The sequence below is a fragment of the Methylophaga frappieri genome, from assembly GCF_000260965.1.
Taxonomy (GTDB): Bacteria; Pseudomonadota; Gammaproteobacteria; order Nitrosococcales; family Methylophagaceae; genus Methylophaga; species Methylophaga frappieri.
In genome coordinates this window covers 115343-173013 of the sequence record NC_017856.1, presented here as the reverse complement: position 1 = coordinate 173013, position 57671 = coordinate 115343, and the positions used below count along the sequence as shown (strand labels likewise).

53 protein-coding genes and 1 riboswitch (2 of these 54 running past the window's edge) are annotated in these 57671 nt (G+C 48.4%); of the genes, 47 read left to right on the top strand and 6 right to left on the bottom strand.

All coding sequences use genetic code 11. From position 1 onward, the window contains the following. The 3 genes in view from Q7C_RS00815 to Q7C_RS00805 are tightly spaced (at most 37 nt apart) and all read left to right on the top strand, a layout consistent with a single transcriptional unit that may run on beyond the window. On the top strand, window positions 1–99 hold the end of the coding sequence (locus Q7C_RS00815; RefSeq protein WP_014702800.1) for a hypothetical protein. Its footprint begins 654 nt before the window's first position; 99 of the gene's 753 nt are visible here — the last part of the coding sequence; its start codon lies beyond the left edge, outside the window; its stop codon occupies window positions 97–99. 37 nt (window positions 100–136) lie between these two features. Further along, entirely contained in the window at window positions 137–1009 is an 873-nt protein-coding gene (locus Q7C_RS00810) for an HvfB family MNIO-type RiPP peptide maturase (RefSeq protein ID WP_014702799.1), read from the top strand. Further along, window positions 1002–1733: an HvfC family RiPP maturation protein gene (locus Q7C_RS00805; RefSeq protein WP_014702798.1), complete on the top strand. Its 732-nt coding sequence runs from the start codon at window positions 1002–1004 to the stop codon at window positions 1731–1733. The genes Q7C_RS00810 and Q7C_RS00805 overlap by 8 nt, the downstream gene beginning before the upstream one ends. Here the strand turns inward: Q7C_RS00805 and Q7C_RS00800 are convergent. Beyond that, window positions 1710–2741, bottom strand: coding sequence for a metal-dependent hydrolase (locus tag Q7C_RS00800; protein WP_014702797.1), 1032 nt, complete (start codon window positions 2739–2741; stop codon window positions 1710–1712). The genes Q7C_RS00805 and Q7C_RS00800 overlap by 24 nt on opposite strands. Before the next feature lie 106 nt (window positions 2742–2847). On the opposite strand from Q7C_RS00800, the gene Q7C_RS00795 reads away from it, so the two are divergent. The 20 genes from Q7C_RS00795 to Q7C_RS13430 all read left to right on the top strand — a co-directional run bounded on the left by Q7C_RS00795 (window position 2848) and on the right by Q7C_RS13430 (window position 23393). After that, a complete protein-coding gene (locus tag Q7C_RS00795) occupies window positions 2848–4437 on the top strand; it encodes a tetratricopeptide repeat protein (RefSeq protein ID WP_014702796.1) in 1590 nt (529 codons plus the stop codon). A 54-nt stretch (window positions 4438–4491) separates the two neighbouring features. Then, entirely contained in the window at window positions 4492–6201 is a 1710-nt protein-coding gene (locus Q7C_RS00790) for a PglL family O-oligosaccharyltransferase (protein ID WP_014702795.1), read from the top strand. A gap of 141 nt (window positions 6202–6342) precedes the next feature. Next, a complete protein-coding gene (locus Q7C_RS13810; RefSeq protein ID WP_014702794.1) occupies window positions 6343–6765 on the top strand; it encodes a pilin in 423 nt (140 codons plus the stop codon). A gap of 217 nt (window positions 6766–6982) precedes the next feature. After that, entirely contained in the window at window positions 6983–7480 is a 498-nt protein-coding gene (locus tag Q7C_RS00780) for an ATP-dependent zinc protease family protein (protein ID WP_014702793.1), read from the top strand. Continuing rightward, window positions 7477–8382, top strand: a complete 906-nt coding sequence (gene rimK, locus Q7C_RS00775) for a 30S ribosomal protein S6--L-glutamate ligase (protein WP_014702792.1) — start codon at window positions 7477–7479, stop codon at window positions 8380–8382. Before Q7C_RS00780 ends, rimK begins: the two co-directional genes overlap by 4 nt. Continuing rightward, complete coding sequence (locus Q7C_RS00770) at window positions 8382–9437, top strand: succinylglutamate desuccinylase/aspartoacylase family protein (RefSeq protein ID WP_014702791.1); 1056 nt, start codon at window positions 8382–8384, stop codon at window positions 9435–9437. Before rimK ends, Q7C_RS00770 begins: the two co-directional genes overlap by 1 nt. 110 nt (window positions 9438–9547) lie before the next feature. Next, window positions 9548–11491 (top strand): biosynthetic arginine decarboxylase, encoded by a 1944-nt coding sequence (gene speA / locus Q7C_RS00765; RefSeq protein ID WP_014702790.1) that lies wholly within the window; start codon window positions 9548–9550, stop codon window positions 11489–11491. Window positions 11492–11551: 60 nt separating this feature from the next. Beyond that, the gene (locus Q7C_RS00760; RefSeq protein WP_014702789.1) at window positions 11552–12751 is read left to right on the top strand and encodes a saccharopine dehydrogenase family protein; all 1200 of its coding nucleotides are present in this window, start codon (window positions 11552–11554) and stop codon (window positions 12749–12751) included. Between the two features lie 38 nt (window positions 12752–12789). Continuing rightward, window positions 12790–13956 carry a carboxynorspermidine decarboxylase gene (nspC, locus tag Q7C_RS00755; RefSeq protein ID WP_014702788.1) on the top strand — a complete coding sequence of 389 codons (1167 nt, stop codon included), beginning with the start codon at window positions 12790–12792 and terminating at the stop codon, window positions 13954–13956. After that, window positions 13953–14837 (top strand): agmatinase, encoded by an 885-nt coding sequence (gene speB / locus Q7C_RS00750; RefSeq protein ID WP_014702787.1) that lies wholly within the window; start codon window positions 13953–13955, stop codon window positions 14835–14837. The genes nspC and speB overlap by 4 nt, the downstream gene beginning before the upstream one ends. A gap of 80 nt (window positions 14838–14917) precedes the next feature. Next, window positions 14918–15325 carry a ketosteroid isomerase-related protein gene (locus Q7C_RS00745; RefSeq protein ID WP_014702786.1) on the top strand — a complete coding sequence of 136 codons (408 nt, stop codon included), beginning with the start codon at window positions 14918–14920 and terminating at the stop codon, window positions 15323–15325. 73 nt (window positions 15326–15398) lie between these two features. Next, on the top strand, window positions 15399–15986 hold the full coding sequence (locus Q7C_RS00740; protein ID WP_014702785.1) for a GNAT family N-acetyltransferase: 588 nt from the start codon (window positions 15399–15401) through the stop codon (window positions 15984–15986). A 49-nt stretch (window positions 15987–16035) separates the two neighbouring features. Next, window positions 16036–16917 carry a carbon-nitrogen hydrolase family protein gene (locus Q7C_RS00735; protein ID WP_014702784.1) on the top strand — a complete coding sequence of 294 codons (882 nt, stop codon included), beginning with the start codon at window positions 16036–16038 and terminating at the stop codon, window positions 16915–16917. A 121-nt stretch (window positions 16918–17038) separates the two neighbouring features. Continuing rightward, a complete protein-coding gene (apbC, locus tag Q7C_RS00730) occupies window positions 17039–18115 on the top strand; it encodes an iron-sulfur cluster carrier protein ApbC (RefSeq protein WP_014702783.1) in 1077 nt (358 codons plus the stop codon). Between the two features lie 45 nt (window positions 18116–18160). Further along, entirely contained in the window at window positions 18161–18724 is a 564-nt protein-coding gene (dcd, locus tag Q7C_RS00725; protein WP_014702782.1) for a dCTP deaminase, read from the top strand. Window positions 18725–18733: 9 nt separating this feature from the next. Then, window positions 18734–19774, top strand: a complete 1041-nt coding sequence (locus tag Q7C_RS00720; RefSeq protein WP_014702781.1) for a WD40 repeat domain-containing protein — start codon at window positions 18734–18736, stop codon at window positions 19772–19774. Between the two features lie 2 nt (window positions 19775–19776). Further along, window positions 19777–20100 (top strand): YqfO family protein, encoded by a 324-nt coding sequence (locus Q7C_RS00715; protein ID WP_014702780.1) that lies wholly within the window; start codon window positions 19777–19779, stop codon window positions 20098–20100. Then, on the top strand, window positions 20100–22748 hold the full coding sequence (gene pepN / locus Q7C_RS00710) for an aminopeptidase N (protein ID WP_014702779.1): 2649 nt from the start codon (window positions 20100–20102) through the stop codon (window positions 22746–22748). Before Q7C_RS00715 ends, pepN begins: the two co-directional genes overlap by 1 nt. Window positions 22749–22750: 2 nt before the next feature. Then, on the top strand, window positions 22751–23188 hold the full coding sequence (locus tag Q7C_RS00705; protein WP_014702778.1) for an HIT domain-containing protein: 438 nt from the start codon (window positions 22751–22753) through the stop codon (window positions 23186–23188). Then, a complete protein-coding gene (locus Q7C_RS13430; RefSeq protein ID WP_014702777.1) occupies window positions 23166–23393 on the top strand; it encodes a DUF2835 domain-containing protein in 228 nt (75 codons plus the stop codon). The genes Q7C_RS00705 and Q7C_RS13430 overlap by 23 nt, the downstream gene beginning before the upstream one ends. Before the next feature lie 7 nt (window positions 23394–23400). Here Q7C_RS13430 and Q7C_RS00695 read toward each other — a convergent pair whose 3' ends face one another. Further along, a complete protein-coding gene (locus Q7C_RS00695) occupies window positions 23401–23850 on the bottom strand; it encodes an RDD family protein (protein WP_041366320.1) in 450 nt (149 codons plus the stop codon). A gap of 80 nt (window positions 23851–23930) precedes the next feature. Between Q7C_RS00695 and purL the strand changes: the two genes are divergently transcribed. The 4 genes from purL (at window position 23931) to Q7C_RS00675 (ending at window position 31470) form a co-directional block, all read left to right on the top strand. Next, window positions 23931–27815: a phosphoribosylformylglycinamidine synthase gene (gene purL / locus Q7C_RS00690; protein ID WP_014702775.1), complete on the top strand. Its 3885-nt coding sequence runs from the start codon at window positions 23931–23933 to the stop codon at window positions 27813–27815. A gap of 6 nt (window positions 27816–27821) precedes the next feature. Continuing rightward, the gene (locus tag Q7C_RS00685; RefSeq protein ID WP_014702774.1) at window positions 27822–29984 is read left to right on the top strand and encodes a GGDEF domain-containing protein; all 2163 of its coding nucleotides are present in this window, start codon (window positions 27822–27824) and stop codon (window positions 29982–29984) included. Between the two features lie 84 nt (window positions 29985–30068). After that, window positions 30069–30830, top strand: a complete 762-nt coding sequence (locus Q7C_RS00680; RefSeq protein ID WP_014702773.1) for a TerC family protein — start codon at window positions 30069–30071, stop codon at window positions 30828–30830. Continuing rightward, on the top strand, window positions 30823–31470 hold the full coding sequence (locus Q7C_RS00675; protein WP_041366318.1) for an esterase/lipase family protein: 648 nt from the start codon (window positions 30823–30825) through the stop codon (window positions 31468–31470). The genes Q7C_RS00680 and Q7C_RS00675 overlap by 8 nt, the downstream gene beginning before the upstream one ends. A 28-nt stretch (window positions 31471–31498) precedes the next feature. Here Q7C_RS00675 and Q7C_RS00670 read toward each other — a convergent pair whose 3' ends face one another. Further along, complete coding sequence (locus Q7C_RS00670; protein ID WP_014702771.1) at window positions 31499–32053, bottom strand: Smr/MutS family protein; 555 nt, start codon at window positions 32051–32053, stop codon at window positions 31499–31501. A gap of 175 nt (window positions 32054–32228) precedes the next feature. After that, window positions 32229–32333: riboswitch (TPP riboswitch) on the top strand. A gap of 111 nt (window positions 32334–32444) precedes the next feature. Here Q7C_RS00670 and thiC point away from each other — a divergent pair. Genes thiC through thiE form a run of 5 tightly spaced genes read left to right on the top strand, consistent with a single transcriptional unit; the run spans window position 32445 to window position 37818 of the window. Beyond that, window positions 32445–34253: a phosphomethylpyrimidine synthase ThiC gene (thiC, locus tag Q7C_RS00660; RefSeq protein ID WP_014702770.1), complete on the top strand. Its 1809-nt coding sequence runs from the start codon at window positions 32445–32447 to the stop codon at window positions 34251–34253. 25 nt (window positions 34254–34278) lie between these two features. Beyond that, entirely contained in the window at window positions 34279–35352 is a 1074-nt protein-coding gene (locus tag Q7C_RS00655) for an FAD-dependent oxidoreductase (protein WP_014702769.1), read from the top strand. Continuing rightward, complete coding sequence (gene thiS / locus Q7C_RS00650) at window positions 35336–35536, top strand: sulfur carrier protein ThiS (RefSeq protein WP_014702768.1); 201 nt, start codon at window positions 35336–35338, stop codon at window positions 35534–35536. Before Q7C_RS00655 ends, thiS begins: the two co-directional genes overlap by 17 nt. Before the next feature lies 1 nt (window position 35537). After that, entirely contained in the window at window positions 35538–36335 is a 798-nt protein-coding gene (locus Q7C_RS00645) for a thiazole synthase (protein WP_014702767.1), read from the top strand. Continuing rightward, window positions 36328–37818 carry a thiamine phosphate synthase gene (gene thiE, locus Q7C_RS00640; RefSeq protein WP_014702766.1) on the top strand — a complete coding sequence of 497 codons (1491 nt, stop codon included), beginning with the start codon at window positions 36328–36330 and terminating at the stop codon, window positions 37816–37818. The genes Q7C_RS00645 and thiE overlap by 8 nt, the downstream gene beginning before the upstream one ends. Here thiE and Q7C_RS00635 read toward each other — a convergent pair. Continuing rightward, window positions 37815–38333 (bottom strand): adenine phosphoribosyltransferase, encoded by a 519-nt coding sequence (locus tag Q7C_RS00635; protein WP_014702765.1) that lies wholly within the window; start codon window positions 38331–38333, stop codon window positions 37815–37817. The two genes, thiE and Q7C_RS00635, sit on opposite strands and share 4 nt — an antisense overlap. Before the next feature lie 108 nt (window positions 38334–38441). Between Q7C_RS00635 and Q7C_RS00630 the strand changes: the two genes are divergently transcribed. The 8 genes from Q7C_RS00630 (at window position 38442) to Q7C_RS00595 (ending at window position 48581) form a co-directional block, all read left to right on the top strand. After that, a complete protein-coding gene (locus Q7C_RS00630; RefSeq protein WP_238532329.1) occupies window positions 38442–39089 on the top strand; it encodes an ABC-type transport auxiliary lipoprotein family protein in 648 nt (215 codons plus the stop codon). 107 nt (window positions 39090–39196) lie between these two features. Next, window positions 39197–41776 (top strand): DNA gyrase subunit A, encoded by a 2580-nt coding sequence (gene gyrA, locus Q7C_RS00625; protein ID WP_014702763.1) that lies wholly within the window; start codon window positions 39197–39199, stop codon window positions 41774–41776. 4 nt (window positions 41777–41780) lie between these two features. After that, window positions 41781–42860 carry a 3-phosphoserine/phosphohydroxythreonine transaminase gene (serC, locus tag Q7C_RS00620; RefSeq protein ID WP_041366312.1) on the top strand — a complete coding sequence of 360 codons (1080 nt, stop codon included), beginning with the start codon at window positions 41781–41783 and terminating at the stop codon, window positions 42858–42860. Between the two features lie 5 nt (window positions 42861–42865). Continuing rightward, window positions 42866–43954 carry a prephenate dehydratase gene (gene pheA, locus Q7C_RS00615; RefSeq protein ID WP_014702761.1) on the top strand — a complete coding sequence of 363 codons (1089 nt, stop codon included), beginning with the start codon at window positions 42866–42868 and terminating at the stop codon, window positions 43952–43954. Then, entirely contained in the window at window positions 43951–44910 is a 960-nt protein-coding gene (gene ispH, locus Q7C_RS00610; RefSeq protein WP_014702760.1) for a 4-hydroxy-3-methylbut-2-enyl diphosphate reductase, read from the top strand. Before pheA ends, ispH begins: the two co-directional genes overlap by 4 nt. A gap of 11 nt (window positions 44911–44921) precedes the next feature. Then, window positions 44922–46331 (top strand): ABC transporter permease, encoded by a 1410-nt coding sequence (locus Q7C_RS00605; RefSeq protein ID WP_014702759.1) that lies wholly within the window; start codon window positions 44922–44924, stop codon window positions 46329–46331. Beyond that, complete coding sequence (locus Q7C_RS00600) at window positions 46328–48343, top strand: ABC transporter ATP-binding protein (protein ID WP_014702758.1); 2016 nt, start codon at window positions 46328–46330, stop codon at window positions 48341–48343. The genes Q7C_RS00605 and Q7C_RS00600 overlap by 4 nt, the downstream gene beginning before the upstream one ends. Beyond that, window positions 48336–48581 (top strand): DUF1244 domain-containing protein, encoded by a 246-nt coding sequence (locus tag Q7C_RS00595; RefSeq protein ID WP_014702757.1) that lies wholly within the window; start codon window positions 48336–48338, stop codon window positions 48579–48581. Before Q7C_RS00600 ends, Q7C_RS00595 begins: the two co-directional genes overlap by 8 nt. On the opposite strand, the gene Q7C_RS00590 is transcribed toward Q7C_RS00595, so the two are convergent. Both Q7C_RS00590 and Q7C_RS00585 read right to left on the bottom strand, forming a co-directional pair. After that, a complete protein-coding gene (locus Q7C_RS00590) occupies window positions 48582–48824 on the bottom strand; it encodes a zf-HC2 domain-containing protein (protein WP_014702756.1) in 243 nt (80 codons plus the stop codon). Then, on the bottom strand, window positions 48825–49436 hold the full coding sequence (locus Q7C_RS00585; protein WP_014702755.1) for an RNA polymerase sigma factor: 612 nt from the start codon (window positions 49434–49436) through the stop codon (window positions 48825–48827). It abuts the gene before it with no gap. Window positions 49437–49641: 205 nt separating this feature from the next. On the opposite strand from Q7C_RS00585, the gene Q7C_RS00580 reads away from it, so the two are divergent. The 7 genes from Q7C_RS00580 to lpdA form a co-directional block, all read left to right on the top strand. Continuing rightward, window positions 49642–49941 carry an HvfA family oxazolone/thioamide-modified RiPP metallophore gene (locus Q7C_RS00580; RefSeq protein ID WP_014702754.1) on the top strand — a complete coding sequence of 100 codons (300 nt, stop codon included), beginning with the start codon at window positions 49642–49644 and terminating at the stop codon, window positions 49939–49941. A gap of 68 nt (window positions 49942–50009) precedes the next feature. Continuing rightward, a complete protein-coding gene (locus tag Q7C_RS00575) occupies window positions 50010–50642 on the top strand; it encodes an HvfX family Cu-binding RiPP maturation protein (RefSeq protein ID WP_014702753.1) in 633 nt (210 codons plus the stop codon). Beyond that, on the top strand, window positions 50632–51588 hold the full coding sequence (gene msrP / locus Q7C_RS00570; protein ID WP_014702752.1) for a protein-methionine-sulfoxide reductase catalytic subunit MsrP: 957 nt from the start codon (window positions 50632–50634) through the stop codon (window positions 51586–51588). The genes Q7C_RS00575 and msrP overlap by 11 nt, the downstream gene beginning before the upstream one ends. A gap of 10 nt (window positions 51589–51598) precedes the next feature. After that, window positions 51599–52195, top strand: coding sequence for a protein-methionine-sulfoxide reductase heme-binding subunit MsrQ (locus tag Q7C_RS00565; protein ID WP_014702751.1), 597 nt, complete (start codon window positions 51599–51601; stop codon window positions 52193–52195). Between the two features lie 151 nt (window positions 52196–52346). After that, window positions 52347–55001 (top strand): pyruvate dehydrogenase (acetyl-transferring), homodimeric type, encoded by a 2655-nt coding sequence (gene aceE / locus Q7C_RS00560; RefSeq protein ID WP_041366309.1) that lies wholly within the window; start codon window positions 52347–52349, stop codon window positions 54999–55001. A gap of 2 nt (window positions 55002–55003) precedes the next feature. Beyond that, window positions 55004–56323 (top strand): dihydrolipoyllysine-residue acetyltransferase, encoded by a 1320-nt coding sequence (gene aceF, locus Q7C_RS00555; RefSeq protein WP_014702749.1) that lies wholly within the window; start codon window positions 55004–55006, stop codon window positions 56321–56323. Then, a protein-coding gene (lpdA, locus tag Q7C_RS00550) for a dihydrolipoyl dehydrogenase (RefSeq protein WP_014702748.1) crosses the window boundary here: on the top strand, window positions 56320–57671 show its 5' portion. The gene runs 412 nt beyond the window's last position; 1352 of the gene's 1764 nt are visible here — the first part of the coding sequence; the start codon lies at window positions 56320–56322; its stop codon lies off the right edge, out of view. The genes aceF and lpdA overlap by 4 nt, the downstream gene beginning before the upstream one ends.

Genomic DNA, 57671 nt, shown 5'->3' with positions numbered 1-57671 from the left:
GACCCCGGCCACTACAAAGCCATTGTCACCCTGTATGACAAGCAACACGGCAATGTTGGCGTCGATAGAAGCATGTTTGAAGTACCGGCCAAAAAATAATCTGTAACAAATTGCCCGCAGACACGTCAGATTAATCATGGCACAGCAAAATACGTACAAAACAGATAACTCGGTCGTTGGCGCCGGCCTCGGCTTGCGGCGCAGTTTCATGGATGCGTTGTTGGAAGAGGCTCATGCGCCGGTGGATTTTTTGGAAATTGCGCCGGAAAACTGGCTGGAAATGGGCGGCCGATATGCCAAAGCCTTGCGCCGTTTGACGGAGCGCTATCCCATGCTCTGTCACGGTTTATCGTTGTCGGTTGGTGGCCCTGCGCCGCTCGATGAGACTTTTGTGCGCCGGTTGCGGACTTTTTTAGATACCCATCAGATTCGGCTTTATAGTGAACATCTTAGTTATTGCGGCGACGATGGTCATCTCTATGATTTGATGCCGATTCCCTTTACGGAAGCAGCGGTGCGCCACGTCGCAGATCGTATTTCCCGGGTTCAGGATATTTTGCAACGGCGGCTGATTATCGAAAATGTGTCTTATTATGCTGCGCCGGGGCAGGAAATGGATGAAATCAGCTTCGTCAACGCGGTGGTTGAACAGGCAGATTGTGATCTGCTTCTTGATGTTAATAACGTTTATGTGAATAGCGTGAATCATCGTTATGATGCCAAATCCTATATTGATGCGATTCATCCCGACCGGGTGGCTTATCTGCATGTGGCAGGGCATCACCATGAAGCCGAGGATTTGATTGTCGATACCCATGGCGCCGATGTCGAAGATCCGGTCTGGGAGTTGCTGGCCTACACCTATCAACGAATTGGCATGCGCCCGACCTTGCTGGAGCGTGATTTTGATATTCCGTCATTGCAAAGTCTATTTGATGAAGTGGCGGTTATCCGTCATTACCAGTCACAGGCAACGCAACAAGTCAGCGATGTGTTAAAACATGGATAAAACCCTGCGTGAAACGCAAATGGCGTTTGCAGGTCATTTGCGGAACCCTGATGTGCCCGCGCCCGCCGGTATCGAAGATCGACGCTTGGCAATTTATCGGCGTCTGATTTACAACAATATCGAAAGTTTTTGCAGCAAGGCGTTTCCGGTTATCAAGCAAATCCTGTCCGATTCAGACTGGCATGCCATGATTCGTGACTTCATTGTCAAACACCGCTGCCAGGCGCCGCTGTTTAATGAAATCGCGCGTGAGTTTCTCGCCTATCTGGATAATGAGCGAGATGGTGCTCAGGATCCGCCATTTTTGAGAGAATTAGCGCACTACGAGTGGGTAGAGTTGGCACTTAACCTGTCTGCCGAGCCGTATCAAGCTCGGGAAATTGCCGACGATGCCATGATGGCAACGGTTTTTCATCTGTCACCCTTGGCCTGGACACTGCGTTACCAGTTCCCGGTGCATCAAATTGGGCCGGACAATCAGCCGACCACGCCTTTAGCTCAGCCAGTATTTATGCTGGTGTATCGCAATGCCAACGATGCCGTAAAATTTATCGAGCTTAACCCGGTTAGTGCTCGACTGATTGAGTTGCTGGGCGAGGGCATGACGGGTAACGCGGCGGCGAATCAAATTGCCGAGACATTGCAGCACCCGAATCCCGCCGTCGTCCGCGAGGGTGCCCGGCAAATCATTGCCGACTGGTTACCGCGCGGTATTCTCATCTGATAGCAAAGCAGGGCGGTTGACTTGTGGAGCCCAGATACGCTGCCAGACCCATTTTAGACCAGATTCGGCATTTCTGGCTGTCGGTAACTGCGCTGGCTTAACCGGCAGCCATTTACCTGATTTTCGTTTCGCCAATGCAAATCGAAAAAAGTAATCCGGTTCCATGCCCATACGCAAATCACTGGCAACCAGTACATCGCCTAGTTGCTCGGTTTTGAACAAGCCGCGGGTAAACCAGTTAAATCGCTGCAAGTCGGGGGAGTCAGCCAAGGCGTTTATCAACGGCAGCCCACGATCAAATCGTTGCAAAGTCAACGCGGCATCACCATCAAAAACCGAACGAAACCCTTGATAATAATGCGTATCCGAAACAATAACGATGCGCCATAGCAACGTGTTTAAAGGCGCAGCACTGACCTGAAAATGCTGTGCATCCAGCTGCGTTTGTTGAATATAGTCTCGCGTCTGCTGGGCAATCCAGAATTGGGCAATCAGCCCCCAAAGCAGATACAACGTACTCAATACGGTCACACTGAGCATGATGCGTCGCGCCAGACGAGATAGCGGAAAAAATAAAATACTGAGAAAACCACCGAGCAGCAGCAAACTATATATCGGATCAATTATAAAAATACTGCCGCCGGAGGCAGGGTGGGGCATAAATGGCCAGAAAATCTGTGTGCCGTAGACGGTGAGCGCATCCAGCGCCGAGTGCGTTATCAAAGCAAGCCAGACGACAAGCCACCAGTCGATATATCTCAGCGATTGATCACGCCAATAAATCAACAAAGCAATCAATGGCGCGAGCAGACTTTGGACCAGCCAGGAATGACTCCAACTGCGGTGAAAGGTCATGCTGTCCAGATCATTCTCGTAAGGAATAAAAATATCCAAATCCGGCAACACTGCGATGGCAGCACCGACTAGCAAGGCTTTGCGAGAGGATTTGCGTCCGGCAACGGCATAACCCACTGCGCCGCCCAACAAAGCTTGTGTGAAAGTATCCAAATCTGTTTCCTCCTCCCCGAGACATTTAATTAGGGAATATTGCCCAAAAATTAACCCTGATATACAGTCTAGCGAACGGACATATTAATAGTTAGACGAGTACCGCATGAAAGCAACACATGGTCAACCGACCCAACAGGCAATCCAATCAGTGATTCAGGCCTTAAACATGGGCCAGTTTAAACACGCTGAAACAGAGGCGCGTCAACTGGTTAAAAAATATCCGAAAGCATTTGTTGGATATAACCTGTTAGGAAATGCTTTTGCGGCACAAAATCAGACCAAATTGGCGGTTAATGCCTTCCGTAAAGCCATTGAAATTGACAGTACGATCCCCGAAATGCACTTCAATATAGCCATTCTGTTAACGCAAATTGGACGGATTGATGAAGCGATTTCAGCTTATCGCAAAACGATTCGGCTGAATTCCCAGTTAACCGATGCGCATTATAATCTCGGCCATGCGCTACAATCGCAAGGACAGTATGCTGAGGCGGTCAAGGCGTATCAAGATGCCATTCGCCAACAACCCGGCTTTTTTGAGGCAATCACTAATCTTGGCGTCTGTCTCCAGACACTAGGCAAGTCCGAGGAGGCGGAATCAGCTTATCGACAAGCGTTGACGCTTAACCAAGATGCCAAAGTGTATTTCAACCTGGGTACGGTTTTAAAAAATCAGGGAAAACTCGCCGATGCGATAGCCGCTTATAATGCCGCGTTAAGACTCAATGCTGACTATGCAGAAGCCCATAGCAATATCGGTGAAGCGTTGCGTGACCAAGGGCGTTACGAAGCATCCGTCCAAGCATATAAAACGGCACTGAAAATTGACCCTGACTTACCGATCGCGAATTATAGTTTAGCCGTTTACTTATCCGACAGTGGCAATCTGAGCGAAGCGTTACACTATTTTCAACGCTCGAAATATGCAGACTGGCAGGAGCGCATGTTGTATTGCTTGTACAAAACTAGTCAATTTGACGATTTTAAATCGGGGCTGGATGCGTTAAAAAAAGCACGCCACAACTCGCCTTTTCTGGCAACACTAGCAGAACACTACGCAGAAAACTTTGGGGCTAAAAATGACTATCAGTTTTGCCCCAATCCGTTGGATTTTGTTTTTCACGGGTCGATTCCGGAGCTCAAAAACGACAGCCCCTTACTTCAGACCTTACTAGCTGATATTGAAAAAGCGGATATCGAGGAAAAACAGCAAGGCAGATTGCATGAAGGCGTTCAAAGTGCCGGTAATTTGTTTACAAGACCAGAGGCCTCTTTTCAACAAGTAGGAAAGTTAGTGGCGGCAGCGATTGATCGCTATCGGCAAACCTATCAGAGGGAACGTTGTGTGTTTGTTAAAAACTTTCCCAAAAAAACAGTCGTTGCCAGCTCGTGGTATGTCAAAATGCGACGTGGTGGGCATTTGACATCCCATATTCATGAAGAAGGCTGGCTCAGTGGTTCATTATATTTAGCGTTACCAAAACAAAAACAACAGGCGCAGGAGGGCAGTATTGAATTATCCACGCATGGTGATAATTACCCAAAACGCCATGATGATTTTCCGGTGAAAACGATTACGCCGGAAGTGGGTGATATCGTGATGTTTCCCTCTTCAGTTTTTCATCGTACGATTCCTTTCGAGTCGGATGAGTCACGAATATGTATCGCTTTTGATTTGAAACCAACCACTTAACTTGCTACAACTCAATTAAGCAGGCAGTCCGTCTGTAAACAAAGGAATCTGAACATGACGAACGCAGTGCCTGCCCGGTTAAACTGGCGTTTACCGGAAATTTTGCTGGCCATGCTGTTTGTATTGGCACCGCTGTATTACCATCCGAATCTCGGCGGCGAAGGTTTGCGCATCCCACACAATGCCATGATCTGGTTGGTCGCGCTGCTATTTGTCGGTGTTAGTTTGCGGCAGGTGATGCAACGTCAGCTTATCCGCCTGCCTAGCGGCTTTTGGTTATTTGCCGCGTTTCCATTGCTGGTGACTTTAAGTGGCTTTATCGCGGGCGTGGAACAACCGCTTAAATGGGCGTTCCGGATGCTAACTATCTGGATTGGTCTGCTGTTTTTTATCTCGGTTTTACAGCTGACGCTAACATCGCAAAGACAACGGCAATTATTAACGGTTATCGTCCTGGCCGGTTTGATTCATGTGCTGATTGGCATCCTGCAGTTACTTTTTCATGCTGACCTGCCATTTTTACGTTCGCCCACTGGCGCGCCAACCGGCCTGTTTCAGCAGATCAACAATCATTCAACCTATCTGGTCACGCTAATCGGTATTGCGCTTTACTTGCTCACGCCCAGCCAGTCTGACAAACCGTCGCCGCTGATTACCGTCTTATTCATTGTTTTTATGGCGGGTGCCGCATTCGTTATCGGTGCATCTGGCTCACGCATTGGCGCACTGACGTTATTAACCATGCTGGGATTGATCTTGGCGGCGCGATTTAACTTGCTGCGCTTGAATAAAGGCCCGGTATTGCTAGCGCTGGCCGTCATTATGATTGGCTTTGTTTCCGGGGTGATCAGTTCACAGTCGCGGGTTATCGACAAAGTGACCGCACTGGACTCGGGGTTTTCTGGCGAAGCCAGACTGTCTATTTATAAACTCTCCTCCGATTTACTGTTAGAAAAGCCGCTTACTGGACATGGCATCGGCAGCTTTCCGCATCAGTTTCAAAATGCCAAACCGGCGTTTTATCAACAAAATCCCGACGCCTACTTTGGTAAAAAACTGATTTCGCATCCGCATAACGAATTATTCTTCTGGGGCGTTGAAGGCGGTTTGCTGGCTCTGGTTGGCCTGTTATTGACTGCACTGGCAGTGGCGATGGTGTTGTGGCGATCAGGCTATCAACGCGGACTGACTGGATTGGCGCTGGTCGCGCCGATTGCTATGCACTTACTGGTCGAGTTGCCATTTTATATTTCAGCGTTGCACTGGTTTCTGTGGTTGTTTTTACTGGCGTGGGTATTTCGGCCTAACTTAAAAGACAAGCCATTTAATCTGTCAAAAGCGATGACCATCACGATACGATTTGGCGGGTTGACCGCGATGGTGATTGGCGTGCTGTTTTTATTACATACGTTTTACGCCAATTATCAGTTAGTCAATTATCAGGATATCAGTCGGCAGACTGACGAGATATATCTGCAACACGCAAAAATCAATCCATATCTCGGCCAAGTAGCCCAAGAAGTCGATATGAGCATCTTATTCCATTCAGCCCTTAATGCGAGAAATGCGCAATTTATGGAAATTTATATTCCGTGGGCAGAAAAACGCATTGCGGATGAACCAAAACCGTATTTAGTTACCAATCTGGCAACGGCCTATTCTGTTTTACAACAGGTGACAGAAGCCTGCCGGGTCAGGCAATATGGGCAATCGCTATACCCGGATGACGCGACGTTAGGCGAACTACCCGAATACTGTCATTAAGTGACAAAATTTGTCACATCATGATGGTTGACTTGGTAGAGTAGCGGCGAAAAGTAAATGAAATGAAAGGTTTACAGATTTGGCACAGTAATCGCATAATGCTTATCGATTTTTTAAATGCACTATCTCAGGAGTAAGGACATGAATCAAAAAGGTTTTACATTAATCGAATTAATGATCGTGGTTGCGATCATCGGTATTCTGGCAGCGATTGCTTTGCCGGCTTATCAGGACTACACCATCCGCGCTAAAGTGCAGGAAGGCGTCAGTATGTCAGCGCCATTCCGCACCGCGATTGGTATCGAATGTAGTGAAGGTACTGATCTTAGCCTCTTGCAACAAGCATCGTTGCCTGTTTCTGATGCAGCGAGTTATGGTGCGGCAAGTGACATAGTTAATACTATTACATTTACCGGTGCCGCTGAACCATATTATGAGATTGCTTATAAAGCGCCATCGCAAATCGCCGGTGATAATGTCCGTTACACAGCTACCTGCACTGATGTTGGTACGGAATGGACAGTTACTGGAACCATTGAGGACAAATACCTGCCATCTGAATAAGATAGTTTTTAATGATTAAAAGCCCCGCATTGCGGGGCTTTTTTTTTAGCTAAAATTTATTCAACACGATCACCATCCTTATTTTTCCATTGTTATCAATAAAAACCGCACTGCTGCATTGGCTGTTGTCATGACTTATTCGGTGCTTTAACTGGCATTCACCGCGCAGGTCGTTTATGTTTTTGGGTAACAGACTGATTTAAGCAGGTGCAGGACAATGCAGGATGAGCAGGGACATATTGTGGTGGGCTGGCGTGAGTGGCTGGCGTTACCGGATTTAGGTATTGATCGCATCAAAGCCAAGGTCGATACCGGCGCGCGCACGTCGGCGATTCATGCGTTTTCGGTCGATACTTTTTCCAGACAGGATGCACTGTGGGTGCGCTTTGGTGTGCATCCCAATCAGGATGATATTGATACCGAAATCTGGTGTGAGGCGCCGGTATGGGATCAGCGCGACGTCACTGACTCTGGCGGCCATACAGAAAGCCGCTATGTGATTCGCACGCCGCTGAAAATCGGCGATAATTGTTTTCCGATAGAAGTTACGCTGACCAACCGCGATACCATGCGCTTTCGTATGTTGCTCGGACGCACGGCAATGACCGCTGGTAATATAGTGGTCCAACCCGGCTTGTCGTATCTGGCAGGCCAACCCCTGAATACAACAATAACCGCATCCGCGATTGACGGATCGGATGGAGAGTCGCTATGAAAATTGGCATTTTGTCACGGAATTCGCAGTTATATTCCACCAGACGATTGGTGGAGGCGGCGGAGGCACGGGGCCATGAAGTGCATGTGCTGGATGTGTTGCGTTGCTATATGAACATCACCTCATTGAAACCGGAAGTCCATTACAAAGGGCAGGTGCTGACCAATTATGACGCGGTCATTCCGCGTATTGGTGCGTCGGTAACCTTTTACGGTACCGCGGTATTGCGCCAGTTTGAGATGATGGGCGTGTATCCGTTGAGTGAATCAGTTGCGATTAGTCGTTCCCGCGATAAATTGCGGGCGCTGCAACTTTTGTCGCGCAAAGGTATTGGTTTGCCGGTGACCGGGTTCGCGCATCGTCCCGATGATGTCAATGATTTGATCAAACTGGTGGGTGGCGCGCCACTGGTGATTAAGTTGCTTGAAGGCACGCAAGGTATCGGTGTGGTATTGGCGGAAACCGAAGGCGCAGCAGAGAGCGTTATTGAAGCGTTTATGGGCATGAAAGCCAACATTCTGGTACAGGAATTTATTAAAGAAGCCGGCGGGGCGGATATTCGCTGTTTTGTTATTGGCGATAAAGTGGTGGCGGCAATGAAACGGCAGGGCAAGGAAGGCGAGTTTCGCTCGAATCTGCATCGAGGGGGCAGTGCGCAATTGATCCGTATTACCCCGGCAGAACGGGCAACCGCAGTGCGTGCCGCCAAAACCATGGGCTTAAATGTCTGTGGTGTCGATTTGTTGCGCTCCAATCACGGGCCGGTGGTGATGGAAGTGAATTCCTCGCCGGGCCTGGAAGGCATCGAAATGGCAACCAACAAAGATATTGCCACGATGATTATTGAATTTATTGAGAAAAACGCCAAGCTCGGCCACACCAAAACGCGAGGACGCGGTTAATGCCAGCGGAATTGGTCATTGCGGGCCAGCCGATCAAACCGGGCGAAACCCGGGTGGTGGATGTGCCATTGCCGGATTTATATATGCACACGGCCTTGAGTATGCCGGTTGAAGTGATTCGCGGTCGGCGTGATGGGCCGGTGTTATTTGTCTCTGGCGCGGTGCATGGTGATGAAATTGTTGGCGTCGAAATTATCCGCCGACTGATTCGCAGCAAACGGCTTAGCGGCTTGCGTGGCACCTTGATTACCATCCCGGTGGTGAATGTTTACGGTTTTATTAATCAGACCCGCTATTTGCCGGATCGACGTGATTTAAATCGCTGTTTTCCCGGTTCCGAAGAAGGCTCATTAGCGGCGCGGCTGGCCAATTTGTTTATGACCGAAGTGGTCAGTCATTGTACGCACGGCATTGATCTGCATACAGCAGCCATCCACCGCGATAATCTGCCGCAGATTCGCGCTTCGCTGGAAACGCCGGGCGTTGAAGAAATGGCGCGTGCCTTTAACGCGCCAGTGATTGTTAATTCGGGCTTGATTGAAGGCTCGTTGCGTTATGCTTGTATGCAGGCTGAGGTGCCGGTCATTGTTTATGAAGCAGGCGAAGCCTTGCGGTTTAATGAGCTGGCGATTCGGGCCGGTGTCCGAGGTGTGTTGGCGGTGATGCGGCGTATTGGCATGCTCAGTGAAACCCGGCGAAGACAACTGAAACCCGTGGATCCCTTTGTGGCGGAATCCAGTACCTGGGTCCGGGCACCGCAAAGCGGTATTTTCCGGATGTTGGTAGCCATGGGGGCGCATGTCAAAAAAGGCGATTGTCTGGGCATGGTTGCGGCGCCATACGGTGGTGCCCAAACGGAAACCAGGGTGACGGCCAGTTGTAGTGGTGTCATTATTGGCCGCACCAATATTCCGCTGGTTAATGAGGGCGAGGCGCTGTTCCATATTGCGCGATTTAATCGACCTGATGAGGTGGCGGATTCGGTTGAGGCCTTTCATACCCGTCTGGATCCGGCAACGGATACCTCGACACCCGAAGATTTACCCATTATCTAGCCAGAAACTCACGCTGTATCTACTTTTCTTACCGTCATAATTGTTTTGCTTTTTTATTCTAAAATAGTGACAATTTCGCGATTTACCCGTTGCCAAAGGGGTGCTTACTGATGACCAAAGCCCATGCCAATCACACCACATTGCCGGAATCACCAGCCGAGTGGGATGCCCAGCAAAGTAGTCGCTTATATGGTGTGCGTGATTGGGGCGCAGAATATTTTGATATTACGGATGAGGGTAATGCCGTCGTCAGTCTGAAATTTGGTGATAAAACCATTCAGGTACCGCTGATTGATATTGTGCAGGGAATGAAAGACCGCGGTCTGGACATGCCTGCAGTACTGCGTATTGAAAACCTGCTGGATATTCGCATCACGCAGATTAATGAAGCCTTTCATCGCGCCATTGAACAGGCCGGTTATCAGAATCACTATCGCGGCGTGTTTCCCATCAAGGTCAATCAGCAGTGTCATGTTATTGAAGAGATTGCCGATTATGGCCGTCGCTATCATCATGGACTGGAAGCAGGCAGCAAGGCGGAGCTGATTATCGCGATTTCGCAGTTACGCGATCATGACAGTTTGATTATCTGCAATGGCTATAAAGACGAAGAATTTATAGAACTGGGTCTGTATGCCCGGCAGATGGGTATTAAATGCTTTTTCGTACTGGAAACCGCCACTGAGTTAAGCACGATTCTGGAACGCAGCAAGGCGCTCGGTATTGATCCTTTGATTGGCATGCGAATTCGACTGGCCTCAACGGTTGAAGGGCACTGGAATGGCGATAGTGGTGATCGGTCTATTTTTGGCCTGTCTACTCACGCATTGCTGGAAGTGGTTGAACAGTTAAAACAAGCAGATATGCTGCATTGTTTACAACTGCTGCATAGTCATCTTGGCTCACAGATCCCCAATATTCGTAATATTCGTAGTGGCGTCATGGAAGCCTGCCGGTTTTACAGTGGGCTGATTGAAGAGGGCGCGCCGATGGGCTACATCGATCTTGGTGGTGGCTTGGCGGTCGATTATGAAGGCACCCGTTCTAATAGTACGCATTCAATGAACTATGGACTGGATGAATACTGCTACAACATTGTCGAGACATTGCAGGAGTGTCTGGATCCGCTGGAAATCCCGCATCCGGTGATTGTTTCTGAGTCAGGACGCGCTTTGGTGGCGTATTCCTCGATGTTGCTGTTTAACGTGCTGGAAGTGCGGGATCACAAGCCGGGCCATATTCCGGCATCGGCGCCAGAAGACAGCCATGACATGATTATTAACCTGTATTCAGTGCGTGACCATATTACGGTCGATAATTTGCAGGAGTGCTATAACGACTCGCTGTATTACCGAGATGAAATTCGCGAATTGTTTCACCACGGGCAGGCAAGCTTGCGGGACAGGGCGCTGGCAGAAAATCTGGCTTTGGCTATTTGGGAGAAAATTTCCGAATTACTGCCGCAGGCACGCCGTATTTCGGCTGAATTAGAGAGTTTGCCAGAGCTATTGTCAGATATTTATTACGGTAATTTTAGTCTGTTTCAGTCGTTACCCGATATTTGGGCAATCGATCAGTTGTTTCCGATTATGCCAATACACCGGCTTGATGAGGCACCAACCCGGTCGGCGGTGTTGGCTGATATGACCTGCGACTGTGATGGCAAGATTGATGCCTTTTCGTACGATGACGGCTACCACAAAACGTTGCCTTTGCACCCGCTGAAATCGGGTGAGGAATATTATCTGAGCGTGTTTCTGGTCGGCGCTTATCAAGAAACGCTGGGCGATTTGCATAATCTGTTTGGTGATACCAATGTGGTCAGTGTGCATATTAACGAAGATGGCAGCTTTGACTTTATTCGTGAATTCCATGGCGACAGTATCGCTGATGTGTTGAGTTATGTGGAATATGACCCCAAAGTCATGCAGGAGCAGTTTCGGCGTCTGGCCGAGAGCGCGGTGCGTGAAGGGCGAATTTCCGTGCCGATGCGTCAGCAGATGCTGCGCGCTTTTAATGATAGCTTGAATGGCTACACATTTTTTGAGAGATGAACCACCATTTCTGGTGCTTTTAAATTCATAAGTTAATTTTAAATCAAAGGGTTAGATAATATGTCTAAAGTATTGATTATCGGTGCTGGCGGTGTCGGTGGTGTGGTTACCCATAAATGTGCGCAACTGCCCGAAGTCTTTTCCGAGATCGTTTTAGCCAGTCGTAATGAAGCGAAATGTAAAGCGATTGCAGCACAGTTATCACGCCCCATACGGACAGCTCAGGTTGATGCGGATGATGTGCCAGCATTAACAGCGTTGTTGAAGCAAGAACAGCCTGAGCTGGTAATTAATGTTGCTTTGCCCTATCAGGATTTAACGATTATGGATGCCTGCCTGGAAGCCGGTGTCGATTATCTGGATACGGCCAATTATGAGCCACTGGACACTGCCAAGTTTGAATACAAGTGGCAGTGGGCATACCGGGAAAAATTTGCGCAGGCTGGCCTGATGGCATTGCTTGGCAGTGGCTTTGATCCGGGCGCGACTAATGTGTTTACTGCGTACCTGGCAAAACACTATTTTGATGAAATTCACGAGTTGGACATTATTGATGTTAACGGTGGCGATCATGGCTATCCGTTTGCCACCAATTTTAATCCTGAAATCAATATTCGCGAAGTGACCGCAGAATGCCGCCACTGGGAAGGTGGCGAATTTGTGACCACGCCGGCGATGTCCAAAAAAGCGCAATTTACCTGTCCTGATAACGTTGGCACTTACAACATTTACCGGATGTATCACGAAGAATTGGAATCCTTGGTGGTCAACTTCCCAACGCTGAAACGGGCGCAATTCTGGATGAGTTTTGGTGACAGTTACCTGAAACATCTGGAAGTGCTCGGCAATGTCGGCATGACGGGCATTGAGCCGATAAATTTCAATGGTCAAGAAATTGTACCAATTCAATTTTTGAAAGCTTTGCTGCCTGACCCATCAACCCTGGGACCACGTACCAAGGGCAAAACCTGTATTGGTTGTGTTGTCACGGGCATTAAGGATGGTCAGCGCAAAACGGTTTACCTGTATCAAATTAAAGATCATCAGGATTGCTATAGTGAAGTGCAATCACAGGCCATTTCTTACACCACTGGCGTCCCGGCGATGATTGGCGCCAAGATGATGCTGGAAGGCAAATGGCAAAAATCGGGTGTCTGGAACATTGAGCAGTTTGACCCGGATCCCTTCATGGCGGATCTGAATGAATACGGTCTGCCGTGGCAGGTGGTGGAACTGGATTCGTTTGACCTGGATAGTTAAACATAACATTAACTTTTAAATAAAAGTAATTGAAATAAATGCAATTTACCGATTTTAAAAAGCTGGATTTACAGCGGTTGCCGTCGCCCTGCTTTGTCGTTGATGAAGTAGCGGTAGAACGCAATTTGCAGATTTTGCATGAGGTTCAATCACGCAGTGGTGCCAAGGTACTGGCGGCACTGAAGGCCTTTTCGATGTGGTCGCTGGCTCCATTGACTGCAAAATATCTGAGTGGCACTTGCGCCAGCGGCTTGCATGAAGCGCGGCTCGGCCAGGAAGCTTATGGCGGTGAAGTACATGTATTTGCGGCGGCATTCAGTCAAGCGGATATCGATGAATTGCTCGGTTTTGCCCACCACATTGTGTTTAATTCTTGCAGCCAGTGGCAGCGGTTTCGCGAACAATGCCTGGCCATGCAGCAGCAACGTCCGGAGTTAACCTTCGGTTTACGTATTAATCCAGAGCATTCTGAAGGTGCGGTACCGATTTATGATCCGTGTGCACCGGGTTCGCGACTGGGTATTCCCTTATTGCAACTTGATACATCACTGTTGGATGGTATCAGCGGGTTGCACTTCCATACGTTGTGCGAGCAGGGCTTTGCGCCCTTGCAACGAACCGTGGCCGCTGTTGAAGAAAAATTTGGCCATTTGCTGCCGCAGATGCAATGGATCAACTTTGGTGGCGGTCATCATATTACGGCACCGGGCTACGATATTGCGGGTCTCATCAGTCTCATTCAAAGTTTTAAAGCACGTTATCAGGTTGAGGTGTACCTCGAACCGGGCGAGGCGATTGCGATTGGCACTGGCATACTCAGTTGTGAGGTACTCGATTTGACCTGGAATCAGCTTGATCAGGCTATTTTGGATACTTCGGCGACGTGCCACATGCCGGATACGTTGGAAATGCCTTACCGGCCGGATATTACGGGTTCAGGTGAAGCCAATGAAAAGGCGCATACTTATCGGCTTGGCGGTTTGACTTGTCTGGCGGGGGATGTCATTGGTGATTATAGTTTTGATGTGCCACTGGCAATTGGCCAGCGACTCATATTTGAGGATATGAGTCACTATACGATGGTGAAAACAACCACCTTTAATGGCACGAAATTGCCTTCTTTGGCGATCTGGAACAGCGACACTGATGCGCTACGCGTCGTCAAAAAGTTTAGTTATCAGGATTTTAAAGAACGCTTGTCATGAATGCTGAGTTAGATGAACAATTTCCGATTTTTTTGGGCTCTGAAATCGATCAGGCTGCGCCAGACGCGGCGCTGTTTCATGTTTTGCCTGTCCCTTATGAAAAGACGGTATCTTATGGTGGTGGCACCAATTTGGGCCCGTCAGCGATTCTGCAGGCATCTTGGCAGTTAGAAAAATGGGATGGGCAATCCAGTCCGTGCGATTTGGGTATTCACACCTGTGCACCGGTGGATTGTAGTGTGGTGCCGGAAAAAGTGATGCAGAATATTGCTGATGCCACGGCAGCGATTGTCAAAAATGGCGGCATCCCAGTGGTATTAGGCGGTGAGCATTCCGTGACGTTTGGCGTGATTCAAGGCTTGAAAGCGGCAGGTATTGACGATTTTGGCATTGTGCAGATTGATGCCCATTGTGATCTGCGCCATGCCTACGAAGGCGATATTCTCAGCCACGCCTCGGTGATGAAACGGGCGGTGGATATGGGTATTCCGCTATATCAATTAGGTATCCGTGCTTATTGTGAAGAGGAAATGCAGGTGCGTCAGGCGTTTGGGGTTTACTATCAAGATGCCGACGAACTGGTGCCACAGAACATCAATGACATCACTTTGCCTGATGATTTTCCTGAAAACGTCTTTTTTACGCTGGATGTCGATGGCATGGATCCCAGTGTATTCCCGGCAACGGGAACGCCAGTCCCGGGTGGCCTGAGCTGGTATCAAACACTGAACTTGTTTGAATCAGTAGCAAAGCAACGCAAAATTATTGGTTTTGATGTGATGGAGTTTGCGCCAATTAATGGCTTTCATGCCTATGATTTTGCCGCGTCGATGTTGACTTACAAGCTGATGGGGATAACGGCACGCAATCAACGTGAATGATTTGTATCGTGTTTTTGCTTTTCTTTGAAGCATTTACGCGTTAAAATCCGCCGTTTTTTTATTCCACGGGATTTGCCAATATGAACCAAGCGACTGTGACGCTGTTGCAAGATTATTATGATGCTTTTAACCGTCAGGATATGAATGCCTTTTTGGCTATGCTGACTGACGATGTGGTTCATGATGTGAACCAAAGTGGTCGGGAAATCGGCAAAGAAAAATTCAGTACATTCATGGATCGCATGAATGCCCATTACAAAGAGCAAATTGTCGATATTTCAATTACCACCAATGATGCGGGTGATCGTGCTGCGGTCGAATTTACCGTATTAGGTGAATATCTCAGTACAGATGAAGGTCTGCCAGAAGCTGCGGGTCAAAAATACAACCTGCCGGCCGGTGCTTTTTTTGTTATTCGTGACGGCAAAGTGGCTCGTATTACCAATTACTACAACTTGGAAGACTGGATCAAACAAGTTGTTGGTTAACTAGCTTGGCGTTTGCTGTTGCCATGACATCAGCAAACGCTTTTCTGATATCAACCCCGATTTGAGTTGACTCATGCTGGAATTGAAACGCCTTTCTGGTGAGGCGCTAAAAGACTATATCCCTGAATTAGCCAATTTGCGAATCACCGTTTTTCGCGACTTTCCTTATCTTTATGATGGGGATACTGCTTATGAAGCCAAGTATTTGCAGACTTATATTACCTGTCCTGAGAGTGTGATTGTTTTGGCTCTGGATGCAGGTAAAGTCGTGGGCGCGTCAACGGGTATTCCGCTGAAATTTGAGACAGAGGAAGTCAAGGCGCCCTTTATTAAGGCCGGGCTGGATATTGACAGCATCTTCTATTGTGGTGAATCCGTTTTATTGTCGAGTTATCGGGGACAGGGTGCGGGGGTGGCGTTTTTTGATCATCGTGAGGCGCATGCCCGTGAGTTAGGCGGATTTCAATATAGTTGTTTTTGTGGGGTACAACGCCCTGATGATCACCCACGTAAACCAGCCGGTTATAAACCCTTGGATAATTTCTGGCGCAAACGGGGTTATGAGAAACAGTCCGCCTTACAAACGACGTTTAGCTGGAAAGAAATTGGTGAGTCTGAAGAATCTCCCAAGCCAATGACTTTCTGGATGAAAACGCTGTAAACCATTTTATTGGCCTGCTATCACAGCAGCGCTTATTTTCAGGAGTGGCATGAGCAAAATTAAAGTCGCTGCGGCGCAGTACGATATTGGTTTTTTTCAACATTGGACAGATTTCGCCGACAAATTACATCAATGGGTGAAAGAGGCCGCTGAATTCAAGGCAAACCTGCTGGTGTTTCCTGAGTATGGCAGCATGGAACTGGCATCACTGTATGGCGAAACCGTGTATCGCGATCTCGGTAAACAATTGCATGCCATGCAGTCCTGTTATGCAGACTGGCAGGCGCTGCATGTTGAACTGGCCAGTCAATACGATGTGATGATTCTGGCCAGTACGTTTCCGGTACAGCAACCTGACGACAGTTTTCGCAACCGTGCCCACCTGTTTGGCGTTGATGGATTGATCGATTTTCAGGACAAATTGATCATGACCCGGTTTGAAAATGAACAATGGCTGATCAATCCCGGTACCGATATTAAAGTTATCGATACCGATATTGGCAAACTGGGTATCAATGTTTGCTATGACAGTGAGTTTCCATTGATCACGTATCAACAAGTTAAAGCCGGTGCTGATCTGATTCTGGCACCGAGTTGTACCGATACTGAAGCTGGATTTCATCGTGTTCGTATTGGTTGTCAGGCGCGGGCGTTGGAAAATCAATGCTATGTCGTGCAATCACCTACTTTTGGCAAAGCAGCCTGGTCAGAAGCTGTGGATGTCAATACCGGCCGTGCCAGTATCTATACACCGGTTGACTACGGTTTTCCGGATAATGGTATTTTGGTTGAAGGCGTTGGCGATAAACCGGGCTGGGTGTACGCGGATTTGGATTTAGCGGAAATCGCCCGTGTTAGACAACAAGGACAGGTTTTTAATTATCGTGACTGGCCAAAACAGCATTCGCTGAAGACACCGCAAACTAACTGATTGAAACGCCGCTTCCCGCGGCGTTTTTATTATCGTCGACAAAATCTTGCCGATTCATGGATGAAGCCGCTTGACGTTCTGCGTAAAATGGACACTCTCGCAGACAAACTTGGAGTACTGCATGACCGATGCGGCATCAATTGAAAAACTGATCCTTGATGTCACCGATCCGGAAACGGGTCTGACATTAAACGAAACGCGTGCCAAAGTACGTGTGCTGTCGGAATCGCCTTTAACGGTCGGCGTTACGCTGGGGTATCCCTGTCAAGGCTATCAAGCACAGCTAGCGCAAACCATCGCGAGTCGTCTCAGTGAACAAGGCGTCAGCGCGGCAATTGACATCAATGTGGCTATTACCAAACACAAAGTTCAACAAGGTGTCGCGGCGCTGGAAAATGTCAAAAATATTATTGCGGTTGCCTCGGGCAAAGGTGGTGTTGGGAAGTCCACAACGTCAGTAAATTTGGCCTTAGCCCTGGCGGCGGAAGGGGCCAGCGTGGGGTTGCTCGATGCCGATATTTATGGACCGAGTCAGCCCCGTATGCTGGGCTCCAGTCAGCGCCCGGAATCCACCGATGGCAAAACCATTGAGCCGGTTGAGCGTCATGGCATACAAAGTATGTCTATTGGTTACCTGATTGACGAAGAAGAGCCGATGGTCTGGCGCGGGCCAATGGTCACTCAGGCGCTGCAACAATTGCTGGGTGATACTAATTGGAAATCTCTCGACTATCTGGTGATTGATTTACCGCCAGGAACGGGTGATATTCAACTGACTTTATCGCAAAAAGTCCCGGTCAGTGGCGCCGTTATTGTCACGACGCCGCAGGATATTTCGCTGTTGGATGCGCGCAAGGCACTTCGCATGTTTGAAAAAGTGAAAGTACCGGTTCTGGGTGTGATAGAAAATATGAGCACGCACATTTGCAGTCAGTGTGGCCATGAGGAACCGATTTTTGGTCAGGGTGGCGGTCAATCGATGGCAGATCAGTATCACATTAACCTGCTGGGCAATTTGCCGCTGGATATTCGTATCCGTGAACATGCGGACGGTGGCGAGCCGACAGTTAAAAAAGAGCCGGCAGGCGAGATTGCCTTGGCTTATCGACAAATCGCTCGCCGTATCGGGGCGCAACTTGCCTGTCAGAGTAAAGATTATGCGTCAGCGTTTCCAAATATTGTCGTTAAAAACGATTGATGGCTATGATGGTCATTTTTTCCTAGCGGATTGGGTAACAATTGAATGAGTATCAAATCAGATAAATGGATTCGCCGCATGGCGGCGCAGGGCATGATCAGCCCGTTTGAACAAGGTCAGGTAAGAGAGGTTGGTGGCAGTCGAATAATTTCTTATGGCACCTCCAGCTACGGCTATGATGTCCGTTGCTCCAATGAGTTTAAAATTTTCACCAACATCAACTCGGCAATCGTTGACCCGAAAAATTTTGATGCCAATAGTTTCGTCGATGTGAAATCAGACGTGTGCATTATCCCGCCCAATTCGTTTGCGCTGGCGAGAACAGTAGAATCATTTAAAATTCCGCGAAATGTCCTGACCGTTTGTCTAGGCAAATCAACTTATGCGCGCTGTGGCATCATCGTCAATGTGACGCCACTGGAACCGGAATGGGAAGGTCAGGTGACATTGGAGTTCTCAAACACCACGCCTTTACCTGCCAAAATTTATGCCAATGAAGGGGTTGCGCAGATGCTGTTTTTTGAGTCAGATGAAGTCTGTGAAACCTCGTACGCTGACCGTGGTGGCAAATATCAGGGCCAACAAGGTGTGACCCTGCCAAAATCCTGAGGAGTGAGGATGGCGCTAATGCAGTACCGGATTGGTTTTGTGATCTTGATGGTCACGGTACTGGCTGGCTGTGATGCGTCACAGCAGGATTTACTGCAATGGCGACACAGTTCGGATAGTTATCACGCTGTTTTTTCAGCGGATAATCGTTATTTGTTAACCGCTGATACGCGAGCTGGGGCCCGATTGTGGGATCGACAAAACAACAGTCTTAAATTCGAATGGCAAAATGCGGCGGCAGATGCCGATGGCACGCAAGTGGTTGCCATTGCGGCCGATGCTGCGCGAGCCGTGACCGTTGAACGTGAAACGGTATTGGTCTGGGATATGGTCTCCGGTCAACCTCTGCATCGATTGACTTTCCCGATACGGGTCACCGCGGCGGCAATAGCGCCAGATGGCAGTCATCTCTTACTAGCACTGGCTGACCGTCGTGCAATTTATTTTGATATTGCCGAAAATCAAGTCCGTCATCGCTTTATTCATGATGGAAAAGCCGTCAATTCAACGGTCGATTTGCCAATCAGTGCGGTGGCAATATCACCTGATGGAAAACTGGCATTGACCGGTGGTGACGATTTTACTGCACGCTTGTGGGATTTGCAGACAGGTCAACAACAATTTAGCTGGCGACATGAAAACCGGGTCAATCTGGTTTATTTTGATCCGCAGTCGCGTTTTGTTGTGACCGGGGGCGAGAGTGAACAGGTGGTTTTACGGCACCTGACCACAGGCGAATCGCTGACGGAATTACGTTTATCAGCCTGGCCAGCACAGTGGTCGTTGCCTGCGTTTCCGGTGTTTGATTACACCACGACCGCAGTCAATATTTCAACAGATGGTCAGTTGCTGGTAACGGGGCATTCGAATGAAAAAGTCTGTGTCTGGCATATCCCCGCAGGAACCAAAGTTTCTTGCTGGAAATTACGCCGGCAAAACGCCTTGCAGCCGGGCATTATCGTTCAGGCAGTGGCTTTTTCAGAGCAGGGCGATCAGTTGATTGCCGTGGGCAGTGATGGCATTACGCAACAATGGCGATGGCAGGAGTAAGCATGCATAAACTGGTTTTTTTTGTTCCGGAATCGCATAAAGAAAGAGTGAAACAAGCGGTATTTGATGCCGGTGCAGGTCGGTTTGATGGCTATCAGTATTGCAGTTGGGAAAGCTTGGGTACCGGCCAGTTTCAACCGATGGCTGGCAGCCAACCTTTTATCGGGCAGGTAGATGAAATTGAACGTGTCAGTGAATATCGGGTCGAAGTAATTTGCCCGGACGCGCAACTCAAGCCCGTTATTACGGCGTTATTGCTGGCACACCCCTATGAAACACCGGCTTATGAATGCTGGCCAATTAAAACACTTGAGGATTTGACCTGATGAATGCACCACTGGCCCCCCAAACGATTTACCTTGCGGACTATCAGGTACCGGCCTATCTGGTTAAAACAGTCGATCTGCACTTTGATCTGGATCCGGCACAAACGCTGGTCAGCAGTAAATTGGAAATGATGCGAAATCCAGCGGGGCAGGGTGGTGCGTTGAAACTCGATGGTGAACAATTACAACTGCACTCGGTGACCTTAAATGGTCAGCGTCTCAGCGAAGCTGAATATGACTGTACTGATAGCCGTCTGGTCATTGACAGCTTACCTGATGAATTTACGCTGGAAATCGTCACCGAAATTCAACCGGATCAAAACACCGCACTGGAAGGTTTATATCACTCCGGACAGATTTTATGTACCCAATGTGAAGCAGAGGGCTTTCGTCGAATTACCTATTATCCGGATCGACCTGATGTGCTGGCCGTGTTTACGGTGACCTTGACGGCGGATAAAGCGCAATGGCCGATCATGCTCTCTAATGGCAATCAAGTGGCAAGTGGTGAGTTTGAAGATGGTCGGCATTGGGTTTGTTGGCACGACCCGCACCCCAAACCTGCTTATCTGTTTGCCTTAGTTGCCGGTGACTTGTATTGCCAACAGGATAGCTTTACCACGATGAGCGGCCGGCAAGTCACCTTGCAAATCTTTGTCGATCCGGAAAATAAGGCAAAGTGCGATCATGCGCTGCTCTCCCTGAAGCAAGCCATGCAGTGGGATGAACAGGCATTTGGCCGCGAGTATGATCTCGATATTTTCATGATCGTTGCGGTGAATGATTTCAATATGGGCGCCATGGAAAACAAGGGTCTCAATATTTTTAACGCCGCTTGTGTTCTGGCGAGTCCTGAAACTGCGACCGATGATGACTTCTATACCATCCAAAGTATTGTCGGTCATGAATATTTTCATAACTGGTCAGGCAATCGGGTGACCTGCCGTGACTGGTTTCAATTAAGCCTGAAAGAGGGCTTTACCGTGATGCGCGATCAATCTTTCAGTGCGGATCTGAATTCGGCTGCAGTGCAACGCATTGATGATGTTGATATGTTGCGGCGGATGCAGTTTGCTGAGGACGCCGGGCCGATGGCGCATCCTGTGCGTCCTGACAGCTACATGGAAATCAGCAATTTTTACACGGTGACCATTTATGAAAAAGGCGCCGAGGTGGTCAGAATGTTGAAAACACTGGCTGGCGATGCAGGTTTTCGACGCGGTACCGATTTGTACTTTGCCCGCCATGACGGGCAGGCCGTCACCACAGATGATTTTGTCAGCGCGATCGAAGAAGCAAATGATCTTGATTTGGCACAGTTTCAGCGTTGGTATACACAAGCGGGAACGCCGGAATTGACGGTGGAATGCAACTATAACCAAGCTGAAAAGACATTAACTGTCACCCTGCAGCAATCTTGCCCGGCGACACCGGGGCAACCTGAAAAACAGCCATTTTTGATTCCGGTGGCGGTTGGACTGATTGGTGAGCAGGGACAGAGTTTGCCACTGCAATTAACGGATGAAACTCAGCCAATAGATGGCGATACGCGTGTTCTTTTACTAACAGAAAACCAGCAAAATTTTACCTTTATCAACTTGCCTGAACGACCAAAACTGTCAGTTTTACGCGGTTTTTCTGCCCCAGTTAAACTTACCCAACAGCGTGATAACGCAGAGCTGGCCTTTATGATGGCCAATGACAGCGACAGTTTTAATCGTTGGGATGCCGGGCAAACACTGTTCATTAATATCTTGTTAGCCTTGATAGCTGAATATCAGTCAGGTAGCACGTTGGTTGTGCCGGAATTATTGACCGATCAATTAGCCGCTATTTTGGACAATGCGTCGGTCGAACCAGCGTTGACAGCACGCATGTTGACGCTGCCATCAGAAAATTATCTGGCTGCGCAAATGGCGGTTGCGGATGTTGATGCGATTCATGCTGTTCGTTCTTTTGTGAAGCGGAGCTTGGCCGTCACGCTGAAAATCCGGTTTGAAAACCTCTATCAGCAATTACATCAGATAAAACCCTACGAATTTAATGCGGCTGATTTAGCACAGCGTAGTCTCAAAAATACCTGCCTGTCTTATCTGATGACCTTAACTGAACCAGTGCAGGTTGAGCGTTGTCTGGCACAGATGGCGCAGGCAAACAATATGACGGATTTGCTGGCCGGATTGCGACTGATCGTTGATGTCGATGGACCACAAAGACAACAAGCACTGGAATCGTTTTACCAACAATGGCAGCACGATCGTCAGGTGGTCGATAAGTGGCTGACGGTGCAGGCATTATCGACTTTGCCAGGCACGCTGACCAATATCAAATCGTTGATGCAACATCCGGCGTTTAGTCTGAAAAATCCGAATAATGTGCGTGCTTTGATTGGTCAATTCTGCCGGAATAATCCCTCACAATTTCATGCTCGTGATGGCAGCGGTTATCAGTTTCTGGCTGAGCAGATTATCGCCTTGGATAAACTCAATCCGCAGGTGGCAGCGCGGCAACTGGGTGCGTTTAATTCATGGCGTCGCTATAACGCGGATCGACAGAAACAGATGCAGGCGGCATTGCAAATGATTGCCGATAAATCTGATTTATCTCCAGATGTCTACGAAATTGTTAGTAAATACTTGGCGGATTGAACATGGCATTTAAGCTACATCCACAGTTGAAAAACGATACTTTTCCGGTCGGTGATTTGCCGCTATGTCAGGTTTTGCTGATGAAGGATGCACGATTCACCTGGCTGATAATGGTGCCACGTCGAGATGCGGTGTCGGAGGTGTTTGAGTTAAACATGAAAGATCAACAACAGTTCTGGCATGAAAGTGCTCTGGTCGCTGAAAAACTGAAGAAGTTAAGTCACGCAGATAAAATTAATTTAGCGGCGTTAGGCAATCAGGTGCCACAATTGCACATGCATGTGATCGCCCGGTTTCAGTCCGATGCAGCGTGGCCGTTGCCGGTATGGGGTCAAGGTGATGCTGACCAATTTACTGATGAAACTGCGGATCAAACGCTATCACAGTTACGTGAAATGCTGGACGGGTTTTGGGTCAGTGGACAACAGACTCACGCTTAAACTGGCCATTGATACCAAGGAGGCGATGCGCTATTACCGGGGAGAAGTGCTCGCGGTCTGGGCGGTTGCAGAAAACGGTCAATCGGTGCAATTTCCGGCGTCACATTTGCGCCAGTACATTGATCAACAGGGTGTTCATGGCCGATTCTCGCTGGTTTTCGACAGTCAGTTCAAGTTACGGAAACTGGAGAGACTCAGTGATTGATTTGCAGTCAGGAAGGCGCTGATTTTTTCCGTTGATAAAGAATCAATTCACTGCCTGAAGCCATATCATGCCAGCTCAATTTGTCCGGGCTAAGCCACTGCCACCAGAACCCCAGCCCCATCGGCAACCATGACAATATTGCCACAGTGAAGCGTATCGCCGCTTGCGGCCAACTGATACCGGTTGTCCCTTGGCTGACTAGATAGACTTGCCAGGCGCGCATTCCTAAAGTTTGTCCGCCATGTGTCCAGAACCAGCCGTAAAACACAAAAATCACGCCAAGCAAGTACAGCAAAAAGAAGGGATTTTGCGCACTGATCGCATCACCACCATTAAGTGCTACGGCAATGCCCGCGGCGACTAACAGCGCAGAAATTAGCAGCAAGGTATCGTAAAACAGAATAGCCACCATCCTAAGTGGACTTGGGCGACGGCTTGTTTGCTCAGTTTCAGGCATGAATTGGCTCAATTTTATTGGGCGAAAAATAGCCTATAAAGTATCATATCCGCTTTCCAATTCAGTAAATCAGGTTTGACATGCAGCAATTTTCCGGCCGGTCGGCTTTTTCTGCTTTTCGCATCGAAAAATTACTCCGCAGCATTCGCAGTGAATTACCCGTTGTAACGACGTTGCGAAGTGACTATCGTTATTTTGCCGAGCTGGCCGATGACCGAACGCTGGATCCTCAGGATAAGGTCACTTTGCTAGAGTTGCTCGAAGCAACCGAAAACCAGCCACAGCTTGCCGAAAATGAGTCGCTGTTATTGGTCACGCCGCGTCCCGGGACAATTTCACCTTGGTCAAGTAAAGCCACAGATATTGTACATAACAGTGGTTTAACCGCGATTAAACGTGTTGAGCGAGGTATTTGTTTCACCATCACGGCATCACAGGCCTTAACCGAAGAAGAGAAACGCTGGGTCGCTGGCAAATTGCATGACCGTATGACCGATCATGTCTGGGAGACGGCCGATGCCGTCGATCAGTTATTCCATCACACCCCACCGCGTGTATTACAGACCATTGATATGCTAGGTGGTGGACGAGATGCTCTGGCTCAGGCAAATCAGTCGATGGGACTGGCCTTGGCAGAAGATGAAATCGATTATTTGTTTGAGAACTTTACGGCATTGCATCGTAACCCACACGATATCGAATTGATGATGTTTGCGCAGGCTAACTCAGAACATTGTCGCCACAAGATTTTTCGTGCCGACTGGATCATAGATGGCAAGCAACAGGATCGCAGTCTGTTCGACATGATTCGCTACACCCATGAACAACATCCGGAAGGTGTGGTGAAGGCGTACAGCGATAATTCCTCAGTGATTGGTGGCTTTCACAGCCAACGCTTTCAGGTTGATATGGCAGACAGCGGTTATCACTATCAAGGTGAAGTGCAACACATTTTGATGAAGGTGGAGACTCATAATCACCCAACGGCGATTTCGCCATTCCCCGGCGCAGCAACAGGATCCGGGGGCGAAATTCGAGATGAAGGCGCGACCGGTCGGGGATCCAAGCCAAAAGCCGGTTTGACCGGGTTTTCTGTTTCCAATCTGCATATTCCAGGCTTTGAACAGCCTTGGGAGCTGGCCTATGGCAAACCTGCCAGAATGGCCTCAGCGCTGCAAATCATGTTGGATGGCCCATTGGGCGGCGCTGCCTTCAATAACGAATTTGGTCGGCCCAACCTGTGTGGTTATTTCCGAACCTATGAAGCGCAAGTTGAGACTGAAAATGGCGTTGAAGTAAGAGGTTATCACAAGCCAATTATGGTTGCCGGCGGTTTGGGCTCAATTCGCCCACAGCATGTTGAAAAACACATCATGCAACCGGGGACCCAACTCATTGTACTGGGTGGGCCTGCCATGCTAATCGGGCTGGGTGGCGGTGCCGCCTCATCGGTTACCTCGGGCACCAGTGAGGAGGGACTCGATTTTGCCTCTGTGCAACGGGGCAATCCGGAAATGCAGCGTCGCTGTCAGGAAGTGATTGATCGGTGCGTTGCCTTAGATGACCATAATCCGATCGTCTCCGTCCATGATGTGGGCGCTGGTGGCTTGTCAAATGCTTTCCCTGAACTCGTCGATGATAGTGGTCGTGGTGGACAATTTGAATTGCGCGCTATTCCCAATGATGAGCCGGGCATGTCGCCAATGGAAATCTGGTGTAATGAATCGCAAGAGCGTTATGTGCTGGGGGTTGCAGCAGAACACGTCGAAGTATTTAAAACGATTTGTGAGCGCGAGCGTTGCCCTTGGGCGATTGTTGGCGAAACGACGGCAGAACAGCATCTGTTACTGCGTGATACGCATTTTGACAATAAGCCGATTGATATGCCGTTGTCGTTGTTATTGGGCAAACCGCCCAAAATGCTTCGCGATGTGCGACATCAGCATAATCCAAAACCGGATCTGAATCTTGACGGAGTCAGCCTTGTAGAAGCGACAGAACGGGTGCTGAAATTACCTGCCGTCGCCAGTAAATCCTTTTTGATTACCATTGGTGATCGCAGTATTACTGGGCTTGTTGCGCGAGATCAGATGGTGGGTCCGTGGCAGGTACCGGTTGCTGATTGTGCCGTGACATTAGCGGATCATCATGGTCTGCAGGGTGAAGCCATGTCGATGGGCGAGCGCACACCGCTTGCCGTTATTGACGCGCCAGCATCGGGCAGAATGGCTATTGGTGAAGCCATCACCAATATTGCCGCTGCTGATATTGCAGCCTTGAGTGATATTAAATTATCAGCAAACTGGATGGCAGCGTGTGGCCATGAGGGTGAAGATGCGCTGCTTTATGACACAGTTAAAGCAGTCGGTATGTCGCTTTGTCCTGAATTAGGTATTGCTATTCCGGTTGGCAAAGATTCTTTGTCAATGAAAACGGTCTGGCACGACAACGAGACAAAAAAATCCGTTGTCTCGCCCCTGTCGCTGATTATCAGTGCCTTTGCGCCAGTCGTTGATGCCAGCAAAACACTGACCCCGCAGCTTCGGACTGACTTGGGACAAACGCATTTGCTGTATCTGGACCTGGGACAAGGTCAACATCGGCTGGCCGGATCAGCTTTGGCGCAAGTTTATCAACAAACCGGAAATCAAACACCGGATGTCGATAATCCGCAAATTTTGAAACAGTTTTTCAAAGCCATGCAGCGCTTAAAACAAGACCGTTTGTTGCTGGCCTATCACGATCGCAGTGACGGTGGCTTACTGGCGACTTTGGCTGAGATGGCTTTTGCGGCGCGTTGTGGTCTGGATATCACGCTGCCGGCGCTGGCGGATCCGTTGGCCATGTTGTTCAATGAAGAACTCGGTGTGGTGATGCAGGTTGAGGAGCAACACTTGTCTACAGTGATGGTGGTGTTGCAGCAATACGAGTTAGAGAAGTATTGCCATGCTATCGGTGAGCCAGTTGCCAATCAGCAGATTAGCGTCAAGATGGATGAAACCGTCTTGCTGGATTTACCTCGTCGGCAAATGCAACAGTGGTGGGCAGAAACCAGTTATCAAATGCAGGCGTTGCGAGATAATCCCGCTTGTGCGGAACAAGAGTTTGCGACCATCGCAGATGAAGCCGATCCGGGGCTATCGGCGCGGTTAAGCTTTGATTTGGCGAGCCCGATTGAGCTGCCTCAGATCAATTTCGGCGCCAAACCCAAAATTGCAATTTTACGTGAGCAGGGTGTCAATGGTCAGATGGAAATGGCCGCTGCTTTTGATCGTGCCGGCTTCGCGGCGATTGATGTCCATATGAGCGATATCATCAACGGCCGTATTGACCTTACGGACATGAAAGGGCTGGTGGCCTGTGGCGGATTTTCTTATGGTGATGTGTTGGGCGCTGGTCGTGGTTGGGCTGGGACTATTTTGTTCAACACGCGAGCGCGTGACGTCTTTAGTGCCTTTTTTGCACGCACGGACTCTTTTGCACTGGGTGTCTGCAATGGTTGTCAGATGCTGTCACAACTAAAAGCATTAATCCCTGGCAGTGATCATTGGCCCAGATTTAGCCGAAATCTGTCTGAACAGTTTGAAGCCCGTTTGTCGCTGGTGGAGGTGACGGCATCGCCATCAATTCTGTTGGCGGATATGGCCGGCTCGATGATGCCAATTGCGGTAGCACATGGCGAGGGTCGAGTCGATTTCAATGAAACGGGCGATATGAGTCAGGCGCTGAGCGCACTGCGCTATGTTGATCATTATGGTCAGCCGACAGAAGCCTATCCATTTAATCCGAACGGTTCAGCTGCGGGGCAGACTGGCTTTACCACGACCGATGGTCGAGTCACTATCATGATGCCGCATCCCGAGCGTGTGATTCGCAGTGTGCAACATTCATGGCATCCACCGCAGTGGCAAGATGATAGCCCTTGGCTGCGCCTCTTCCAGAACGCACGACGCTGGGTGAACTGAGACGTTATGTGGCTGCCTTGCTTGATCTGGGCTGGCAGTGAGGGACGGCTTAAAGCCGGGCTGTGCTGTTTAGGTTGGCTTTGTTTACTGACCAGCACCTTAAGTTGGGCGGCGCCACCAGAGCGTCAGGTATTGAGTCAACAGCCATGGTATTACCAATGGGGAGATGTGTCGGCAGCGTCGGTCCATACGGATAATCAAAACTGGCAGTCGCTGACCTTTCCCGCCAATCCGCCAGACCGGAACGGAGAGGCATTTTTGTGGTTAAAGACGACGCTACCAACGCATCATTTTCAAGAACCGGTTATTTACATTACCAGTGTTGATTTAACCATTGCAGCCTATCTTGACGGCCAAAAGATTTACCAGTTTGGCGAAGTTACTGCTGATTCAGCGCCACAATTTATCGGCTGGCCATGGCATGAAATTCCGTTGCCGCCGGATGCTGCAGGCAAAACGCTGACCTTAAAAATCTTTTCTGATTACACGGAAATCGGACTTTGGGGCGACATCTGGCTGACCGAGCGTTCGGATCTGCATTTGCACCTTATCCGTGATGGTTTTGATGAACTTCTGATTGCAGGCTTCCTGTTGCTGCTGGGGATTACGGCGCTAATTTTTGCATTTATGCGGCGCGAAAATGGCGGCTTTTTTTACCTCGGCTGTTTTGCACTGGTGACCGCCGGTAATTTGCTTGGTGAAAGCCAACTGTTGCAACTCATCGCTTCCGCACCGTTGTTAAAAGTTTATCTGGCAGCGATGTGTTATTTTTTGACGCCCGTATTTATTGCCATGCTCCTAAGTCACTGGTGCCAGCGCAGTGACCAGTGGGCTTTTCGCACATTAGCTTTAATTCACGTCCTATTTCTGAGCATCGCGTTGGGCCTCTCCTTGTCTGGCTTGGTGAATCTGTCCATTTTTTATCCCGCTTTTGACCTGCTTTTTATCGTCACCTGTATTTTGATGACCGGACTGGCATTACATCATTATCGTCAATATAAATTCGAGCAACGTATGGTGATGTTGGCCTTTTTTATCTACGCCGCATTCCTGTTTGCAGATATGTTGATTGCGCATGGGTTTACCCCATGGGTGGACTTTCCATTGGCTTTAGGGGCGCTGTTATTTGCGTTGATTGTTTCCATGGTGTCTTTATCACACTTTAAACAATTACAAACAGCATTGGAGAGAATGAACAATGATCTCGAGTCCCATGTCATGGCAAGAACAGCCGAATTACAAGGGTACGTTGATCGTGAAATGGAACGATCTCAGCAGTTATTACGCATCAATGAATTCAGTCTCCGACTGGAGCAGTTGATCGGCAAAATGCAGCAGTGCAATGAGGTGCAGACTGCTACGCGTCTGGTTTGTGAGGGGATTCATGAGGTCTTCAAGCCCTGGGTTTTCCGCGCCCAGCCAGTCGGAACCTTAAGCCGATCAGAACGGCCGCAAGGCCGACATCATCGTATTGTTGTGATTGATGATTTGCAGGGTCATAAAGTACCTCATCTCATCATTTCAAATGACGAGAGGTTAACTCAGGATCAGGAAAGTGCACAGGTTATTTCTGGTTTTATGAATCGTGTGACCGAACGATTAGGGATTACACTGAGCAGCATCAGGTTACGCGAAAACCTGCAAAAAATGTCGTTTGAAGATGCCCTGACCGGACTGAAAAACCGTCGTTATCTTGATGATGCTTTGCCTCGTGAATATCAATTGGCACAACGGTATCAACAGCCGCTTTCAGTAATGATGTGTGATATCGATTTTTTTAAAAACTTTAACGACACCTTTGGTCACGAAGCGGGTGATATGGCATTGCGCAGTGTGGCCACTCAAATGCTGGAACACTTTCGAGAAACCGATATTCCCTGTCGCTATGGCGGGGAAGAATTTGTGGTATTAATGCCTGGTGCCAGTGCCCAAGCGGCATACAATCGTGCTCGGGATTTGTTACTGAAGATTGCTGCACGAAAAATTTCGTATCAGGGACGCGATCTGGCCGCGCTGACACTTTCTATCGGTATCGCGTGTTGGCGAGGCGTGGGCGACTTACCAGAGGATTTGTTGCTGCAGGCGGATAAAACGCTGTACCGCGCCAAAATGGCAGGACGCAATTGCATCGAGATGGCGGTATTCCCGCCGTCTGAATCAGACCACTAAACGCATATTTTAGAGGCAAGAAACACGGCTTGCTGAAACCTGCTATTACTGCTTGAATACCGTCATCAACTTGGCGGAGCGACAATGATGGAATGGCTTTCTGACCCCAATCTCTGGATTGCACTCGCAACCCTGACGGCATTGGAAATTGTGCTGGGCATTGACAATATTATCTTTATTTCGGTGCTGGTCAGTCGATTGCCGCCCGAACAACGTCAACAGGCCAGATTGATTGGGCTTGGTTTGGCAATGGGCACACGCATCCTGCTCCTACTGGTGTTGACGTGGATTATGGGATTAACGCAGCCGTTATTTTCGGTGTTAGCACAAACGTTTAGTGGTCGAGATTTAATTTTACTTGCCGGTGGTCTGTTCTTATTGGCGAAAAGTACCCATGAAATTCATCACAGCCTTGAGGCGGGAAATAGACCAGACCCTCACCAGCCACTTGTTTATACAACCAGTTTTGCAGCCGTCATTACTCAAATTGCGATTATTGATCTTGTTTTTTCACTGGACTCGGTAATTACTGCGGTGGGCTTGGTCGAGCAGGTCAGTATCATGATTATCGCGATCATCATTGCCGTTGTTGTGATGATGTTTTCTGCCAAAACAATCGGTGATTTTGTTGATACACACCCAACGATTAAAATCTTGGCACTTAGTTTTCTTATTTTGATAGGCTTTACCTTGATGGCAGAAGGCTTGGGGCTGCATATACCAAAAGGCTACATTTATTTTGCTATGGCTTTTTCTGTCGTTGTGGAAATGTTGAATATCCGTATCCGAAAACGGCATCAGCCAGTGCAGTTAAATCGGCGGCTTCCGGATCAACAAGATGACTGACGCGCCCCAAGTGGTATTGCTACACGGCTTGCTAAGAAGCCGGTACAGCATGCGGAATATGGATCGATTTTTACAAAAATCAGGTTTTGAAACCTTAAATTTGTCGTATCCAAGCCGACGCTATCCAATCGAACAACTCGCAACAAACCATGTCTTACCCAAGCTGACAAATCTTGAACCGTCAAAGCCGGTTCATTTTGTCACGCATTCTATGGGCGCTATGATTGTCAGGTGTTTGGCGCGTCAGCATCCCAGCTTAATACTCGGTCATGTTGTGATGTTGGCCCCACCTAATCAAGGCAGTGAAATTGTCGACAGGTTGGCGAAATGGTCTTTATTTAGTCAGCTAATTGGGCCTGCAGGTCAACAGCTGTCCACGCATGAGGGTGCATTACCAGCAGCATTAGGTAAGGCAAGTTTCAATGCCGGTATCATTGCCGGAGACAGAGCTGGCCTGTGTTTGTTTTCCCGTTATCTACCGAAACCCCACGATGGCAAGGTATCGGTTGCCAGCACAAAACTGGTGGGGATGTGCGACAGCATTACGGTGAGGCGAAGTCATACTTTCATTATGAACAGTGCTGAAGTCCAACAGCAGACTCATCATTTTTTAAAGCATGGCCAATTTAAGCACACCTAGCAATTAGTCCCAGCTATACGCCTGATGTTTATTCAGCGTAGTGACGTTTTAATAATATGTACAGGGCACCCGAGCCACCGTCATTAACGGTGGCACTGGCAAAAGCCAGTACCGAAGGATGTTGTCGCAGCCAGGTGTTCACCTTGCTTTTCAAAATAGGCAGATTATCCCGCGAACTCCAGCCTTTGCCGTGAATAATACGAACACAGCGAATCTGTTGTTGTAGACAAGCCATGAGAAATTCAGCCAGCATTGGTTCCGCTCGATCTGAGGTGAGTCCATGTAGATCCAACTCGGCCTCAATATGAATTTTACCAGCACGCAGCTTGGCAAATTGCCGATGTTGAATTCCGGGACGTTTAAATAACAATACTTCTTCATTACCAACCAGGGTATCTGCGACCATGTCAGAAAAGCCGGGGGCCGGATCAGTCAATGGCGGCGCAGTCTGGTGTCGCTGAATTTTTGTGGCAACCTTGGGTGGATTAATCCGATTACTCGCGCGCAGCGGTGCCGCATCAGCGACTTCTTGACGAAATAAGGCAGCGTCATCTGCGATGTCATGTTTTTTTTCGTCTGTCATGCGCCGCGACCAATCTGTTCACCGTTAGATAATAGCATTAGAAGAGCATGCTGGACGAGTGCTGACATAAGGTCAGCCAGCGAATTGGCAATGATAAGCCCTGGCCTGTTGATAGTGTTCACCCAGCAAAAAATACAATGCGTTTGCACAAAATCAGGCAATTGGTTTAGCATAAAAAAACTTGTCGGGGTGCCCGTTTGCATTTTCAAATGTGGCTGAGATGAAACCCGTTGAACCTGAAGAGGTTAAGACCTCCGTAGGAAACAAGCCGGTATTTTCGGTCTGCGATACAGTTACGTCTGCAGGTAGCCGCCGTAGGTACTCATCCCTTGTTCGCTGACGCGCAACGATTTCATTTCCCCGACTTTTTTATAACAAGAGGGGGAGCGTCATGTCAGTCAAAGCCAATGTTATCGATATCAGTCAACGTAGTGGTATCAGCACCGCGCCACTGGATGGTAGTGAAAAAGTGTATGTCCGCGGTAGCCGTGATGATATCCGTGTGCCATTTCGCGAAATCAAACTGACGGATACGCCGAATCGAACGCCCGGTTTGCCCGGCACGCCCAATGCGCCTGTTCTGGTTTACGACACCTCTGGTATTTATACCGATCCGCTGGTTGAGATTGATATTGAAAAAGGTCTGCCGGCAATTCGTGCTGACTGGATTACTGATCGCAATGATACAGAACAATTATCGGCGTTCAGCTCTCAATTTACCCGTGATCAGGATGAAAAAGCGTTTGACATTCCGTTATTTTCACATCGCCGCCTGCCGCGTCGTGCCAAACCCGGCAAAAATGTGACGCAAATGCATTATGCCCGCCGCGGCATTATCACCCCCGAAATGGAATATATTGCGATTCGTGAAAGTATGGGCCGTGCCGCGATGCATGATGCCGGCACCCTGCCTGATGGCAACGCAAGCCATATCACGGCTGAGTATGTTCGACAGGAAGTCGCAGAGGGACGTGCGATTATTCCGGCGAATATTAATCACCCTGAAGCCGAGCCAATGATTATTGGTCGAAATTTCCTAGTCAAAATTAACGCCAATATTGGTAATTCAGCAACGACCTCATCAATTGAAGAAGAGGTTGAAAAAATGGTCTGGAGCACCCGTTGGGGGGGTGATACGGTAATGGATTTATCCACGGGCAAACATATTCATCAGACCCGGGAGTGGATTATTCGCAACTCGCCAGTGCCAATCGGCACCGTACCTTTGTATCAGGCATTGGAAAAAGTCAAAGGCGTGGCTGAAGATTTAAGCTGGGAAGTGTTTCGGGATACCTTGATTGAACAAGCCGAGCAGGGAGTGAGTTACTTTACCATCCATGCCGGTGTGCGGTTGGCGCATATTCCGCTTTCAGTGGATCGCATTACCGGTATCGTTTCCCGTGGCGGATCCATTATGGCGGCATGGTGTCTTGCCCATCATCAGGAAAGTTTTCTCTATACCCATTTCGAAGAAATCTGTGAAATCATGAAAGCCTACGACGTATCGTTTTCGCTGGGTGATGGGCTGCGTCCGGGCTGTCAGGCCGATGCCAATGATGCCGCCCAGTTTGCAGAGCTGAGAACATTGGGCGAACTGACAGAAATTGCCTGGCGGCATGATGTGCAGGTCATGGTCGAGGGGCCGGGGCATGTGCCGATGCACAAAATCAAAGAAAATATGGATTTGCAGCTCGATGTCTGCAAAGAAGCGCCGTTCTACACACTAGGTCCATTGGTCACCGATATTGCGCCGGGCTACGATCATATTACCTCAGGTATCGGGGCAGCCATGATTGGTTGGTTTGGTACAGCAATGCTCTGTTATGTCACGCCAAAAGAGCATTTAGGTTTGCCCAATAAGGACGATGTGAAAACGGGCATTATCACATACAAAATTGCCGCGCATGCGGCAGATTTGGCAAAGGGACATCCCGGCGCACAGGTTCGTGATGATGCGATTTCTAAAGCACGGTTTGAATTCCGTTGGGAAGATCAGTTTAACCTGGGGCTGGATCCGGATACCGCCAGGGCGTTTCATGATGAAACGCTGCCCCAACCTAAAGCCAAAGAAGCCCACTTTTGCTCAATGTGTGGGCCGAAATTTTGCTCAATGAAGATCTCGCATGATGTCAAACAGGCCTTTGACGAAAAATCGGCAGAGTTCAAAGCGGCCGGCAGTAAAATTTATCAGGAGGTGTAGTCAGCGCATCATTGCGGCGTTTGATATGGCACATTATCTGATTATTGGCAGTGGACTCATCGGTAGATTGACCGCATGGCGGTTATTACATGCGGGTCATCAAGTGACAATTCTCTCCAGTGACGATTTTAGGGGCACGGACAGTGCCGGTTATGTCGCCGCTGCGATGGTGGCGCCTTATGCTGAGGCGGTGACGGAGGGTCGGCATCTGCGCGATCTGGCAAGTGAAAGTCTGGCGATCTGGGATCGTTGGCTGGACGCATTGCCCGAGCCAGTATTTTTTCCACGCTGTGGGACCGCGGTGGTGGCGCATGATTCCGATAACGTGGAATTTGAACGTTATTATCAACGAGCAATGCATACCTTGACGCCTTCTGACTTTCAATATTTAACGGGTCACGCCATGCGCGATAAATTGCCTGCTTTGGCGGACCACTTTTCTCGGGCTATCTGGTTTGATGACGAGGGTTGCCTAGATAACCGGCAATTATTTCGGTCATTGACCGCGTTTTTAAAAGTGCGAGCCGACTGGCGGCGTATTTCACCGGTTGAACATTTAGATGCCGCGACACTTGACCATTTATGCCAGACGACGTTGAACAAAAAACGGGATGATTTCACGCTGGTTATTGATTGCCGCGGTAATGGCAGTCGTGCTGATATTGCGTCATTACGCAGTGTGCGGGGCGAGGTGATTCGAGTACATGCTCCGGCGGTTTCGATTTCACATTGTGTGCGGTTATTACATCCCCGGTATCCACTCTATTTAGTGCCGCGACCGAATCAACACTATGTGATTGGTGCGACGATTATTGAAACTGCGGACCGTAGCCCGGTCAGTGTTCGCAGTGCGATGGAATTATTCTCCGCGTTATACACAATTGATACTGGCTTTGCCGAGGCGCGTATTGTCGAAATGCAGGCGCATTGTCGCCCGGCAATGCCGGATCATTTACCGCTGATTCAGCAGCAACCCTGGGGCGTTCAACTTAATGGTTTTTATCGGCATGGTTATTTATTGGCCCCAATCATGATTGAACGTTTACTGGCACAGCTAGCCAGTTCAAATAAGGTAGGACGTGATGCAAATTATACTTAATGAGAAGTCAGAGATTTTCGCCAAAGACATGACTCTGGACGAGGTGCTGACCCAAGCGCAGCTCAATACGGGGTGTTTTGTCGCTGTCGTCAATGGGGTGGTGGTGCCTAAAACTGCGTTGCAACAGTATCGGCTACATGAGGGTGATCGCATCGAAATTCTGTCACCGATAACAGGAGGCTAGCATGACAACGCAATCGTGGCAGGTTTATGGGCAGGTATTAACAAGTCGATTATTCATGGGTACGGCCTTGTATCCGTCACCGCAAATCATGTCCGAGGCAATTAACGCCTCAGGGGCTGAAGTCATTACCTTGTCATTGCGCCGACAAACCAGTACTGATGCGGCAGATGGTCAGGCTTTTTGGCAAATACTGCAAGCGCTCAATTGTCACTTACTACCCAATACGGCCGGCTGTTATAGTGCCGATGAAGCGATTAAGGTGGCACGACTGGGTCGAGAATTATTCGAGACAGACTGGGTAAAGCTGGAGGTGCTGGGCGACAGTTACAACTTGCAACCGGATCCCTTTGCTTTGCTTGATGCCACAAAAGTATTAATAAGCGAGGGATTTCGCGTCTTTCCTTATTGCACCGATGATCTGGTGCTCTGCCAACGGCTTGCTGATCTTGGCTGCGAGGTATTAATGCCTTGGGGAGCGCCGATTGGGACGGGACAGGGGTTGCTAAATTCCTATGCGCTGACATTGTTACGTGAACGATTGCCGGAACTGAATTTACTCGTCGATGCGGGCATCGGCAAACCATCAGATGCGGTTCAGGCAATGGAGCTTGGTTATGACGGCGTCTTGTTAAATACCGCCGTTGCAGAGGCGCTGGATCCAGTCGGTATGGCCAGTGCATTCAGACAGGCCATCGATGCCGGACGACTGGGCTATACTTCAGGCATCATGCCAAAACGCACTCAGGCCAAACCCAGTACACCGACCTTGGAACAACCAATGTGGCACCAGCATGGTTAAACCGGTTGTTTTGTTAATTGGTGGGATTGACCCCCAAGGTGCAGCGGGGTTAACGGTTGATATTCAAACGGTGACGCAACTGGGAGGGCATCCGGTATCGTTAGTAACGTGTTTGACCGAGCAGACTGCTCAGGGGCTGACCCGGCTCAATCCGCTTGGTACGGCTGAGTTCAAGGCGCAACTAGCGTGTTGTTGCAGTGATTTTGAGTTGGCAGCAATTAAAATTGGCTTGCTGCCTAATAGCGCTATTGCTGAGATTGTTGCGGAATTTATCAAGACACAGACTGTGCCAGTGGTTCTAGATCCGGTGTTATCAATCAGTCATGGCGGGGAGGTAGATAGCGCCATCGCTGTGTTGATTAAAGCACATTTCCTGCCGCACTTGACCCTATTAACCCCCAACCTGCCAGAATTGCAACAGCTTGCTGGAGACGGAGAGCCGTCACAACAAATCGACATCTTAATCCAGCAAGGATTATCTGCCTGTCTTGTCAAGGGAGGGCATGACTCAGGTGCCTTCAGCACCGATTTTTATAAAGATGCGTTTAGTCAGTTTTCACTGGGCTTGCCACGGTTACCTTACCCAATGCGAGGGACCGGCTGTCGTTTAGCAACAGCAATCGCCACCCAGCTGGCTTTTGGTCATCGCTGTCAGGACGCCATTGTCTTAGCGCGAAGTTATGTGGCAGAAGCGTATCAACAGGCAAGTTCGGTAGGGCCATATCGTTTGTTGGGCAATTTTTCCTGGCAATTGAATCGCCAATCCTTGCCTGCGGTACATGATCAGACAAAGCCAGTTGAACAGTCATGGTCTTTTGCTCGCTGTCCTGAGCAACTCGGTGTGTATGCCGTCGTGGATTCAGCAGACTGGGTAAGACGCTGTCTGCAAAGTGGTATTCGCACCGTACAGTTGCGCATAAAAGAAGCTGAACAGTCGCATATCACGCGCGAAATTCAGCAAGCGATACACGAAGCCGCGGCATTTCAAGATAGTCGATTGTTTATTAATGATCACTGGCAACTGGCAATTCAATATGGCGCGTATGGGGTGCACTTAGGCCAGGAAGATTTACAGCAGGCCGATCTTGAAGCGATTGCTCGTGCCGGCTTGCGATTAGGTATCTCAACGCATTCTCACTGGGAACTGGCCAGAGCATTGGCAGTACAGCCTAGTTACATCGCATTAGGTCCGGTTTATCCGACCACGTCCAAGCAGATGCCATGGCAACCACAAGGCCTGCATACGGTAAGAGAATGGTTGCGGATTTTGGAAAATACCATTCCGTTGGTTGCGATTGGCGGTATTACAGTGCCAAGAGCTGTTATGCTGCATGAACTTGGGGTTAAATCTGTCGCGATGATTTCGGCAATTACGCGTTCAGCCGATACGCAGCAGGTGATTCGCGCTTTATTGGCTTTATGGCCTGAGACTGAAACTGAAAAAACAAAACAGCAGTCATCTCAGAAAATCAGTGTTAATTAACTGTATTGCAAAACGCTATGTAGAGTGTAGGCTGCTAACTTCTGCCGACCTTGCAGGGCGCTTATTTCCAGTAAAAAACTGCAACCGGCTACTTCTGCACCCAGCGTCTCAACCAATTGACAACTGGCTAACGCAGTTCCGCCCGTTGCTAAAACGTCATCGACAATCAACACACGATCTTTTTCTGTGATCGCATCGCGATGTATTTGCAGACTGGCGTTGCCGTATTCCAAATCGTAATCAATCTGTTGTGTCTGGTAGGGCAGTTTCCCCGGTTTGCGAAGCGGGACGAAGCCTACCCTTAACTGACTGGCGACCAGCGCGCCAAAAACGAATCCGCGTGCTTCTATGCCAGCGACCACCGTGATCGGATGATCCTGAAACGGGGCTATCATCGACTGAATAGCCTGATGCATGGCAGCCGGGTCACGCAATAGCGGCGTAATATCTTTAAATACGATACCGGGTTTTGGAAAATCAGAAACATCCCGAATTTGCGCTGCGATTTGCTTCACCTTGTCTCCCCGTATTGAGCTTAACTGAGCACGCCAGTTATTATAGCGAGCAATCTTTAAAATCCTGCAAACTGCAGGTTTTTTTGTTTCTGATGGGGGAGTTTGGCAGTGCGACGTTTCGGGCAACGAATTCTGTTAGGAATTGGCATGGCCTTATTGGCTGGTTGTTTTAGCTTTGGTGGTGGAGAGGACCTGGATGTCGATGATAATCAGCCAAGGCTCTATATTGTTGAAGCTGATCGGGGCAGTGTTGCGTCTGATTTCGCGGTAGAGAGAACCTTGCTTATCAAACCTGTTCGGGTGGCGCCTTATTTTCGTGAGACCGATATTATGATGCGTGTTGGTGAGAACCAGTACGAATCGCGTCCGCCTCATGAATTATTGACCAGTCCGCAAACGATGTTCACCGCGCAACTAGAGCGTTGGTTGGCAAAAAGTGGCCTGTTTAGCAAGGTGATTACTGATGCCAGTGAGCCACATGACCTAGTATTGGAAACTGGTCTCACTAAGCTTTTTGGCGAGGCGAGACCAGCTTATCCACCACAAGCGGTTTTGGAAATGCAGTTTTTTTTGAGTCCTGCCGGGTCGGAGTCTGAGGACAGAATGCTGCTACAAACCGGTTTTCGGGTTGATGCAGATATCAATCAGAGTCGTCCTTCGGAAGTGATAATTGGCTGGAAAAATGGCCTTGAAGAAATTCTCGCCACATTAGAGCTGGATTTAAAGGCTTATTTTGCTAAACCCGGGTCACCCTAGCCCTGAATTAAAAGCCGGCTTTAGGGTGCAGGAAATGCGTGAGAGTGGTAATATTCACATCTTTGTCACAAACCGCGTCCATCCTCACTTTTTAGGAAGAAAACTGCATGTCTGAGATTGCCCTGGAACTGGATTCGATCGGCATAGAAGAGGAGATGAAACAATCCTACCTCGACTATGCAATGAGTGTTATCGTTGGCCGGGCATTGCCGGATGTCAGGGATGGTTTAAAACCGGTACATCGCCGCGTTCTGTACGCCATGCGCGAACTCGGTAATAACTGGAACGCTCCCTATAAAAAATCAGCGCGGATAGTCGGTGATGTGATTGGTAAATACCATCCCCATGGTGATACCGCTGTTTACGACACCATGGTGCGGATGGCGCAGCCATTTTCGATGCGTTATATGCTGGTCGATGGTCAAGGAAACTTTGGTTCTGTTGACGGTGATCCGCCAGCAGCGATGCGTTATACCGAAGTACGCATGGCAAAAATTGCCCATGAAATGTTGGCGGATCTGGAAAAAGAAACCGTTGATTTTATCCCCAACTATGATGAATCCGAATCAGAGCCAGCCGTCTTGCCGGCAAAAATCCCGGCGCTGTTGGTGAACGGATCTTCGGGGATCGCCGTTGGCATGGCAACCAATATCCCACCGCATAACCTGAACGAAATACTGGACGCCTGTATCGCGATTATTGATGAGCCAGGCATTGATGTCGCCGGTTTAATGACACATGTGCCGGGCCCAGATTTCCCCACTTCAGCGATTATCAACGGTGCACGAGGCATAGCCGAAGCCTATCAAACGGGCCGAGGGCGAGTTTATATTCGTGCACGGGCCGAAATAGAAACCAATGAGGCAACTGGTCAGCAAAGTATTGTTGTCAACGAGTTGCCTTATCAGGTAAACAAAGCGCGCTTGCTGGAAAAAATTGCCGAGTTAGTTAAAGAAAAGAAAATTGAAGGTATTTCCGCCCTGCGTGATGAATCTGATAAAGATGGCATGCGCATGGTCATTGTCTTGCGCCGCGGCGAAGTACCTGAAGTTGTACTGAATAACCTCTATCAACAAACACAAATGCAGACGGTGTTTGGCATCAATATGGTTGCCATTGTTGACGGGCAACCTCGAACACTGAATTTAAAAGAGGTATTGGATGCCTTTATTCGACATCGCCGTGAGGTTGTCACACGTCGGTCTATTTTTGAACTGCGTAAAGCGCGCGAACGTGCACACATCCTCGAAGGTCTCGCCACGGCATTAGCTAACATTGATGAAGTGATTGAGCTTATCAAAGCATCACCTAGTCCTGCAGAGGCTCGTGAAGCTCTCTTGGCGCGTGGCTGGCGTAGCGAAATGATTTTGGAAATGCTGGGTGCTGCCGGTGCCGCTGCCTCACGACCTGAAAATCTGGCCGCTGAGTTTGGGTTGGTTGATGGCCAATATCATTTATCACCGGTTCAGGCGCAGGCAATTCTCGATATGCGGTTGCACCGTTTGACCGGGCTTGAGCAAGACAAAATTCTTCAGGAATACCGTGATGTGCTGGATCAAATTCGTGATTTGCTGGCCATCCTGAGTGACGCCGATAATTTGATGGCGGTGATTCGTCAGGAACTGGTAGACGTTAAAGAAGAATATGGTGATGCCCGTCGGACTGAAATTCTGGATGCGCATCTTGATTTGACACTGGAAGATCTGATTTGCGAAGAGGAAATGGTAGTCACGCTGTCGCATGCAGGTTATGCCAAAACGACGCAACTTGATACCTACCAGGCACAACGACGAGGCGGTAAAGGAAAAGCGGCCACGTCAATGAAAGATGAAGATTTTGTGGAGCATCTTTTCATCGCCAACACACACGATACGCTGTTGTGTTTCTCAAGTGCCGGCAAGGTTTACTGGAAAAAGGTTTATGAGCTACCGCAAGGCGGCAGAACCGCTCGCGGCAAACCTATTGTTAATCTGTTGCCTTTGGAAGAAGGGGAACGTATCAATGCTGTTTTACCGATTCGTGAGTTTGAAGCCGATAAATTTATTTTCATGGCAACGGCGAGCGGCACCGTAAAGAAAACGCCATTAGTCGATTATTCTCGTCCTCGAGCAAACGGCATTATTGCGGTTGATTTGAAAGAAGATGATGTCTTGGTTGATGTTGCGCTGACTGATGGTGCGTCTGATGTCATGTTATTCAGCACGAATGGTAAAGTCATACGCTTCCCGGAAACAGATGTTCGTTCGATGGGGCGTGTCTCGCGTGGTGTACGTGGTATGCGGCTGACGGACGGCGAAAAAATCATCTCACTTATCATTGCACGTTCGGAAGGCGCTATTCTGACAGCTACCGAGTTTGGCTTTGGAAAGCGTACCCACCTTGATGAATATCGTGTGCAAGGTCGGGGAGGACAAGGCATTATCTCAATTCAAACTTCAGCACGAAATGGGCAAGTGGTTGGCGCAGTCCAGGTCGATGATGAAGATCAGATTATGATGATTACCAATGGTGGTACTTTAGTCCGTACCCCTGTGAAGCATGTGTCCTTGGTTGGCCGAAACACACAGGGTGTCAAATTGATTAACCTGACAAAAGACGAACGTCTTGTTGGTGTTGAGCGTGTTATCGAAGAAGAAGAAACCGATGTCGATGACTTGCCAGATACTGACGATTTAACAGAAGTATAATTCTTTGAGAGCTTATAATTTTAGTGCCGGTCCGGCGATGTTACCGGAAGCGGTTATGCAACAAGCCAGTGAAGAAATGCTGGATTGGCGTGGTACGGGTATGTCGGTGATGGAGATGAGTCACCGTGGTCCGGAGTACACAGAAATTGCAACTCAAGCAGAGGCCGATTTGCGCGATTTGCTGGGTATTTCCGACGATTATGCTGTCTTGTTTTTACAGGGCGGTGCATCCAGCCAGTTTTCGATGATTCCACTGAATTTTTTGCAGGAGAAAACGGCTGCTGATTACGTCAACACGGGAGCCTGGTCGAGTAAAGCAATTAAAGAAGCGCAACGGTTTTGCCAAGTTAATGTGGTTGCCGATGCCAAGGCTTCAAAGTTTACTTGTATTCCGCCCCTGCATGAATGGCAAGTCAATCAGGATGCCGCTTATTTGCATTACACGCCGAATGAGACCATTCATGGTGTTGAGTTTCACGATATCCCACAGGTGAGCTCGGCTACACTGGTTGCGGATATGTCTTCGACGCTGTTATCACGACCCATCGATGTGAATCGATTTGGTTTGATTTATGCTGGCGCGCAGAAAAATATTGGTCCGGCGGGTTTGTGTATTGTGATCGTTCGTCGCGATTTGATCGGCAAAACGCTACCGGGCACGCCGACCATGTTCGATTATCAAATACATGATAAGAACGACTCCATGTATAACACGCCGGCAACCTATAGCTGGTATCTTGCCGGGCTGGTATTTCAATGGTTGAAACAACAGGGCGGCCTGCAGGCAATGGCTGAGATTAATTCACGTAAAGCAGCTAAGCTTTATGCCGCGATTGATGGCAGCGATTTTTATGCGAATCCGGTTGAGAAATCGAGTCGATCCTGGATGAATATTCCCTTTACGTTAGTGAATAGCGAGCTCGACAAAACATTCTTGCAAATGTCCGCGGCAGCAGGTCTACTGACGTTAAAAGGTCATCGCGATCTCGGTGGTATGCGTGCCAGCATTTATAATGCGATGCCTGAGGCAGGTGTTGATCGGCTCATTGACTTTATGATGGAATTTGAACGCAGGTTTGGTTGATAGGTATGTCTGAACAAAAAGCGTTGCAAAATGTACGGCAGGAGATTGATGCGCTGGATGAAAAAATTCAGACGCTAATCAATGCGCGTACTGCTCTGGCGCATCAGGTAGCCGAAATTAAACAACAACAAGCAGATCAAAGTGATTTTTATCGGCCTGAACGTGAAGCGATGATTTTGCGACGTGTTATGGAAAGAAATACCGGACCGCTTCCCGATAAAGAGATGGCAAGGCTGTTTCGAGAAATTATGTCTGCATGCCTAGCTGCAGAAAAACCACTTAGTATCGCTTACTTAGGACCTGAAGGTTCCTTCACGCAGTCAGCTGCATTAAAACACTTTGGTGGTTCAGCAGAATTGCTGCCCGTCAGTACGATTGCGAATGTGTTCAGTGCCGTTGAAACAGAACATGCCTGTTATGGCGTTGTGCCAGTTGAAAACTCGACAGAAGGCATGGTCAGTCATACATTAGACAGATTTATCAGCTCTTCATTGAAAATTAATGGTGAAGTATCGCTGCGCATTCATCATTATTTATTGGGCAAGGGCGAGAACCTGAGCGACGTTAAAACAGTGTATGCTCATCCGCAAGCACTAGCCCAATGCAGACAATGGCTGGGCGATCAATTACCACAAGCAGCGTTAATCCCGCTGGATAGTAATGCGGAAGCAGCGCGTCGAGTGTCGACAATGGATGAGACTGCTGCGGCGATTGCAGCCAGTAACGCCGCAGAAATTTATAATTTGACCGTATTGGCGAACAATATCGAAGACGAGGCTGGCAATACCACTCGGTTTTTGGTGATTGGTCGTCAAGATGTTGGTCCAAGTGGTGCAGATAAAACAGCTTTACTCGTCTCAACTAAAAATAAGCCGGGTGCCTTGCAAAAATTATTGCAACCATTGGCAGAAAATCAGATCAGTATGAGTCGAATTGAATCACGACCCTCCCGAAAAGGCATCTGGGAATACGTGTTTTTTATCGATATTGAAGGCCATAGTCAGGACTCAGCTGTGGCTGATGCGCTGGCCAAACTGGAATCAGAATCGTCGATGTTCAGAGTGCTTGGCGCCTACCCTAAGGCGGTATTATGAGCAAACAACTAATGATGGCGAATCCACGCGGGTTTTGTGCGGGTGTTGATCGTGCTATTGATATCGTAGAACATGCTTTGGCGCTCTTTGGGGCGCCCGTTTATGTCCGGCACGAAGTCGTACACAATCGAACTGTCGTCGAAGACTTACGCAAAAAAGGGGCAATATTTGTCGAGGAAGTGGATGAAGTACCTGACAATGCAACGCTGATCTTCAGCGCCCATGGGGTATCGCGTTATGTGCATGCACAAGGTAAGCAACGCGGACTACGCGTGTTTGATGCAACTTGCCCGCTGGTCACGAAAGTACACATGGAAGTGGCCCGACACGAAAAAGTCGCCCGTGAATGTATTTTGATTGGACATGCTGGCCATCCCGAAGTAGAAGGGACGATGGGGCAATATACCTCTGAACAGGGTGGCATGTATCTGGTCGAGTCGCCGGAAGATGTCGACAATCTCGTTGTCAATGAACCAGAAAACCTAGCTTTTGTTACTCAGACAACCTTATCCGTGGATGATACGGCAAAGGTCATCAGTGCGTTACGGCAACGTTTCCCCACAATTATTGGTCCCGGGAAAGATGATATTTGTTATGCCACACAAAACCGTCAGGATGCCGTTAAGCGCATTGCGGTCGCTTGTGATTTGGTACTGGTTGTCGGTTCAGTGAATAGCTCAAACTCGAACCGGCTTCGGGAGCTATCAGTCAAATTGGGCACGCCAGCTTATTTGATTGATAATGCCACCGAGATACAACCCGAGTGGTTGCATGACAAGCAGCGAATCGGCCTCACTGCGGGTGCTTCTGCGCCTGAGCTGTTGGTTCAAGAAGTTGTCAAACAGCTGCAACAGCTTGGCGTTGATGACATCATTGAAGATAGTGGTCAACCAGAAAATATCGTTTTTTCTTTGCCAAAAGAGCTTAAAGTAGATATCAGTCGCCTGAATAAATAACAGGAATATCCATGGCCTTTTTGCCGGTTTTTTTGTGGACAGATATTTTACTTTTCACGTTGCTGGCAGCTACGGTTCTGATGGTCATCTATATTCGCCGTAAACCGCATTTGTGTCGGCCCTGGAAACAGGTTTTTTCGACAAGCCGCGGTATGATTTCCAGTCTCATACTGCTGGTTTTTATCGGCATTGGCGTCGCCGATTCCCTGCACTTCAGACTGGCGTTGCAGCCCACTGAAGAAGAGGCAAGTCATCATTTTCACAGTGACGTGTTAAGTGTTCTGGATCTCATTTTGACCCCGCTACGCAGTCAGGTTGAAAAAACCTATTCGGCTCCTTTTGCGCATCAGCAGTTTACCAAGGAAATGATTCAAAATGAGGGCAGTCTGCATTATGGCTACCCGGACTTGAAATATGGTGGTCAACATTTGACCAATCCGGCGGATAAGTTACAGGATATTGCGAATAAATCTGCGAAAGCCAGTTTATTTGCGCTAGGGGCGACGCTGACGATGATAGCGCTCTGGTTAAGTTGGCTTTGCTGGCACCGAGCAAGCTCATTGCGTGATGTCTTGAAACGATACTGGTCTGATGAGGCCGGCTATCCTGTTACGACGGCGTGGCTAACGCTTTTCCTCATTCTATTGTTTGCCAGTAATTTGCTTTATCTCGGCCAGTTTTATCATGTCTTAGGCACGGATAAAGTGGGGCAGGATGTGCTTTATCAAACATTGAAAAGCATTCGTACCGGTTTGTTAATCGGTAGTCTGACCACGCTCATCATGTTGCCCATGGCGGTGACGATGGGTATTGCTGCCGGTTATTTTCGAGGCTGGATTGATGATCTGATTCAATATATTTACACCACTTTAAATGCGATTCCTGGCGTGCTTTTAATTGCGGCAGCGGTCCTGATGTTACAAGTCTATATCAATAATCATCCACAATTGTTTACCACGGCCGCCGAACGTGCGGATATCCGGCTTTTATTTTTATGTTTGATTCTGGGGGTCACTAGTTGGACTGGCCTGTGTCGTATTCTACGCAGTGAAACACTGAAATTACGTGAAGCAGAGTATGTTCAAGCCGCCAAGGCGCTCGGCGTACCAGGGCCAACTATCTTGCACCGGCATATTTTACCCAATCTGATGCATATCGTTTTGATCACGGTGGTTCTTGATTTTAGTGGTTTGGTACTGGCTGAGGCCGTTTTGTCATATGTGGGCGTTGGCGTCGACCCCACGATGATCAGTTGGGGCAATATGATTAATAGTGCACGACTGGAAATGGCGCGCGATCCTATCGTTTGGTGGTCATTGGTTGCGGCTTTTATTTTTATGTTTTTATTGGTCCTAGCGGCAAATTTGTTTGCTGACAGCGTCCGTGATGCTTTTGACCCGCGTCATCAGGTAATCACATGAGCCATTTACTTGAAGTGGCACATTTAAAAACCTGGTTTGGCAAGGCAGAGCAGGCCTATCGCGTTGTCGATGGCGTTGATTTCTATATCGATCGCGGAGAAACATTCGCCTTACTGGGTGAGTCAGGCTGTGGCAAATCAATGACGGCGCTGTCGTTACTGCAATTAAACCCACAACCCGCAAGTCAGATTGTCAGTGGTCAAATTCGGCTTAATGATCGGGATTTGTTACGTTGCTCAGAGGCTGACATGGAGCGGGTCAGGGGGCGGAAAATCGCTATGATTTTTCAGGATCCACAAAGCGCGTTGAACCCAGTGTTAACGATAGGTCAACAATTGCTTGAAGTGCTGCGCTGGCATTTTGATTTATCAGCTGCGCAACTCAAAGCACGATGTATTGAACTGTTCGTGCAGGTTGGTATACCGGATCCTGAAAAGCGTTTCTTTGCTTATCCACATCAGCTTTCCGGGGGCATGAAACAACGTGTGATGATTGCTATGGCACTGGCAGGCAAGCCAGATTTATTGATTGCCGATGAACCGACTACAGCGCTTGACGTGACTATTCAGGCACAGATTTTAGGGTTATTAAAAAAATTGCAACAAGAAACCGGTATGGCGATTCTGTTGATCAGTCATGATTTAGGTGTCGTTGCACAAATGGCAGACCGAATAGCCGTGATGTATGCCGGCCAGATTGTGGAAACAGCCGACCGCCGGACTTTTTTTAAGCAGCCCCGGCATCCATACAGTGAAAGACTCTTTGCTGCCATGCCATCTACACAACAGCGAGACGCGCCTCTTGCCGTCATTCCGGGCACGGTACCGCCATTGAATCAGGTCTTTACCGGCTGTCGTTTTACGGCCCGTTGTCAACAGCGTCAGCCGGTCTGTGAGGAACAGTTACCTAACTGGTTTGGTGAGCGACATGATGGCGTGCGTTGCCATCAGTTTGATCCAGATAGAACATGGCCTATGGCAGTTTCTTCTCAACCGCAGTCATCTGGCGTGCCCGATGAAACTGAGCCTGCCACACGTGTTATGTTAAGACTGGATCAGGTACAAGTACATTTTCCAATTCGCAAAGGTATCTTGCAGCGTACTAAAGGCTGGGTTAAGGCGGTTGATGGGGTAAGTCTGCGCTTGAATGAACGTGAGACCTTAGCCATCGTTGGCGAATCTGGTTGCGGTAAGAGTACCTTGGCTAAGGCGGTACAACAGCTACAACTAATCATTGGTGGTGAAATACAGTTTGCTGCAAAATCGGGCAACAAAGCATTAGTAAAAGCGGCGCAAGGTGACAGGCTGCCAATGCAGATTATTTTTCAGGATCCGTTTGCATCAATGAATCCGAGAATGACGGTGCAACAAATCCTGTTGGAAGGTCTGCAAGCGCGGCAAGATAAACTCTCAAGCGTAGCGCAACAGACAGTCATTGAGGATCTGTTAAGGAAAGTGGGGCTGAATACGGATATTTTACATCGTTATCCGCATGCTTTTTCTGGTGGCCAACGCCAGCGACTGTGCATTGCCAGAGCTTTGGCGGCAGAGCCAGCATTGCTGATTTGTGACGAACCAACCAGCGCCCTGGATGTTTCAGTTCAGGCGCAGATATTGAACCTGCTCCGGGATCTACAAAATGAGGAAGGGCTGAGTTATCTGTTTATTACGCATGATATTGGTGTCGTGGATTATTTGGCGCACCGCATTGCGGTCATGTATTTAGGCCGTGTCGTCGAAACAGGAAGCCGCCAACAGGTATTGAAGCACCCAAAACATCCTTATACGCGTGCTTTGTTGGCGGCGGTACCGGATATGCAATCGGTATCTCCCACTGTGACTTTAACAGGGGAGCTGCCCTCACCGGCAAATCCGCCATCCGGATGTCACTTTCATTCCCGTTGTCCAGATGTGATGCCAGTCTGTAAACTGCATTATCCAAGTGAAACCGAACCTGAAACAGGGCAGGTTGTTCGTTGTTTTTTATATCAATCACAGGACTATCATGGATAAACAAACCCAAATCGAAATCGAAGCGGCGGCGTTTCGTCAATTAATTGCTCACCTGCAAACGCGAACAGATGTACAGAATATCGATTTGATGAATCTGGCTGGATTTTGTCGAAACTGTTTGTCGAAATGGTATCTTGCCGCAGCAGAAGAACGTGGCAAGGAGATGGGTTACGATGCGGCGCGGACCATCATTTATGGCATGCCTTATAGCGAATGGAAATCTCAGTATCAGAAATAATCAGTTTTTACGGCGAATTTTTTGTAGGTTTTCGGCCATTTTTTTCTGATCTGTCGTGAGTGTGTTTTGCTGTTTGACCGCCATCAATCGAATCCCCGCCACAGTTTGACCAATCTGATGCACATATTGACGACAATTACGGCAAATAAATAAATGCAGTTTAAAAGCCAGCCGTTGCCGCCAAGTCAGCTGCTGGTCAAGATAATCACTGGCGTGATGCGCAATATCTTTACAACGAAACATTTATGCTTGTTCCTGAAACTGGGTAATTTTCTGCCGCACAAAATGGCGGGCACGATGTAAAAGCACTCTCGCATTAGATGCGCTCACGTCAAGAATGTTACAAATTTCTGGCATTGGCATTTGATGGAGATCATGCATCTCGATAACAGCGCGTTGCATCGCCGGCAGGGCAATAAAGGCTTTTTCTATAATGGCGACTAATTGCTGATTAGTGGCGAGCGCTTCAGGCGTATCAATATCCCAAGGCAAAACATCCTGTCGCCAGTGTTGCCGATGATCAAACTCCTCATCGATGGCCTGCCAGTCTTTATCCAGAGAGACTTGCCGCTTTTCCTTTCGCAAACGCGTTTTGGCGCCATTGGCAACAATTTGCATTAACCAGGTGGATAAACGACTTCGCCCGGCAAATGTTGGCAAATTCGTAATAGCAGAAATCCAAGCATCCTGTACCACGTCATCGGCAAAGGCCTCACCAATAATAGCGCTGGCAACGGTCCGCATCTGCATATGGTAACGGGCAACTAAATACTCGAATGCCGTTGCTTCATTACTGAGCAAAGCTTTGATGAGCTCTGCCTCATTATCATAGGGCTGCGAGTCTGCTGAATGCATTATCGAGGCATCGTACCTTAAATATTAGGAAACCTGACTTCCATCATACCGAAAGTATCTTATTTCACCTCATTTCGTTAGCGGCAATTTAGTACAACGATATTTGTGTCGAAAAAAGATGTAACAAATGCCTTTATGGGGAGTCTAGTAAAACAAGCTGGTCGATATAACCAGTTTATTTTTTATTAACTAAAGGAACACTCCCATGGCGACAAGCAAAAAAACGACACTTTCTCTGGTAGCCGGCGCAACACTGACGGCAGGTATGGCCATTTCGCCAATGATTCATGCGGATAGCAACCCTTTTGCTAGTACAGAATTGAGCAGTGGCTATATGCATTTGGCTGAGCATGATGGTGATGAAGCGAAATGTGGCGAAGCTAAGTGTGGCGAAGACATGAAGAAAGATGGCGAAGGTAAATGTGGTGAGGCCAAATGTGGCGAAGACATGAAAAAAGATGGTGAAGGCAAATGCGGTGAAGCCAAATGTGGTGGTAACGGTTAAGACGTTAATGGTCATGCAGGGGCGGTTACGTCCCTGCTATGTCCCAGACCACGCTTAAAGGAAATCACATGTTACGCCTATTCAATCTCGCGCAAGACGGGCTCGACAAAACTCGAGCTGTGGATTTTTTAGCCCCACTGTTGCTTAGGGCTTATTTGGTGCCGGTGTTTTGGTTTGCGGCAAATAACAAGTGGAATCCTTTTGATAGCAGTAGCAGTTTGCAGCCAACGATTGATTGGTTTGCCAACGCGGAGTGGGGATTGGGGCTGCCTTTTCCTGCCTTGATGGCCTATCTAGCCTGGGCAGCGGAATATTTTGGTGCCATTTTATTGTTGCTTGGTCTTGCCGTACGCTGGATCAGTATACCGCTGATGATCACCATGGTGGTCGCTGCGGTCTCGGTACATTTGAAAAATGGCTGGCAGGCAATTCATGATCCGATGAGTGCTTTTGCTTCTGAAAATGCCTTGGGTGCGATAGCGCGCTTGGACAAAGCAAAATCAATTTTGCAGGAGCACGGTAATTACAGTTGGCTGACAGAGCATGGTCGATTAGCGATGCTCAACAATGGTATCGAATTTGCCGCAACTTATTTTGTCATGTTATTAGCGTTGTTTTTTATTGGGGCGGGACGTTATCTCAGCCTTGATGATTGGCTATATCGATACTTCAGAGATAAGAGGGGAATTCATGCTAATTAAACGAAAGGCCCGTTGGCAGCTACCTGAGTCTGAAGTGACGGATTATCAGGTTTTCTTAAACCGTCGCCGCTTTATCAACAGTGCATTGGGGATGACCGCAGCCTTAACCTTGCCCGTTGCTTTGGCAGAAAAGGAACCCACTGGACAGGCCTTTGATAATACAACCGAAAGTCGTTTCTCAACGGATGAAAAGTTAACGACTTATCAGGATATTACGACTTACAATAATTTTTATGAGTTTGGTACGGACAAGTCTGACCCGGCAACCTATGCCACGGACTTCCCAGATCCAAATAAACCATGGCAGGTCACGATCGATGGCGAGTGTGACAAGCCCGGTGTGTATGATGTTGACGACTTGATCGGCAAACAAGATCTGGAAGAGCGAATTTACCGCTTGCGTTGTGTTGAAGGCTGGTCGATGGTTATTCCGTGGACGGGTTTTCCTCTGGCCGCGGTATTAAAAGCAGCACAGCCTAATACCAATGCCAAGTTTGTTGAATTCACGACTTTGTTTGACCCTGAGCAAATGCCGGGACAACGTCGAGAAGTCCTCCAGTGGCCTTATATCGAGGCTCTGCGCATGGATGAAGCCATGCATCCATTGACCTTGTTGGCGATTGGCCTTTACGGGCATGAGATGCCGGGACAAAACGGCGCACCGATTCGACTTGTTGTACCTTGGAAATATGGTTTTAAAAGCATTAAGTCTATTGTTCGGATCCGCTTTGTCGAGCGGATGCCAACCACGACATGGATGCTTGCAGGTCCCAACGAATATGGATTTTATTCCAATGTAAACCCTGACGTTGATCATCCCCGCTGGAGTCAGAAGCGTGAACGGCGGATTGGTGAGTTTTTAAAACGCGAAACGCTAATGTTCAATGGCTATGGTGAGGAAGTAGCCGATCTGTACGATGGCATGGATTTGCGCAAATACTTCTAGATCATTCGACATGTCTATTGCCCGTATCAAGATAGTCGTGTTTTTGCTGGCATTCGCGCCAGCAGCTTGGCTCACCTATGCCGTATTGACCGATCAGCTTGGCGCAAACCCAATCGAAGAAGTCACGCGTGATTCCGGTACCTGGGCGTTACGATTTTTGTTGATTACATTAACGATGACCCCATTACGCTGGTTGACTGATTGGCCTGGGTGGATTCAATTCCGACGTATGATGGGGCTATATTGTTTTTTTTACGCCTGTTTGCACATGTTGCTATACCTATGGCTTGATAAGTTTTTTGACTGGCCGGAAATTCTCGCTGATATCATCGAACGACCCTTCATTACGATTGGCTTTATCAGCTTCACGTTATTAGTGCCACTTGCGGCCACTTCCACCAAGGCGATGATAAAACGGCTTGGTCGGCGCTGGAAAAAACTACATAAACTGACTTACGTGATTGCCTGTCTGGCCTGTCTGCATTTTTTGATGTTGGTGAAGGCCGATATTCGTGAGCCATTGCTGTATATCTTTATTCTGGCAACGCTGTTATTCATGCGTTTTTATCGTGCCACGATCAAGCCCATCATACTGGCACGCCAATAACACATTCTTTGGCCGGCATTTTTCATGAAAATGTTGGCAGCAGGCGGCCAGAGATACGGTTTAACTCGTCATTAACGCAATCGAAAGTCACAAAAACTGGTACAATGCCGCGTTATTATTAACGGTGTTTTTGGATCTTAAGAAGGTGTTTATGACTGATTTTGTCGATCAAGACCCGCAGGAAACGCAGGAATGGTTAGATGCGCTTGAGTCTGTTATTGAAATTGCAGGCGATGAAAAAGCCCATTTCATTATTGAAAAGCTGATTGATTTGGCACGGCGCAATGGTGTCAATTTGCCGTATAGCGCTAATACAGCCTATGTGAATACGATTCCGGCTGATCAACAGGAACGCATTCCCGGTGATCAGGCCATGGAACACAAACTGCGCTCTTACATTCGCTGGAATGCCATGGCAATGGTGGTCAAAGCGAATTTGAAACCGGGGTCTGTTGGTGGACATATTGCCAGTTTTTCTTCGGCAGCGACCTTATACGATGTCGGTTTTAACCACTTCTTTAAAGGTGATGACTACGGCAATGGTGCCGATATGGTGTTTTTCCAAGGACACTCGTCACCAGGTATTTATGCACGTTCGTTTCTTGAAGGCCGCTTAACGGAAGAGCAACTCGATAATTTCCGCTTTGAGGTGGATGGTAAAGGCTTGTCTTCCTATCCACATCCTTGGCTGATGCCAGATTACTGGCAGTTTCCAACCGTTTCCATGGGCCTTGGTCCTATCCTGTCTATTTACCAGGCGCGGTTCATGAAATATATGGAACACCGGGGACTCGCTAAAACATCCGGGCGGCATGTCTGGGCTTACCTGGGCGATGGTGAGATGGATGAGCCAGAATCATTAGGCGCAATTACCCTTGCTGGTCGAGAAAAACTGGATAATTTGATTTTCGTTGTCAACTGCAACCTGCAACGACTTGATGGCCCGGTTCGCGGTAATGGCAAAATCGTCCAAGAGTTGGAAGCCTTATTCCGTGGTGCCGGCTGGAATGTCATCAAAGTCCTGTGGGGTAGTGGTTGGGATCAACTGTTGGCCCGCGATACGCATGGCTTGTTATTGAAGCGAATGGAAGAAGTCGTCGACGGCGAGTATCAAAATTACAAAGCCAAAGATGGCGCCTATGTACGTGAACATTTCTTCGGTAAATATCCAGAATTACTAGAAATGGTTTCAGATATGACCGATGAGGATATTTGGAACCTGAGCCGCGGTGGCCATGATCCTCGTAAGATTTATGCTGCCTATAAACGTGCCGTGGACCAAACGGAACAACCTACGGTCATTTTGGCAAAAACTGTCAAAGGCTATGGCATGGGCGAAGCTGGTGAAGGTCAGAACACCACCCATCAGCAGAAAAAACTGGAAGTTGAACACATGAAGCGTTTCCGTGATCGTTTCAATATTCCAATTGCCGATGAGCAAATCGAAAAAATACCGTACTTGACGCTCAAAGATGGCAGTCCGGAAAAAGAATACCTGCTTAAACGCCGCCAGGAACTGGGTGGTTTTCTGCCCAAACGCCAAAACCAGGCGCCGGCGCTGAAAATTCCAGAGCTGAAAATTTTTGATGCTGTACTGAAATCAAGTGGTGAGCGCGAATTATCGACCACCATGGCATTCGTGCGAGTGCTGACGGCGCTGATTCGTGATAAGCAAATCGGTAAAAATATCGTGCCGATCGTGCCGGATGAAGCGCGTACATTTGGTATGGAAGGCTTGTTCCGCAGCGTGGGTATTTACTCATCTTCAGGGCAAAAATATGAGCCTGAAGATTCTGGTAAGGTGATGTGGTACCGCGAGGACACCACGGGGCAAATCCTGGAAGAAGGGATCAATGAAGCGGGGGCAATGTCGGAATGGGTATCGGCTGCCACGGCGTATGCCAACTACAACGTCAACATGGTGCCGTTTTATATTTACTACTCCATGTTTGGCTTCCAACGCGTCGGCGATCTATGGTGGTTGGCCGGGGACATTCAGGCCAAAGGTTTCTTAATTGGCGGTACGGCCGGTCGAACAACACTGAATGGTGAAGGCTTGCAGCATCAGGATGGTCACAGCATGATTTTGGCGAATACGGTGCCAAATTGCATCAGCTACGATCCAACCTATGCTTATGAAGTCGCGGTAATTGTGCATGATGGTTTACGCCGTATGTATGAAAATCAGGAAAGTATTTTTTACTACCTGACCGCAATGAATGAAAACTACACCCATCCTGCCATGCCTGAAGGTGCCGAAGAGGGCATTATTAAAGGGATTTACAAGCTTAAAGCGGGTGGCCGTCATAAACTCAAAGCACAGCTTTTGGGGAGTGGTACGATTCTGCGCGAAGTTGAAGCGGCAGCGGAGATGCTGGCTGAGGACTGGAAAGTGGCTGCTGATGTTTGGAGTGTGACTAGCTTTAACGAACTGACGCGTGATGGTCAGGAAACAGAACGCCATAATCGCTTGCATCCAACCGCGAGCAAAAAAACGGCGTATGTTACGAAAACATTAGAGGGTCAGCCGGGTCCGATCATTGCGGCCACAGATTACATTCGTCTCTATGCCGAGCAAATTCGCCCATGGGTTAAAGCGAGTTACACCGTTTTGGGTACAGATGGTTTTGGCCGTAGTGATACCCGTGAAAAATTACGCCGCTTCTTTGAGGTTGATCGCTATCACATTGTCGTGGCAACGTTGAATGCTCTTGCCGATGCGGGTGATATCAAACATGACGTGGTTGAGAAAGCCATTCAGCAATACCAACTAGACTCCGATACAGTGAACCCAGTTAAGGCATAAACATGGCAGATTTAATTGAACTCAAAGTCCCCGACATTGGTGATTTCGATGGCGTGGAAATTATTGAAGTATTAGTTGCTGAAGGCGATGAAATTACCCCAGACCAAGAAGTCATCACTATCGAGTCTGACAAGGCGATGATGGGAATTCCTGCAGAAATAGCAGGGACTATCAAAAGCTTGAAAGTCAGTGTCGGTGACAAAGTCAGTGAAGGCGACCTGATTGCTATGGTTGAAGCGGCCGCCGCCGAGCAACCGCAGACAGATAAACCGGAAAAACCAGCTGAACCGGCCAAGCCTCAAAATGTAGAGGCGAAACCAACGCCACAACCAGCAGCTGAAGCGCCATCACCGTCACCTGTACCAGAACAGGATGAAGCGATTCCTTATGCCCCGGATACAAAATCTGGCTTGAAACGGGCACACGCCTCACCCTCAATTCGACGCTTTGCAAGAGAATTAGGCGTCAAATTAACTTCAGTTATTGGTACTGGCGCGAAAGGACGGATTACGCGTGAAGACGTGCAGCAGTATGTGAAACAAGCTTTATCTGCGCCCGCAGCAACGCCTGCCGCGCAGGGTGGAGCAGCTATTCCGCCTGTGCCAGTGGTCAATTTCGAGCAGTTTGGTGAAGTTAGCAGTACCGAACTGTCTCGAATTAAGAAAATTTCGGGCAAGCATTTGCATGCCTGCTGGCTGAATATTCCGCATGTTACCCAGTTTGATGAAGCGGATATCACTGAGCTGGAACAGTTCCGTAAAGAAAACAAGGAAATGGCAGCACAAAAAGGCGTTAATTTGACACCGCTGGTATTCATCATGAAAGCGGTCGTGGCCTGCCTTAAGCAATATCCAGAATTCAATGCCTCACTCAGTGAAGACAAAGAAAATCTGATTTATAAGAAGTATTACAACATCGGTGTTGCGGTCGATACGCCAAATGGCCTGATGGTCCCAGTTATCAAGGATGTCGATAAGAAAGGCTTTCTGGAATTGGCGGGTGAACTTGGCGAAATTAGTCAACGGGCACGCGATGGCGCCTTAAGTGCCAAAGACATGCAAGGCGGAACCTTCTCCATTTCAAGTCTTGGTGGTATTGGCGGCCAGTTCTTTACCCCGATCGTCAATGCACCTGAAGTGGCTATTCTGGGGGTTAGCAGACATCAGATGAAGCCAGTTTGGAATGGTAAAGAGTTTATACCGAGACTCATGCTGCCCTTATCAATTTCTTACGACCATCGTGTTATTGATGGTGCGGCTGGGGCTAGATTTACGGTGATGTTAAGCCAGATGTTGTCAGATATCCGGAAGGTGCTGTTATGAGTTTTCAGGAAGTCAAAGTACCGGATATTGGCGATTTTGATGCCGTTGAAATCATCGAAGTGCTGGTTTCTGTGGGAGATGAAATTACGGAAAATCAGGACATCATCACACTGGAGTCAGATAAAGCAGCGATGGAAATTCCGAGCCCGATTGCCGGTAAGATCACAGAATTGTTGGTGAGTGTCGGTGATAAGGTGGCGGAAGGCGATGTTATCCTCAAGCTTGAGGCGGTAACATCAGATGCTTCAGCAGCAAGTAGCGAACCTGAAGTCAGTCAAGACAATGACAAAACGACGGAAAAACCTGCCCCACAAGCAGCGGCCAAACCAGACCACAGTGATATGCATGCCGAAGTTGTCGTATTAGGCTCAGGGCCAGGTGGTTACACTGCTGCCTTTCGTGCTGCTGACTTGGGCAAGCAAGTCATTTTAATTGAGCGTTATGAACGGATTGGTGGCGTGTGCCTTAATGTTGGCTGCATCCCATCTAAAGCGTTGTTACATACCGCTCAGATTATTAATGAAGCCAGTCATATGGCGGACAATGGTGTCAGCTTTAATAAGCCCGATATTGATTTGGACAAATTAACTGGCTGGAAAAATAATGTTATCAATAAGTTAACTGGTGGACTTAAAGCACTTGCAAAACAACGAAAGGTGACTGTTGTTCAAGGCGAAGCGCAATTTAGCAGTGCAAACAGCCTGACTGTTACCACCCCAGAAGGCGATAAGACGGTCAGTTTTGATAACTGTATTATCGCGGCCGGTTCACGCGTTACCAAGATTCCCGTTTTTCCAAATGACGATCCCCGGATGATGGATTCGACTGATGCATTAAACTTAGAAGATATTCCAAAACGATTACTCGTCATTGGTGGCGGGATTATTGGTCTGGAAATGGCAACGGTTTATCATGCGTTGGGTTCAAAAATTAGTGTTGTTGAATTACAGGACAGCTTAATTCCTGGCGCCGATAAAGATATTGTCAAACCGTTACAGCAACGTATCGAAAAACAGTATGAATCGATTTATCTGAAAACCAAGGTCAGCGCAATTGAGCCATTGAAGTCTGGTTTGAAAGTTACTTTTGATGGCGACAATGCGCCCGAACCGCAAACTTATGACAAGATTCTTGTCGCCGTTGGGCGGACACCGAATGGCAAACTTATCAATGCCGATGCCGCCGGGGTTAATGTCAATGACTATGGCTTTATTGAAGTCGATGGTCAGATGCGTACCAATCAATCACACATTTTTGCGATCGGCGACATTGTAGGACAACCCATGTTAGCTCATAAGGCGACGCATGAAGGCAAAGTGGCCGCTGAAGTTATCGCCGGTCAAAAATC

Excerpts from the sequence above, each read along its gene's own strand:
- Q7C_RS00810 (WP_014702799.1), top strand. The coding sequence starts at position 137 with ATGGCACAGCAAAATACGTACAAAACAGATAACTCGGTCGTTGGCGCC.
- Q7C_RS00805 (WP_014702798.1), top strand. The coding sequence starts at position 1,002 with ATGGATAAAACCCTGCGTGAAACGCAAATGGCGTTTGCAGGTCATTTG.
- Q7C_RS00795 (WP_014702796.1), top strand. The coding sequence starts at position 2,848 with ATGAAAGCAACACATGGTCAACCGACCCAACAGGCAATCCAATCAGTG.
- Q7C_RS00790 (WP_014702795.1), top strand. The coding sequence starts at position 4,492 with ATGACGAACGCAGTGCCTGCCCGGTTAAACTGGCGTTTACCGGAAATT.
- Q7C_RS13810 (WP_014702794.1), top strand. The coding sequence starts at position 6,343 with ATGAATCAAAAAGGTTTTACATTAATCGAATTAATGATCGTGGTTGCG.
- Q7C_RS00780 (WP_014702793.1), top strand. The coding sequence starts at position 6,983 with ATGCAGGATGAGCAGGGACATATTGTGGTGGGCTGGCGTGAGTGGCTG.
- rimK (WP_014702792.1), top strand. The coding sequence starts at position 7,477 with ATGAAAATTGGCATTTTGTCACGGAATTCGCAGTTATATTCCACCAGA.
- Q7C_RS00770 (WP_014702791.1), top strand. The coding sequence starts at position 8,382 with ATGCCAGCGGAATTGGTCATTGCGGGCCAGCCGATCAAACCGGGCGAA.
- speA (WP_014702790.1), top strand. The coding sequence starts at position 9,548 with ATGACCAAAGCCCATGCCAATCACACCACATTGCCGGAATCACCAGCC.
- Q7C_RS00760 (WP_014702789.1), top strand. The coding sequence starts at position 11,552 with ATGTCTAAAGTATTGATTATCGGTGCTGGCGGTGTCGGTGGTGTGGTT.
- nspC (WP_014702788.1), top strand. The coding sequence starts at position 12,790 with ATGCAATTTACCGATTTTAAAAAGCTGGATTTACAGCGGTTGCCGTCG.
- speB (WP_014702787.1), top strand. The coding sequence starts at position 13,953 with ATGAATGCTGAGTTAGATGAACAATTTCCGATTTTTTTGGGCTCTGAA.
- Q7C_RS00745 (WP_014702786.1), top strand. The coding sequence starts at position 14,918 with ATGAACCAAGCGACTGTGACGCTGTTGCAAGATTATTATGATGCTTTT.
- Q7C_RS00740 (WP_014702785.1), top strand. The coding sequence starts at position 15,399 with ATGCTGGAATTGAAACGCCTTTCTGGTGAGGCGCTAAAAGACTATATC.
- Q7C_RS00735 (WP_014702784.1), top strand. The coding sequence starts at position 16,036 with ATGAGCAAAATTAAAGTCGCTGCGGCGCAGTACGATATTGGTTTTTTT.
- apbC (WP_014702783.1), top strand. The coding sequence starts at position 17,039 with ATGACCGATGCGGCATCAATTGAAAAACTGATCCTTGATGTCACCGAT.
- dcd (WP_014702782.1), top strand. The coding sequence starts at position 18,161 with ATGAGTATCAAATCAGATAAATGGATTCGCCGCATGGCGGCGCAGGGC.
- Q7C_RS00720 (WP_014702781.1), top strand. The coding sequence starts at position 18,734 with ATGGCGCTAATGCAGTACCGGATTGGTTTTGTGATCTTGATGGTCACG.
- Q7C_RS00715 (WP_014702780.1), top strand. The coding sequence starts at position 19,777 with ATGCATAAACTGGTTTTTTTTGTTCCGGAATCGCATAAAGAAAGAGTG.
- pepN (WP_014702779.1), top strand. The coding sequence starts at position 20,100 with ATGAATGCACCACTGGCCCCCCAAACGATTTACCTTGCGGACTATCAG.
- Q7C_RS00705 (WP_014702778.1), top strand. The coding sequence starts at position 22,751 with ATGGCATTTAAGCTACATCCACAGTTGAAAAACGATACTTTTCCGGTC.
- Q7C_RS00695 (WP_041366320.1), bottom strand. The coding sequence starts at position 23,850 with ATGCCTGAAACTGAGCAAACAAGCCGTCGCCCAAGTCCACTTAGGATG.
- purL (WP_014702775.1), top strand. The coding sequence starts at position 23,931 with ATGCAGCAATTTTCCGGCCGGTCGGCTTTTTCTGCTTTTCGCATCGAA.
- Q7C_RS00685 (WP_014702774.1), top strand. The coding sequence starts at position 27,822 with ATGTGGCTGCCTTGCTTGATCTGGGCTGGCAGTGAGGGACGGCTTAAA.
- Q7C_RS00680 (WP_014702773.1), top strand. The coding sequence starts at position 30,069 with ATGATGGAATGGCTTTCTGACCCCAATCTCTGGATTGCACTCGCAACC.
- Q7C_RS00675 (WP_041366318.1), top strand. The coding sequence starts at position 30,823 with ATGACTGACGCGCCCCAAGTGGTATTGCTACACGGCTTGCTAAGAAGC.
- Q7C_RS00670 (WP_014702771.1), bottom strand. The coding sequence starts at position 32,053 with ATGACAGACGAAAAAAAACATGACATCGCAGATGACGCTGCCTTATTT.
- thiC (WP_014702770.1), top strand. The coding sequence starts at position 32,445 with ATGTCAGTCAAAGCCAATGTTATCGATATCAGTCAACGTAGTGGTATC.
- Q7C_RS00655 (WP_014702769.1), top strand. The coding sequence starts at position 34,279 with ATGGCACATTATCTGATTATTGGCAGTGGACTCATCGGTAGATTGACC.
- thiS (WP_014702768.1), top strand. The coding sequence starts at position 35,336 with ATGCAAATTATACTTAATGAGAAGTCAGAGATTTTCGCCAAAGACATG.
- Q7C_RS00645 (WP_014702767.1), top strand. The coding sequence starts at position 35,538 with ATGACAACGCAATCGTGGCAGGTTTATGGGCAGGTATTAACAAGTCGA.
- thiE (WP_014702766.1), top strand. The coding sequence starts at position 36,328 with ATGGTTAAACCGGTTGTTTTGTTAATTGGTGGGATTGACCCCCAAGGT.
- gyrA (WP_014702763.1), top strand. The coding sequence starts at position 39,197 with ATGTCTGAGATTGCCCTGGAACTGGATTCGATCGGCATAGAAGAGGAG.
- pheA (WP_014702761.1), top strand. The coding sequence starts at position 42,866 with ATGTCTGAACAAAAAGCGTTGCAAAATGTACGGCAGGAGATTGATGCG.
- ispH (WP_014702760.1), top strand. The coding sequence starts at position 43,951 with ATGAGCAAACAACTAATGATGGCGAATCCACGCGGGTTTTGTGCGGGT.
- Q7C_RS00605 (WP_014702759.1), top strand. The coding sequence starts at position 44,922 with ATGGCCTTTTTGCCGGTTTTTTTGTGGACAGATATTTTACTTTTCACG.
- Q7C_RS00600 (WP_014702758.1), top strand. The coding sequence starts at position 46,328 with ATGAGCCATTTACTTGAAGTGGCACATTTAAAAACCTGGTTTGGCAAG.
- Q7C_RS00595 (WP_014702757.1), top strand. The coding sequence starts at position 48,336 with ATGGATAAACAAACCCAAATCGAAATCGAAGCGGCGGCGTTTCGTCAA.
- Q7C_RS00590 (WP_014702756.1), bottom strand. The coding sequence starts at position 48,824 with ATGTTTCGTTGTAAAGATATTGCGCATCACGCCAGTGATTATCTTGAC.
- Q7C_RS00585 (WP_014702755.1), bottom strand. The coding sequence starts at position 49,436 with ATGCATTCAGCAGACTCGCAGCCCTATGATAATGAGGCAGAGCTCATC.
- Q7C_RS00580 (WP_014702754.1), top strand. The coding sequence starts at position 49,642 with ATGGCGACAAGCAAAAAAACGACACTTTCTCTGGTAGCCGGCGCAACA.
- Q7C_RS00575 (WP_014702753.1), top strand. The coding sequence starts at position 50,010 with ATGTTACGCCTATTCAATCTCGCGCAAGACGGGCTCGACAAAACTCGA.
- msrP (WP_014702752.1), top strand. The coding sequence starts at position 50,632 with ATGCTAATTAAACGAAAGGCCCGTTGGCAGCTACCTGAGTCTGAAGTG.
- Q7C_RS00565 (WP_014702751.1), top strand. The coding sequence starts at position 51,599 with ATGTCTATTGCCCGTATCAAGATAGTCGTGTTTTTGCTGGCATTCGCG.
- aceE (WP_041366309.1), top strand. The coding sequence starts at position 52,347 with ATGACTGATTTTGTCGATCAAGACCCGCAGGAAACGCAGGAATGGTTA.
- aceF (WP_014702749.1), top strand. The coding sequence starts at position 55,004 with ATGGCAGATTTAATTGAACTCAAAGTCCCCGACATTGGTGATTTCGAT.